Raw genomic sequence first — 57671 nt, forward strand, 5'->3', positions numbered from 1 at the left:
AATCCGATAATCAAGTGAATTATTAATAATCAATGGAGTAGCAAATTGGAAATATACACTCTTCTGATTAAAGGACTATTCGGTCACTTTAATCACAAAGTTAATTTTAAAGACGGTAATATTACAATAATCACCGCACCGAATGGCTACGGAAAGACAGTTTGCCTAAAGGTCATTGATGCAATTTTCAACAGAAAGCTTTCATTCTTGTGTGATCTACACTTCAAGTCGATTGAGATGCACACCTCTCAAGGGATTATAGTTATCGATAAAAGTGATGAAGAAAACGGCAGCAGCATCGTGCTGGGTCACAGTGAGATAAATGACCCGCATGAATATTCGAAAGACTATGAGTTTTCTAAATCCAAGAAAATATCAATTTCATCCATTGATAAGTTTATCCCATTCTTGCATCGAGTTGGACCAAGAGAGTGGGAGGATCATAGGACAGATGAAATATTTAGCATTGAAGAGGTGATAGAAAATTTCTCAGAGTATCTGCCTGAAGAGTTTACTACTAAAACGTTACCACAATGGTATCTAGATTTTAGCGATTCGTTAAATGCTCACTTCATTCAGGACCAGAGGCTTATACAAAGGAAGATTAACTCTCCTCACCATGCGAGAAGAAAAAGCTTTGTTGATACAATCGAGAAGTATGCTGATGAGCTTTCGAACTTGATCCGAGAATCAGGTTTTAGGTCTGCTCAGGTTTCCCAACAGCTTGACACAACGTTTCCTGTAAGGTTGCTACGAAAAGATAAATCTCCTCCACTTTTGAATAAAGAAGAGCTCAAATATGAGCTCCAAAAGCTTCAGGAAAAAAGGTCAGAGCTGTCTGCTTTCAATTTACTCGTATCTGAACAGCATTTGCCAGCACTTCAGGTTCTAGACGAAATTAAAGACGAAGACAAAAAGGTTCTGACGCTATACGTACAGGATACGATCGAAAAACTTTCTGCGTACGAAAAAATCTACAAAAAAATTGAGTTGTTCTCTCGTATATTAAATACTAAACGACTTTCATTTAAAAAAATTAAAGTTAACTCCGAAAGCGGGTTTTACTTCGAAACTGAAAAAGGAAAACCTTTAAAGCCAACCCAGCTATCTTCAGGTGAGCAGCACCAAGTGGTTCTTTTGTATGAGCTTATATTTAAAACCGAAAAAAATGTCTTGGTTCTAATCGATGAGCCGGAGATCTCATTGCACGTTGCATGGCAGAAAGAGTTCCTGAAAGATCTCAAGGAGATTATCGAGATCCAAAACATGCCTGTTGTGATTGCTACTCATTCGCCACAGATTATTGATGGGAATTGGGATCTTACTGTGGATTTAGAAGGGGGTGGATCAATATGAGGAGGTATGTCGATGAAAATGATAAAAAGAACGAAATAAGGATGTTGTTTAGACACCCACTATACAGAGATAAAGTAATAATCATTGTCGAGGGCGGGTCAGATGTCCGTTTGTTTCGAGGGATTTTCCACTGTGAAAGAACCCAAGTTGAACCCATCGATGGTAAAAAAGAACTGCTGTCTGCAATGAATGATTTATCTATAGAATATCCAGAGCAAGTGTTAGCAATATGCGATGCGGATCATGAAAACTTAACGGGAACTGCTAAGATGGCAGAGCAGTATTCCGTGTACATGACAGATTGTCATGATGCTGAGCTTATGATGATGCAGTCGCCGGCACTTGAGTCTTTCATCTATGAATACTCAACCTCTGAATATATTGATACTATGAAAAAGAGCCTTTTTGATATGGTACTTCAGGCAGCTTATCCAATCGGCATATTGAGATGGATTAATTATGAGAAGAAGCTTAATTTGAATTTTAAAGGGCTGAACTTTAATGAGTTTTCCAGTATAGATAATTTAGATGTTACCATCGACATGCAGTTTCTTGTAAACACCCTGCTTGAGAGGAGTAGGCTGAAACCACCTTTTGTTGACTATACTTATTTAATGTCCGAAATTGATATTTATACCCAAAGAAATGAAAACGGGATACAGGTTTGCTGTGGTCATGATGTAGCAAATTTAATAGCGATAATTTATCGGCAAAAGTCGATTTCCACTGATAGAAATACAGATGTAAAGAAGGTTGAATTAGCACTTAGGTTGTCATATCAAAAAGAGTACTTTTTTGATACCGATCTATTTGATCGGGTCTCTAGAAGACTTGGGAAATTTGGCGTTTCTATCGGAGCAAATGCTAACAAAGCAATGCACGCGACTAGCGCGTGATTGCGGCGTTATGTGGACTTCACCTTTAGGCCACGGAAGAGGTTCTAATGACTGATCATTTCGGTTCTTGTCTGTGTGGCACAGTGAGTTTTAAGGTAAAAGGTGATTTCGATAGCTTCTACCTGTGCCATTGTCTGCATTGCCAAAAAGACACAGGTTCGGCTCATGCGGCAAATCTATTCTCGCATTCCGCTAAATTGGTCTGGCAATCGGGTTCAGATGCTGTAGCTTCCTTTACGCTTCCTGGCACTCGTCATAACAAAAGCTTTTGCAAGTTGTGTGGTTCAGCATTGCCAAATACACAGGTCGCGGGTTTGCTTGTTGTTCCGGCAGGGTGTTTGGACTCTCAAATAACGATGTTGCCTACGGCGCATATCTTCTCATCCAGCAAAGCTGTTTGGGATGAGCGGTTGGAGGAGGTGTCAAAGTTTGAGGGTCTACCAACGTGAACCGCCACCACATAACTAGTGCATTAAATTCGTTCCGGCCCGATGGGCCTCCACCGGACGCCCTAGTCGGGCGCCGTTTATGCAGGCGTTGTGCTTGAAGGGCCAACACTGTAACCGAGGGGAGATCCAAAGTGCCAACAATATCGATGTTCTACGGGATTATTGTGCGAATGTACTTCGCGCCGAAGGAGCATCCGCCGCCACACTTTCATGTCTACTACGGCGAATACAAGGCGATAGTGGATATCCGTACGTGCGAGATTATCGAAGGCAATCTTCCGAAGAAACAAACGAAACTTGCCTTGGCATGGGCGGAGCTTCGCCAAGACGAGTTGATGGCCGATTGGGAGTTGGTCATGAATGGTGAGGAACCATTCAAGATTCAGCCACTTCAGTAAGGTGAACAAAATGCATCCATCAGTCACAAACGTTACTCCTTCTGACGACTATACGCTGCAAGTCGATTTTGACAATGGCGAGCGCGGGATACTAGATATGAAGCCGTATCTCGACTTCGGTGTTTTTCAGCGGCTGAAGGACCGAAATGCTTTTGAGCGTGTCCGGGTATCTTTTGATACGGTTGAGTGGGACTCTGGAATAGATCTTGATCCGGAGTTTGTTTACGACAAATGCAGGCGAAATGGGGCACAACAAGGCGCTCCAGCCGACGCATGAAGCCGCGCGGCTGAGCGCTGGCGTTAGGCCACAAGGAGAACGATATGGCAATTGAAAATGTTCGTGCAGTGTATTTTCCATACCGCATACAAAAACAAGAAGATGGTTCGTGGGTTCTCCTTAACAGAAACTACAAGCCTGTGGGTTTTAATACTGGCGAGTGGGCGGGGGTTTCTCGCGCAAAATGATGAAACATCGACTGATCCAAACCCTTTGCACGGCCGTCATCGCGGCGCTGATGCTGATCATCCCGGAGGCCAATAGCTGCACCCGGGTGGTGTACCTTGGGCCGGAGGATCGTATCGTTACCGGCCGCAGCATGGACTGGAAGCTGCCGATGCTCAGCAATCTCTGGGCATTTCCCCGCGGCATGGCGCGGGACGGTGCCGCCGGCCCGCGTTCGGTGCAATGGACGGCCACCCATGGCAGCCTGATCGTGTCAGGCTACGACATTTCCACCGCCGATGGCATCAACGAGGCGGGTTTGGTGGCCAACCTTCTGTGGGAGGTGGAGGCCACCTATCCCGAAGACGATGGGGCGACGCCGCGTATCTCGGTCTCGGTGTTCCCGCAATACCTGCTGGACCGTTATGCCTCCGTGGCAGAGGCGGTGGCCGACCTGCGCGAAAATCCCGTGCTGGTGGTGTCGGGTGAGGTGCCGGTGGGGCCGCCGGGGCGCGAGGCAACCGTCCATGTGTCGCTTTCGGACGCCGGCGGTGATAGCGCGGTCATCGAGTTCATCGCCGGCGAGATGGTTATCCACCATGACCGCGCCCATCAGGTCATGACGAATGAGCCGACCTACGAGCGGCAGCTTGCGATCCTCGAATACTGGCAGGGCGTGAACCCACGGGAGTTCATGCCCGGCACGGTACGCGCCACCGATCGTTTCGTGCGGGCGCATTTTTATGTGAACGCGGTGGTGCAAAGTGCCGACCCGCGCATTGCCGCGGCCTCGGTGTTCAGCGTGATCCGTCAGGTTTCTGTGCCCTGGGGCATCAGCATCGCCGACCAGCCCAACCTCTCGACGACTCGCTGGCGCGTGGTGGCCGACCACAAGCAGCTGCGTTATTACGTTGAATCCGTACTTTCGCCCAGCGTCTTCTGGGTGGATCTGAAGAATCTCGACCTTTCCGCGGGCGCGCCGGTGCGCAAGCTGGACTTGGGTGTGGATATGGAGCGCATCCTCTCGGGCGAGGTGTCGGATGCCTTCGTGCCGGCCATGCCTTTTACTTTCCAGCCGGTCCCTTGAGCCAAGCTCACTTTCGGCATTTCAGCGCCTTTCTTTATGAGATGCTTGTTTTTCCTTAATTTTTCCTGTTCTCTTTTTCCCGCGTCACTCCCGCGCAGGCGGGAGTCCAGGATTTTCAGTCTGTCACTGGACTCCCGCTTTCGCGGGAGTGACGGCAGAGGGGCGCGAGAGTGATGGTGGGCTCCGGAGTGACGGTGGGTGCCGGAGTGACGGCAGCGAGTGCCACCCGAGTTTTCCTAACGACATTTCCCACCGCAGCCACCGCACTTCTGGTTGCCCCTTCGCGGCCACAGGCGTCGCCATAGAAAGATGATCGCCGCCAGCACGATGCCTCCGGTCACCAGGATGTCGATCCAGGTGACGGAGGGGGCCTGAACCAGGACGTCATGGGCTTCCATCGGCACGGTCTCCCGGTGATGCGGTGGCGAGTCCGGGCTTGACCATCCGTCGGGGCCACAGACCCACCACCAGTAGAAGGATCAGTATCAGGGTCCAGAAACCGACCATCATGTGGATGGCATCCAGCGCCAGCGCCTGCCCCAGGCTGTGGATGCCGCTGGCAATCAGCAGCCCCAGTGCGGCGGGGAAGACGATGGAAAAGAGCATCCAGCCGGTGGAGTCGGTCTGCACCCTGACCATGATGGCAGTGGCCAGACAGGGGGGGTAGATGGCGAAGAACACGAGCAGAGCCAGGGCTACCAGGGCGCCGTCGGTGGTGCCCATGGCTGTGCCCATGCGCTCTTCCAGTGGTTGATTGGACCCTTCTTCCTGCTGGAACAGCACTCCCAGGGTGGCCACGGCGCTTTCACGCGCGGCGAAGGAACTGAGCAGTGCCACGTTGATCTTCCAGTCAAATCCCGCCGCCCGGGTCAGCGGCTCCAGGGCTTGCCCCGTGCGTCCCAGCAGACTGTTGTGGATGCGGGTTTCCTGTATTTCCAGGCGCAGCAGCCGGCGCTCCTGGTCCAGGGTGCGCAGGGCGCGATTGATGGCGCGGACATCCCGGTCGCCGCCGCCGGGGCGCACAAAGGAGAAATACACCGGATCGGCCTGTTCGAAGCGCCGGTCCAGTGACTGGACAGCCTCCGGCGTGCTCAGGTTCATGCGCCTGGCCCGGTAGGCATTGGACAGACTCAGGGCCTGCATCAGCTGTTCAGGCGTCTGAAACAGGTGGGCATGGGGGTTGTCACGGATCTGGTCATGGAACTGGTTCAATGCGATCTGGGCGCGCTGTTCAAAGTTCTCTTGTTCTTCCGCTGACAGCCCCGGCAGATTCAAAAGGACGAAGATCACCACCGCCACCGCCAGCACGATGGTGCCCACCTTCTTGATGTAGAGCCAGGTCCGGTCGAGGGCACGGCGCATGACACCCCCGGCGGTGGGCAGGTGGTAGCGGGGCATCTCCATCACGAAGGGTACGGTCTCCATGGGCTTGAGCAGGGTGCGGGTCAGCAGCCAGGCCACCAGCAGGGCCACCATGATGGTGATGGTGGCGATGAAGAACATGATCAGGCCCTTGTGATCGACGAAGAAGATGCCGATGAGCAGGGTGTACAGGGGGATCTTGGCCAGACAGTTCATGTAGGGCACGGTGAGGATGGTGGCCAGCCGTGCCCTGGGATCGGGGATCGCCCGGGTGGCCATCACGCCGGGGACGGCGCAGCCGCCGGCAAAGACGCCGCCCAGGATCAGGGGCAGGGTGGACTGGCCGTGAAGTCCGAATCGGTGCAGCACCCGGTCCAGGATGAAGGCGATCCGTGCCATGTAACCGGAGTCTTCCAGTATGGCGATGAGGGCGAACAGGATCAGGAAGATGGGGACATAGTTGAGCAGGGTGTTGACGCTGTCCATGAGCCATAGTCCCAGGGATCGGGACAACGGATCATGCAGAAAGCCCGCCGCTGGCAGCCAGTCCGCCGCCAGATTGCGGATCCCCGCCAGCAACGGCCAGGTGTATTGGGTCAGTTCGTAACCCTGCACGATGGCCGTGTGGTAGATCACGTAAATGGTGGCCAGCAGGAAGACCGGGGCCAGCCAGCGATTGAGCAGGAGGCGGTCCGCCCGCTCGGTCCAGCTGATCCGTTGCCCGCCGCTGTCCGTGTTCAGACACTGGGTCGTGATGTCGTGTGCGTGCCGGTCCCGCATCGTGATGACGTAGTCGGCCAGGTCCTGACCGCTACTCTGCTGGAACTGGCTGCGGCGGGTGCGCGCATCCTCCAGCAGCGTTTCCACCTCCGTCGGTGCCAGTCCATGTCGCAACAGGAGGGACTTGCCTTCCGGGTCGTTTTCCAGCAGGCGCAAGGCCATCCAGCGGTTTTTCAGGCTGCCGGGCAGGGCCGTCAGCATGGCACGGACATGGGGTTCCAGGGCACCGTAGCGGGGGAGTCTGGCGGCAATGCGGTGCTCGCCATCCAGCAGACTGATGGCCGCCCGCTTCAGTTGATCCAGGCCCTGACCGCGCCGGCCCACGGTCTCCACCACCGGTACGCCCAGCAGTTCGGCAAGCCGCCGTGGGTCGAGGGTGTGGCCCTGGCGCCGGACCACGTCACTCATGTTGAGGGCGCAGATCACCGGCAGGCCCATCTCCAGCAGTTGAAACGTCAGTGACAGACCCCGTTGCAACTGGGCGGCGTCCAGCACATGGATGCCCAGTGTCGGCGGCGAGTCCAGCAGGAAACTTCTGACCACCCGCTCCTCGGGTGAGAAGGCGGTGAGGCTGTAGGTGCCGGGCAGGTCCACCAGATTCAGGCGCCGATCCCCGAGATGCATCGGGCCCTGCTTCTTTTCCACCGTCACGCCCGGATAGTTGGCCACGTGCTGGCGCAGGCCGGTGAGGGCGTTGAACAGGGTGGATTTACCGCAATTGGGTTGCCCGATGAGGGCGATGCCGCCCCGGATGTCGCCGGGGCGGGCAGTGGTCAGCGGGATGGTGTGCATGCTTCAAGGGTTACCGTGATGTGAAAGGCTTCCTGGCGCCGGATGGCCACGAAACTGTCGCCGGCATCCAGGCGGACTTCCAGGGGATCGCCCAGGGGGGCGAGTCGCACCAGCTGAATCCGGCGACCGGGAAGCAGCCCCATGTCCAGCAGTCGCTGGCGGATCGATCCCGCGGCGGTCAGCCGGAGGATGCGGCAGGACTGGCCGGGCTGAACCTGGTCCAGGGTCTGATCCGGTTCAGCGCAGCTCATGGACCTGTACCCAGATCACGGCCTCCTGGCTCAGGGGTTCGCCCTTGTATTCGGTCACGGGACCGGAATCCGGGGCGGCAAAGCCCCATACCCCGGCCTTGGGCAGGGCGAAGTGAAAGATCCCGTTTGCATCGGTGTGGGTGACGAAGGTTTCAAACGCGGGAGAGGGGAAGTTCAGGTGTCCTTCCTTATGCAGAGTGTTCTTGTCCATGATTACGTCGTGGTTCATGAACTCCACCTCGATCTCCGCGCCCGCCACCGGTTCGCCGTCGGAGAGCAACTGGGCACTGAAGAGCATGCCGGCATAGAGGGCATAGGGTTTCACCAGCGGTACGATTTCGGTCGGCAGACCCAGGGGCTTGTCCCAGTCGGAGGGTGCGCCGCCGCGATTGACGATGGTCTTGGTGAATTGCTGAATGTAGCCGTCCCCTTCCTCCAGATAGGGTGCCGGCACCAGGGCAAAGACGTAGTCACCGTTGCGCCGGATGGGGACTTTGGCTGTGAAGGCGCGTCCCTGATTCTGGGCGCCCTGCCAGGTCATCGGCTCGAGGGTGCTCATCAGGTCCGTCTTTTGTCCCTGGTGCACCACGAAGAATTCTTCGGGCTTGCCCATGTCCATCACCGCCCCGTTGCCGGCCGGATGGGTGAAGACCAGGCGGAAGGGCAGGGTGGTGGGGCTGTCATGGATGAAGGAAGGGGTGTAGAGAAGCTGAAAGTGGGCCTGTGCCGGCGCGGCGATTCCGATCAGGGCGGCCAGACCTGCTGCAAGGAATGGGCGATGCATGTGGGGGTTCTCCTGGGTTGAAACCGGGGTCAGGGCAAGATGCGGCTGCCGGGAATCTCGATGCGGTGACCTTCACCGGCATCGAACACCGCGGTATAGGTGCCTTCGGGCTTGTCGAACTCGATTTCACTCAGGGTGTTGAGCTGGTCTTCCAGCAGCATTTCGTCATTGCCGTCCAGCACGCGGATGGTCACGCCGGCGGCGGATGAGCCGTCGGAGAAGCCGCCTTCGCAGAGGATGGTGCCGTCGCCGTTGTCGTAACAGGCGAACAGCGGAGTATGGGCCAGGACCGGCCCGCCGAGCAGACACAGTGCCAACGTGGTGGTGGGAAGGGAGACGAGCTTCATGACGCACCTCTTGCCGTCAATAGGGATGGGACGGAATTGGCTGGCTAGCCGCTGCAAGGGCATCACTGGCTGTTTTAAATATAATAATGATTCTTATAATTTATAGCATTTTTGTTTTTTTATTTAATTACTCCGTGCTCTCCTGACTTAGGTCAAGCGGCGTAACGGGTCAAAGGGACCCGCCTGCAGGGCGTCGCTAACCTGTCCAATGGGACATCAGGCGTTCAAATGGCATGTCTTGTGCTCTTTTATCCCCGATGTGTCCCGTCTCTTCCGGGCAGCGTATTCAATCCCTTGTCTTCTGAATGGGATTGGGTAAGGCATGCACCAGAATGGGGCGTCTTGAAGAGTGATTGCGCCGATATCTGCCCCCGTAAAAACCGTGAGAGCGCCATGCAAGTCAGCCAGATCGACATTCTCTGGATCACACTCTGTGCCGGCCTGGTCTTTACCATGCAGGCGGGTTTTCTTTGCCTGGAGTCAGGGCTGACCCGAAACAAGAACGCCATCAATGTGGCGCTGAAAAATGTCGCTGACTTTGCCCTGGCCGCTTTCCTGTTCTGGTTGTTCGGTTTCGCCCTCATGTTCGGCGACAGCATGGGGGGCTGGATCGGACTGGATGGATTTCTTCCGGATATGGGGCTGGGCAGCGCACCCTGGTTGGCGGCGTTCTTCCTCTTTCAGGTGATGTTCTGCGCCACTGCCGCCACCATTGTGTCCGGTGCCGTGGCGGAGCGCATGCGTTTTGCCAGCTACATGGTGGTAACTGCGCTGGTGGCAGGGTTGATCTATCCCGTCTTCGGCCACTGGGCCTGGGGTGGGGCAACGGGCAGTGGATCAGGCTGGCTGGCGGACATGGGGTTCGTGGATTTTGCCGGTTCCACGGTGGTGCACAGCCTGGGCGGCTGGGTGGCGCTGGCTGCGGTCATCGTGGTGGGTAGTCGGGCGGGGCGTTTCGTGGTGGGCGAGCGGCCCCGGGTGATTCCCGCGGGCAATCTGCCCATGGCCATGCTGGGCCTGCTGATCCTGTTCTTCGGCTGGTTCGGTTTCAATGGGGGCAGTACCCTGGCGATGGATGGCCGGGTGCCGGGCATCCTGGTCAACACCACCCTGGCCGCGGTGGGGGGCATTCTTACCGGACTCCTTATCGGCTGGCGTTTCCGGGGTTATCCGGAGGTGCTTTATGCCCTCAATGGGGCCATTGCCGGTCTGGTGGCCATTACCGCCAGCGCCCATGTCCTCTCCGCCGCCAATGCACTGATGGTGGGTGGGGTGGGGGCCATCCTCATGGTGCTTTGCCATGAACTGCTGCTGCGTCTGCGGGTGGATGATGCGGTGGGGGCGATCCCCGCCCATCTGGCAGCCGGCATCTGGGGGACTCTGGCGGTGGGGTTGTTCGGCGATCTGTCCGCCTTGAATACGGGACTGGAGCGTTATCAGCAGGTGGGGGTCCAGTTGCTGGGCATCCTGGTCTGTGGCCTTTGGTCCTTTTTCACGGCCTATCTGCTGCTGCGACTGATCGATCGTTTCATGCCGCTGCGGGTCAGTGCCCGGGATGAAAGCCTGGGTCTGAATGTCTCTGAACATGGCGCTCGTGATGAACTGGCCGAACTGATACAGACCATGGATGGACAGGCAAGCAGCGGCACACTGGACCGGCGTGCGAGGGTGGAACCCTTTACCGAAGTGGGTCAGATCGCGCTCCACTACAATCGCCTGATGGACACCCTGGCCAGGGCCATGGATCAGACCCGGGCCATCATCCGGGACATGAAGGAAGGTGTGATGACCTTCACCCGGGATGGCATGCTCACGGGGATCAACCCCGGTGCCGAACATCTTTTCGGCATCCCTTCCTCCCAAGCCGTCGGAAAACCGGTACATCTGCTGTTCGAGGGGCGTGATGCCAGGGCCGAAACCGGCGAGGGCGCCGTCTTGCCGAACCCCGGGGAGCGACAGGCCTATCGACTCAAGGGGGATGACGGGAATCGGCGTACGGTGGAGGTCTCCGTCACGGAGAGTCAGGTGGGCGACCAAATCATGTTCACGGCCCTGGTCAGGGATGTGACTGATCGGCGGCAGGTGGAAGAGCAATTACAGCGGGAGCGGGATCTGGCCAGGGTCACGCTGGCATCCATCGGCGATGGGGTGATCACCACCGATGAGTCCGGTGTGATCCAGTATATCAACCCCGTTGCCCAGCGCCTGACGGGGGTGGATCTGAACGAGGCCCGTGGCCAGAATATCGGGGCGGTCTATCGTCTCGTGGATGAGAAGACCGGCAGGATGATGGAAAATCCCGTCCGTTCGGTGCTTTCCAGGGGGCACCCCATCCGCCGTCATGAGCATGGTCTGTTGCGCCGCCGTGACGGCAGGCAAATCCCGGTTCAGGATTCCGCCGCGCCCATCCGTTCCCACGAGGGTTTCATCATGGGGGTGGTGCTGGTGATCCATGATGTCACCGTCACCCTGAACCTGTCCCGCGAACTGACCTATCAGGCCCGACATGATGTGCTGACCGGGATTCTCAACCGCCGGGCCTTTGAGCAATGTCTCCATCACCTGCTGGACAGCCCCTTCGAGCCCGGCAGTCATCATGTGCTCGGTTATCTGGACCTGGATCAGTTCAAGGTCATCAATGACACCTGTGGCCATGAAGCAGGGGACGAAGCCTTGCGTCAGATCACCGCCCTTGTCGGCCAGCATGTACGGGCCGCGGATGTGCTGGCAAGGCTGGGCGGCGACGAATTCGGTCTGCTGCTGAGGGATTGCCCGATGGACAAGGCCCGCCGGGTGGCCGAGGCCATTCGTCAGGCAATACATGATTTTCGCTTCGCCTGGCAGGACAAATCCTTCAGCCTGGGGGTCAGCATCGGTCTGGTGGGTATTGATGAGGGGCACGGGTCCATGGCGACATTGCTGTCCGCCGCGGATTCGGCCTGCTATGCGGCCAAGGAGGCCGGTAGAAGTCAGGTACATGTGTATCAGCCGGATGACCAGCATCTGCTGGAACACCATGGACAAGTGCAATGGGTTTCCCGGCTGCAGTCCGCCCTGGATGAAGACCGGTTCCGTCTCTATGTGCAGCCCGTCGTGCCCCTGATGCCGGGATGTGAAGGCTTGCCGGTACACTACGAGGTGCTGGTGCGACTGCTGGAGGGTGATCAGATCATCAGCCCAGGCAGTTTCATTCCTGCCGCGGAGCGCTATCAGATGATGCCCCGCATCGACCAGTGGGTGGTGCGCAATGTGCTGGCCTGGCTGAGTGATTCCTGTCGCAAACCAGGTGGCCTGGAAGGTACCTGGTGCATCAATCTGTCGGGTGCGTCATTGTCGGACGATCGTTTCCGGGACAGTCTCAAGAGCACGCTGGAACGGCTGGCCCTGCCGCCCGGTACCGTCTGCCTGGAGATCACGGAAAGCGCGGCCATCGGCAATCTCTCCAAGGTGATCCATTTCATCCGGGAAGTCAGACATCTGGGATGCCTGTTTGCGCTGGATGACTTCGGCAGCGGCCTGTCCTCGTTCGGCTACCTGAAAAATCTGCCGGTGGACTATCTGAAAATCGACGGTGCCTTCGTCAAGGATATCGCCCATGACCCGGTTGATCTGGCCATGGTACGGGCCATCAATACCATCGGCCATGAAATGGGCCTGAAGACCATCGCCGAGTTCGTCGAAAACGAGGAGGTACTGGCGGTCCTGGGCCGGATCGGTGTGGATTTCGTGCAGGGGTATCACATCGGCAGACCCCGGCCCCTGCATGAGATCGCACCGGTGCGGGTGATGCCTCGATGAGGGCAGGGCACAGTGTGTGGTGGCGATAAGAGCACGAAGAGGGTCACTCCCGCGAAAGCGGGAGTCCGGGTTCGACTCCTTCCCTGGATTCCCGCTTGTGCGGGAATGACGGCGGGAGGGCGCTCTGGTTGGGTAACCTCTGTGGGGGCGGGTGGGAGGGCAGGCTACGCCCCCAATTGCTGGACCGTTTTGGTCTTTTCGTCACCCTGGACGGGGTGATGGCGTCAGGTCGATAGATGCTCTGGCGATGAGACAACCCGGTTGCGGCCGGAGGCCTTGGCGCGATAGAGCGCAAGGTCCGCCGCCTTGATCAGTTCCTCGGGCGAACATGCTTCCCGCTGTCCTAGCGTCGCCACCCCGATGCTGACCGTGATCACCTGCAAGGGGGAGTTTTCGTGGGGCAGTGCCTTTTGTTCCAGCATGTCGCGGATGTCTTCCGCCAGTCCCAGGGCTTCCGCATGGTCAAGGCCGCCGCAGATGATCACAAATTCCTCGCCGCCGTAGCGGGCCGCCAGGTCGCTGGCCCGCTGGGTATGCTGCCGCAGCACGTCGGCAAGCACCTGTATGCAGTGATCCCCGGCCACGTGTCCATGATGGTCGTTGTAGGCCTTGAACCAGTCGATATCCAGCATTAACAGGCTCAATGGTTGGGCGAAACGACGGGTTCTGCCCCATTCCCTTGCCAGCACCTCATCAAAGCTGCGTCGGTTGGCCAGGCCCGTGAGCGCATCCGTTCGGGACAGCCGGGACAATTCCCGGTTGGCCTGCTCCAGCTCCGCCGTGCGCGTGGCCACCTGTTGTTCCAGGCCATGAGTCTGCTGCTCCAGGCGCCTCGCCATCTGCCCCAGTGCCAGGGACAACTGGCTGACTTCCACCACCGGGGTCCGGATGTCCAGCCGGAAGGTCCAGTCTCCCCGCCCGAGACGGATTGCCCAGCGGCTCAAGGCCACCAGGGGGCGGGTGACCCAGATGCTGATGAGGGTGATCAGCATCATTCCCAGCAACAGGATCCCGGCGGCCACCAGCAGCAGTTGCCGCAACAAATCCAGCATCGGCGCCATGAACTGGCTCTGGGGGATCGCCTGCACGATCCGTAGGGTCGGGCCGTCCTGCAGTGAGTAACTCACCCAGTCCACCAGGTAGCGTTCATCTTCGATCTGATGCAGTACCCGTCCCTGTCCGGGGTCGGCTTGTCGTTCCAGCAGTTCGCCCAGTTCCCTGAGCAGAGGAGAATCACTTTCCCATAGACTGATCCTGCGGGTTTCGTCACGGTTCAGGAAATAGACCGGGTCCGGGGTCGAGTTTGCCAGCAGTTTTCCGTCCGGTTCGGTAATGAAGGCGACGCCCCCGGAGCGTTCCATCACTTCAGTCAGCCATCGGCTGAGTTGCACAATCGAAAGATCGGCGGAAATCACCCCCACGAACTGCTCATCGGCGCCGTACAGAGGGGCCGATATACCCAGACCCATGGCGCTGTAGTCACCGGCGGGGTCATTGATGGCATAGCGATAGGCTGGATACCAGCTCATGCGGCCCATCGTCTGGGCTGTCATGAACCAGGGACGGAGTCGGGCATCGTAGTGGTCGTTGCCGGCATCGATCAGTTCCCCCGGGAGATTGCGTTTATCCACGCGGTAGAGGGACATGACACGGTGGTTGTCGATGCTGGCCTGCAATATCCGCAGGCTGCGATCCTCGCCCAGCGGGGGGCGGCTGGCGGCAAAATATTCCCCTTCGGGCGTGCCCGTGGAGAGAAAGGTGAGCACGGGTTGCTGCTCCAGTTGCAGCAGGAAGTTGCGAATCAGGGCCTCCGGGTCACGGGGATCGATCACCCCCTGACGGATCAGGGCGACATTGAGGCTCACCACCTGTCGGGGGACTTCGAAGAACTGCCGTACCTTGTCGTGGACCTGACTGCTCACTTCTTCCGCCAGGCGGGTCTGCAGGCGCAGGGACATCGCTTCCGCGGCCTGATAGGTGAGCCACCACTGGATGGCCAGCAGCAGCAACAGGCCCGAACCCAGCAGCAGGATGATGTAGCGTTTGAGAGTCATGATGCGGTGGGGGCCTGGCTTGGAGTATCCCACTCGCAAGGTTAGCACGTTCGAGACCGATTCCAGTTCATGCTCAAACGATGGATGGGGTCCTGGCGGTCTGCAGCTGGTGCCGTCGGACCCCGGCCCGGGCCAGGCGGGATTGCAGGGCGGGCAGTTGTGCTTCCAGTTCAGGCACCACGGTGGTGCGCACCTCCAGGGCCACGTTGGTGGCCAGCACCCGGTACAGGCTGTCCCAGGCGGCCTCGCCGGAACCCGGCACACCCGTGATCGCCGGATAGTCTTCGGGCAGGGCCTTGATGTCCAGGCCCACCCAATCGGTGAAGGGCAGCACCCGGGTCAGGCGCTCGGGATAGACGCCGGCGGTGTGCAACCCCACCTTGAAGCCCATTTTTCGCACCTGGACCATGGCCCGTGCCAGCCCGCCCTGCAGGGTGGGCTCACCGCCGCTGAACACCACGGCATCCAGCAGCCCGCGGCGCCGGGACAGAAATGCCGTCACCTGGTCCCAGCCCACCGGGGCATCCGTCCGTGTGGGCTGTAGCCGGGCATTGTGGCAATACCCGCAGCGCCAGGGACAGCCCTGGCAGAAGATCACGGCCGCCAGCTCACCGGGATAGTCGATGGTGGTGAGGGGAGTCATTCCCCCCACCCGCAGCGATTCGGCCGCCGTGGCCGTCACGGTACATTCAGCGGTTTGCATGGCTCGTGACGCCGGGTTCCTCGAAGTAGCGGCGCTGCGCGTGTTCCGACTGCTTGCCCTTGTTGAAGGCGGACACCGGGCGGTGATAGCCCATGACCCGGGTCCAGACCTCGCAGGGAGTGCGCTCTTCGTCGCTCAGGGTGGCCTCGGCAGGAGCGTGGTGGTTCGTTTTCATGATTTGGTGTCCTTGGGAAGGGTTGGAGAAGGCGACTGACTCAGGCCACGGCAGCGGGCTGGGCCTGCTTGCGGGCGATGATTTCCTGGTCGCAATGCGGACAGAAAGTGTGCTCACCGGCGATGTAGCCGTGCTTGGGGCAGATGGAAAAGATCGGTGTGATCGTGATGTAGGGCTGGCGGAAGTTTTCCAGGGCCCGGCGCACCAGGCGCTTGCAGGCCTCCGGGGAGGAGATCTGCTCGCCCATGTAAAGATGCAGTACGGTGCCGCCGGTGTAGCGGGTCTGCAGTGCTTCCTGGCGGGACAGGGCCTCGAAGGGATCGGCGGTGAAACCCACCGGCAGCTGGGAGCTGTTGGTGTAGTAGGGGGCATCCGGGGTGCCGGACTGGATGATGCCCGGATAGCGCTTTTGATCCTCGCGGGCAAAGCGGTAGGTGGTGCCCTCGGCCGGGGTCGCCTCCAGGTTGTACATGTTGCCGGTCTCTTCCTGGAATTCCAGCATCCGGGCGCGGACATGATCCAGCAGGCGCAGGGCCATGGCGTGACCGGAACCGGTGGTGATGTCCTCGGCATCATCGGTGAAGTTGCGGATCATCTCGTTGATGCCGTTGACGCCGATGGTGGAGAAATGATTGCGCAGTGTCCCCAAGTAGCGCCGGGTGTAGGGGAACAGCCCGTCCTCCATGTGCCGGGCGATGACCTTGCGCTTGATCTCCAGACTGTTGCGGGCCAGTTCCAGTAGCCGGTCCAGTCGGGCCAGCAGACCGGCTTCGTCGCCCCGATGGGTGAAGCCCAGGCGGGCGCAGTTGATGGTGACCACACCCAGGGAGCCGGTCTGTTCCGCCGAGCCGAACAGGCCGTTGCCCCGCTTGAGCAGTTCCCGCAGGTCCAACTGTAGCCGGCAGCACATGGAGCGCACCATGTTGGGCGACAGTTCCGAGTTGAGGAAATTCTGGAAATAGGGCAGACCGTACTTGGCGGTCATGGCGAACAGCCGTTCCGTGTTGTCGCTTTCCCAGGGGAAATCCGAGGTGATGTTGTAGGTGGGGATGGGGAAGGTGAAGATCCGCCCCCGGGCGTCCCCTTCGGTCATCACCTCGATGTAGGCCCGGTTGATCATGTCCATCTCCGCCTGCAGGTCCCCGTAGCAGAAAGGCTGTTCCCGGCCGCCGATGACGGGCACCTGTTCGCGCAGGTCTTCCGGGCAGACCCAGTCGAAGGTCAGATTGGTGAAGGGCGTCTGGCAACCCCAGCGGGACGGGACGTTGAGGTTGTAAATCAGTTCCTGCATGTACTGCTTCACCTGGGCGTAGTCGAGCCGGTCCACGCGCACAAACGGGGCCATGTAGGTGTCAAAGCTGGAAAAGGCCTGGGCGCCGGCCCATTCGTTTTGCAGGGTGCCCAGGAAATTGACGATCTGGCCCACGGCGGAGGAGAAGTGGCGGGGCGGCGCGGCCTCCACCTTGCCCGGCACGCCGTTGAAGCCTTCCACCAGCAGGGTGCGCAGGGACCAGCCGGCGCAGTAGCCGGCCAGCATGTCCAGGTCATGGATGTGGTAGTCGCCGTCCCGGTGGGCCTGGCCGATCTCCGGCGGATAGACGTGGTTGAGCCAGTAATTGGCGATCATCTTGCCGGAGGTGTTGAGGATCAGGCCGCCCAGGGAATAGCCCTGGTTGGCGTTGGCGGCCACCCGCCAGTCGGAACGGTCCAGATATTCGCTGATGGAGGCGTCCACGTCCACCAGGGTCCGGCGGTCGGCCCGCAGGGCCTTGTGCTGTTCCCGGTAGACGATGTAGGCCCGGGCGGTAAGCAGGTGGTTGGCGCTGATCAGGGTCTGCTCCACCACATCCTGGATGTTTTCGATGTCCGGGCACTGACCCTGGGCAAAGCGATGGGCCAGCACCTTCACCACCTGGGCGGTGAGCAGGTTGGCCTCATGGTCTCCGAATTCCCCGGTGGCCTGGCCGGCCCGGCGGATGGCGGACTCGATGCGGACGGCATCAAAGGGCAGACGGCGGCCGTCACGCTTGATGACCTGGGTGGGCAGGGCGGGCATTCGGGAAGGCAGGGGTTCCATGAAGACGGGATCCTTTGGGCTACTAGATATGGTGCTGCGGATTATAGCAGGCACAATATTTTGTGAAAGTCCTGGATCCAGTCCCCCGGCAAAGCCGGTCGGCGCCTCGATGGATCAGCAGATATCATGAGGTCCACGTCGGGCAGGCCCGGTGCTCAAAGTTGTTCCATCACGCAGCTGGCCAGTTCCGCCGCCAGGTTGTTGCCCCAGAAAATACCCTTCGGCGTCAGGGAATAACGACCGTCCTTGACGGGGTTCAGGAGCGCCTGATCCACCCGCTGCTCGCATCGCGCCAGCAGGTCCGCATGTGCCACTGCCGGCACCGTGTCCGGCGTCACATGGCCGAACTGGATGGCGCCGATGAATCGATATAGGGCATCATAGGGCGGACGGGTGGTCATGCCCTCGCGGTCGGTGAGCCTCTCTAAACTCTGGGCGTAAGCCTCCGGGGACAAGGGGTTCATGAGCATCATGCCGGCCAGTCGCCCGCCTGCACCGGCGCCCAGGGGCAGGGTGTCTCCACCCTGGTAGCGCAATGCCACATACCGGTAACGGTCCCTGCCGGGTCTGACCATCTTGGTCAGTTCCAGAACCTCGAATCCCTGCCGTTGACCGGCTTCCAGAATCCGTGAAAACAGTTGCCATTCCCGGGCCAGGGTCCGCGGAGTCTGGGCGGCGTGGGCCATGTGTTCATGGGCCAGCCGGCTCTTTTCCCGGATCATCAGGGAATACAGGGAAAAACCCGCCAGATCCAGCTCGGCGATGGCGGCAAGGTCGTGGGCCAGTTCCCCGTCGCTCTGCATGGGGTAGTGGTAGATCAGGTCCATGCCCAGGTTGTCCAGCCCCAGGGCGCGGAAACGTCGGATATGGGCCTTGGCCCATTCCCCGTTTTTCAACCGCCCCAGCAGTTCCCGGCCGCGATCATGGAAGGTCTGCACGCCCAGACTGAGACGGTTGACGCCTTCCGCCATGACCGCCCTCAGCTTGTCTTCATCTAGATCGGAGAGGCTGCTTTCCAGGGTGATTTCCACATCATCCGTCAGTTGAAAATGTGTCCTGAGTGCCTGCAGGATCCGCTGCAGGTCGGGCGTGGACAGGGTGCTGGGGGTTCCGCCGCCGAAATATACGGCCCCGTAACAGCCATCACGGACATAGGGGATCCTGGTGACGGCTTCCATTTCTCGGATCAGCAGATCGGCATAGCGGGACTCGGGGCTGCCCTTCATCCGGCGCATGTTGCAGAAATGACAGATCCGGCGGCAGAACGGGATGTGCAGGTAAATGGCCCTAGGGCGCGGGTCCACCGTCCGGTTCAGCAGGTGCTCACCCAGGGTCGCGGTGCCCTCGCACAGGGGCTGCAGCGGCATGATGGCGTCATGATGGCTGCGCTTGCGCCGGGGGTAGGGCAGATCCTCGCTGAAGGCAGGCATGGACAGACCGGGCATGTCGGTGGCGATGGTGGTCATGCGGCATGCTCCCGGTGAGCGGTGGCGCAACCCAGGCCGTAGCGCATGCGGACCCAGGGGCATCCCGTGAGACTGTCCTTTTCCACCAAGCATTCCACCCCCCAAGCGTGGGTGATGGTTTCGGCGCGCATGACCTGGGCCGGCGTGCCGCTGGCCACCACCTTGCCGTCCTTGAGCACGGTGATATGGTCCGCGTAGGCGGCGGCCAGATTCAGGTCGTGCAGCACCACCAGGATGGTTCGGCCCCGGGCGGCGTCCACCCGCAGCAGTTCCATGAGCCGCAGCTGATGCCTGACGTCCAGGGCCGAGGTGGGTTCATCCAGCAGCAGCAGGCCCGGCTGGTCCGGGCCGGTGTCATGGACCTGGGCCAGTACCCGGGCCATCTGCACCCGCTGGCGTTCCCCGCCGGAAAGACTGCGGTAGTCCCGGCCCGACAGGTGCCATACACCGGCCCGGTCCAGGGCCTCGCGGACGATCCTGGCGTCCCGGTCCGGCGTGCGATGGGGCAGGCGACCCATCTCCGCCACTTCCCAGGCGGTGAGCGGGAACGTGACCACGTTTTCCTGGGGCAGCACGGCCCGGCAGCGGGCCAGGGCATGGGGACACCACTGATCCAGTGCCTGTCCGCACCAGGTGACCTCGCCGCTGCTGGGCGGCATATCTCCGGCCATCACAGACAGTAGTGTGCTCTTGCCGGCGCCGTTGGGCCCGACCAGCACGTGCACGCTGCCTGGGTGGGCTTCCAGCCCGGCCTGATCCAGCAGACGCCGTCCTCCCCGCTCCACCACCAGATTGGAAATCCTTGCCAGGGCCTGTGTGTTCATCCGAGCCTCCCTTTTTGCCGCAGCAGCAGCCAGAGGAAAAATGGTCCCCCCAGCAGGGACGTGAGCAGCCCGATGGGCAGCTCCGCGGGGGCGACGATGATGCGGGCGAGGGCATCGGCCAGCAGGAGCAGCAGGGCGCCCCCCAGGGCCGAGGCCGGCAGCAGATAACGGTGGTCCGGGCCGATGGTCAGGCGCAGCAGATGGGGCACCACCAGCCCGACGAAACCGATGATGCCGGCAATGGCCACGGAGGCACCCACCGCTAGGGCGGCCATGACCACCACCAGGGTCTTGATCCGGTGCACGGGAAAGCCCAGATGGGTGGCCACGGACTCCCCCAGCATGAGGCCGTTGAGGGCACGGGCCACCAGGGGCATGCAGGCCAGGGCCAGCAGGACCAGTCCCGCGCTGACGGCCCACAGGGTCCAGCCGGCGTGAGCCAGCGAGCCCATGTTCCAGAAGGTGAGGGTACGCAGTTGCTGGTCGTCGGCCATGTACACCAGCATGCCGGTGGCGGCGCCGGCAATGGCATTGATGGCGATACCGCCCAGCAGCAGGGTGGCCACCGAGGTATGCCCGCCGTGACTGGCCAGCCGGTAGACCAGCCAGGTGGTCCCCAGACCGCCGGCAAACGCCGCCAGCGGCAGGGTGAACACGCCCAGGGCCATGACCAGGGGGGCCAGCACGGTGGTGCCCAGCACGATCACGCTGACCGCCCCCAGGGCCGCGCCGGCGGATACCCCGATCAGGCCCGGGTCGGCCAGCGGGTTCCTGAACAGGCCCTGCAGGGCCACCCCGCTCACGGCCAGGGCGGCACCCACGGTGATGGCCACCAGCACCCGGGGCAGGCGCAGGTTGAGAATGACTTCCCGCAGGAACGGGTCATCCAGGTGTCCGGTCAATACCCACAGAACTTCCGCCGGACTCACCTCCACCGCGCCGGTGGTCAGTCCCAGCAGAGCGGCGGCGAGGACCGCCGGTATCAGGGCGATCACCACCCAGCGGGCACGGGCCGAGCGGGAGCCGGGCGCCGAGAGGGTCCCGGTGGCGGGGATTTGGGAAGCCACGGTGCTCATGGGGATGGGATATCGGTGAAGCGGGCGTCCCGGCGGGTGTGTGACTCACCCGCCAGGAAACGGGTGACCGTGAGCACGGCCTCGCCCAGCCTCGGGCCGAACCCCAGCAGGAACAGGGTGTCGCCCACATATTGCGGTACCCGCCCCAGCATGCCGCCGAAGTCCGCCGCCGCCGCCCCGGTGATCACCAGGGCATCGGGGCGTTTGGCCATGACGCCTTCCCGGGACACGGGCCGATAGCCGGCAAAGTCGGTGAAAACATTGCGTCCGCCGGCCAGGCGGATCAGGGCATCCGCCTTGGTGTCCCGGCCCGCGGCCACCGCATTGCCCTGGCCGTGGGCCATCAGGGCCACCACGGCGGGCGGGCGGGGAAATCCCGCCTGCAGATCCCTGGCCCGGGCCAGGTCCTGGTCCACATCGTCGATGACCCGCCGGGCGGTTTCCGCGGCGTCCAGCCATTGTCCCAGGGTCCGTACCCTGGCCCTGAACCCTTCGAGGCTCGGTTCCCCGGGGACGGTCAGTATCCTTACGCCGGCCTCCCGGGCCCGGGTCAGCGTGCCTTCGGGTCCGGCGCTGCCGTCATGGATCAGGGCGTGGGGCCGCAGGGCCAGCAGGCTCTCGATGGTGAGGGTGTGCTGGTAGCCCACCCTGGGCAGGGCCTCGGCGGCCACCGGGTAGGTGCTGGTGCTGTCGGTACCCACGATCCGGCCGCCGGCCCCCAGGGCGAAGACGGTCTCCGTCAGTCCGCCACCGACGGTGATGAGGCGGTGCCCCTCACTCAGTCCGTCATCGGCACGGTGCTGCATGGCCCACAGGCCGGTAGGCAGACCGGCGAGGGCCATGACGCCCATCAGGCGCAGCAGTTCACGACGGTGCATGTCGACCTCGGTCGCTGCGGGTGTTCAGCGGGTTCATGGCAGGGTCTCCTTGATGTCAGAAGCGATAGCTGGCCTGGATCTTCATGTTGCGCCCCGGGTCGTTCATGGATGACAGGTGGGGGCGGTAGGTCTTGTCGGTGAGATTGTCGATGCCGAAATCCACCCGCATCCGGTCCCGGTCCGCGCCAGGTCGCAGGGTCAGAAAGACATCGGTGAGGGTGTAGCTGTCGGCGGTGTCCGCGTCGTCCGGTACCCGGTCCTGGGACCAGGCATGGGTCACGCGGCCACCCAGGGTGAGCCGACCCTGCATGACATGCACGCCCCCTTCCAGCGCCAGGTTATCGGCGGGAATGCCGGACAGGGGGCCGCCTTCGGTGCGGTTGTCTCCCCGCTGCCGGGCGGCGCTCAGGGTGATGAAGTGATCCGGATGGGTGTAATGAATCTCCAGTTCCTGCCCCCGCAGGCGGGCATCGCTGACGTTCTCGAAGTAGGTGCGGCCACCGGGGATGGGAGGACCGAAGGCCGGCATCTCCAACTCCACGATCTGGTCGATGAAGTCCTCCACGTCGTTCTGGTACACCGACAGTCTTGCCCGCAACCGGTCCTCGGGATGGAACAGGCCCCGTGCATGGTGGGTCAGGCCCAGTTCCTTGTTGCGGGCCTTTTCCGGCCGCAGGTCCGGGTTGGGCTCGAACCGGTTGTTGCCGAAGTGGATGCCGCCCACGTACAGGTTGGTGAGGGAGGGGGCGCGGAAGGCCTCGGAATAGCCGGCGAACAGTTCCCAGTCGGGGGCCAGGGTATAGGTGGCGCTGATCTGTCCGGACCATTCGGATTCGGTCAGACGGTCGTGGTCGTCGGCATCCTTCCTGAAGTGGTCGTAACGCAGGCCGGGCGCGATCTCCAGGCGATCCGTGACGAGTAGCCGATCCACCAGGAAGATTCCGGTGACTGTCTGGCGGGCATCGGGATGCATGGGACGGCTCTCGCCATCCCGCTCCCCTTTTTGGCGATCCCGATAATGTTCCAGACCCACGACCACCAGATGATCCACCGGGCCGGTCTCAAACCGCAGGGTGTTGGTCAGATCCAACCCCAGGGTATTGAGTTGGGTGACATCGTTGCGGTTGGTGTCGGTGCGGGTTTCGTCCAGTTCCACCTGATTGCCGTAGAGGGTGGCATCCAGGTCCAGCCAGTGGCTGTCATCGGGATGCAGTTGGTAGCGCAGGGTCTGGGTTCGATTGTCCGTGCGCCGGTCGACGATGATGGCGGTGCTGCCGGTGCCGGTACTGTTGGCATTGGAGGGGATTTCGTGATCATCCCGAAAGGCCTGCAGACTGAGGGTCAGACGGTGCCCGGGTGCCGGGGTCAGGGTGCCCTTGAGCAGGCCGGAGGTGATCTCATCTCCGGTGTAATAGATGGATTTGCCATCGCCGTCTTTTTGGTCGGATTGCTCCCGCTTGAGCACGTTGGCCAGCAGTGACAGGCGTTCTCCTCGTCCTGCGGCGGTGGCCGAGAACAGGGATTGATCCCCCTGGCTTTGGTAGCCGGCGCTCACCCGGCCGCCGGCATCGGCGTCCGGATCCAGGAAATCATCGGCATCCTGGGTGCGGAAATTCACCACCCCGCCCAGGGCGCCCGAACCATACAGGGTGGAGGCCGGTCCCCTGAGCACTTCCACCTGTTCCAGCAGCAGGGGGTCCAGAAAGATTCTGCCCTTGTGGCCGGCGCCGAAATTCTGGCGCGCATTGTCCACCCGGATCACTACCCGTTCTCCACTCAGACCGCGGATCACCGGTTCCATGGCGATGGACCGGGCGCCGCCGCCGATGCCGACGCCGGGCAGCATGCGCATGATGTCCGCCAGGTCGGCGGCCTGGTCCCGGTCCATGGACTCACGGTCACGCACGGCCACGGGAGCATTGACCTGCTCCACCGGTGCCGGCATGCGGGTGGATTCGATCACCAGGGAGGGGAGGGGCACTGCCGCATGAAGAGGATCCCCGGCCGGATCCCCCCCGTGGGCCGTACCGGAAAGGGCGGCGGCGATGGCCGCGGTGAGCATGCACAGGCGCTGACGCGTCATGAAACCTCCAGGACCCGACGAAGTGGGCGCACTCCGTCCCAAGCTTGAAAAGGCGGCCTGGCTGGCTTGCCGACAGGGTCGGTGGCGGGCTGAGCTGCAAGTGGACTCAGGTGTTTCCGCGATGGGAAACGGGAACAATCAAATGATATTGATTATTATTTGCAAGTCAAGGGTGTCATCCCGTTCCGGTTGCCGGGATCGGATCGATCCGGGCGCGATCCCTGTCCACGGCCGCATAAGCCCTGCCGAGGGCGCCGGGATCGGACATCACCTGTCGGATCAGCAGCGCCACGTCTGCTCGCTGAATGAAGCCGTGAATGGCGGGGTTTTCCGACAGCATGCCCCGACCCGTGGCCGGTTCATTGCCCAGACCGCCGGGACGAATGAGGGTAAAGGGCACGCCTGAAGCCTTGAGATGGGTTTCCGCCCGGGTCTTGGCATCCACCACGTCCCCGAAGGCGGCGATGGCCCGTGCCGAGCGGAACGGCATCATCTCGCCGCAGCCGATGGCGGTCACCAGAATGCAGTGCCGAACCCCTCGGGCAGCGGCGGCATCGACAATGATCCGGTTGCCGTCGTCGTCCACGAAACGGCCGTCTTCGGTTCGGCCCGATACCGTGGAAACCACGATGCCCTGATCATCCAGCGCATCGAAGGCCCGTTTCACATCACCGGGTTCGAGGACGTCACCGGGCATGATGTCGGCACCTATCTCCAGCAGGGGCAGGGCGTCCGTGCGCGGGCGAACCATGGCTAGTACCGGGATGTCATCCCGCCGGAGCAGCCGGGCCAGCGCCAGACCGACCCCGCGGCCGGCACCGAAGATGAGGACGGGGGTCATGCGCAGGCCTCCTGGTCGGCCTGATCCAGATTCAGCAGGGCCTTTTGCAGGCGCTCGAACAGATCCAACTGGTCCCGGCGCAACTGCCGCTGTTCATCACGTCCGAGGAAGACCTTGAACATGCACTCGCCCGTCTCGTTGAAAAACTGGATCGAGGCGGTCTCCATGCCCATGAAGGGACGCCTGACGAGGACGATATGGGCGCAACGCTCCGGGCGCAGATGACCGGACAGGCCGGTGCCGCCGTGCAGGTTGAAAAAACCATGGCCGGTCTTGCCGCGGGGGATCGGACCCTTGAATTCCAGGATCACGTCCTGGTTATGGATCACAGTGACCAGATCGCCCCAGTCGGAGAGGGCATGCATGACGTTGATGAAGTGTCTGCCGCGTACCTCGGTCCACAGGGATCGGGGCAGGCAGTGGATGATGTCCCGCATGGAACAGCGGGCCTGCCGGGCCATGTCTTCAAGAATCCCGTCCGCCGATTGGGCCAGCTGTGTGCGTATCTGCTCCAGGTCGGTGACGGTCTCGTGGATGGCTGATGCCATGGGAGTGGTCCTCCAGTGTCGGGATGAAAGGTCTCAAGTGCCGACATGAAAACACAAACGATAATTATTCGCAATAATGGAGCGGGTTCGACAAAAAGCCCCGGACGAGGCCGGGGCTTTTTGCATCATCGGGGAGCCGGTCCAGCCGCCGGGAGATCAGGCACTGTCCGCGGGAATCCTGACCCAGCCTTCCATCAGTACCCGGGCGCTACGACTCATGATGGCCTTGGTCACCGTCCATTCGCCGTTCTCGCAACGGGCTTGTGCACCCACCCGCAGGGTGCCGGAGGGATGGCCGAAACGCACCGCGGTGCGCTCGGCACCGCCGGCCGCCAGGTTCACCAGGGTGCCGGGAATGGCCGCGGCGGTACCGATGGCCACGGCGGCCGTGCCCATCATGGCATGATGCAGTTTGCCCATGGACAGGGCTCGCACCAGCAGGTCCACATCTTCGGCCTGGACGGGCTTGCCGCTGGAGGACAGATAATCCTTCGGCCCGGCCACGAAGGCCACCTTCGGGGTGTGCTGGCGCTTGGCGGCTTCTTTCAGGTCACTGATCAGGCCCATGCGCAGGGCGCCGTGGGCACGCAGGGTCTCGAACATCTCAAGGGCCTTGGGGTCTCCGTTGATGGCCTCCTGCAGTTCGGTGCCGGTGTAGCCGATGTCTGCGGCGTTGACGAAGATGGTGGGGATGCCGGCATTGATCATGGTGGCCTTAAGGGTGCCCAGGCCCGGGACTTCCAGGTCGTCCACCAGATTGCCGGTGGGGAACATGGAGCCGCCAGTATCATCGGCCGGGTCCAGGAACTCGATCTGCACCTCGGCGGCGGGGAAGGTGACCCCATCCAGCTCGAAGTCGCCGGTTTCCTGCACTGCGCCGTCGGTGATGGGCACATGGGCGATGATGGTCTTGCCGATGTTGACCTGCCAGATGCGCACAGTGGCGATGCCGTTGTCGGGGATGCGGTCGGGGTCCACCAGGCCGGTGCTGATGCCGAAGGCCCCGACGGCGGCGGTGAGGTTGCCGCAGTTGCCGCTCCAGTCCACGAAGGCCCTGTCGATGGAGACCTGACCGAACAGGTAGTCTACGTCGTGATCCGGGCGGGTGCTTCTGGACAGGATCACGGTCTTGCTGGTGCTGGAGGTGGCGCCGCCCATGCCGTCGATCTGTTTGCCGTAGGGATCGGGGCTGCCGATCACCCGCAGCAGCAGGGCGTCCCGGGCCGGCCCGGGGACCTGGGCGGCTTCGGGCAGGTCCGTCAGGTTGAAGAACACGCCCTTGCTGGTGCCGCCGCGCATGTAGGTGGCGGGGATCCTGATCTGGGGTTTGTGGCTCACGAAGATGTCTCCTGGAAATCCTGGCAACAACATCAGGGCTTTGGATGGGTGAGCACCCTTCTCCCCTTGGGGGAGAAGGGCTTATTATGGTCCTACAACCGCCGGAAAGCGGGGCCTGCAGCGGCTCAGGCGGCGTTTTCCGCTTCCAGGAAGTCCTGGGCAAAGCGCTGCAGGACACCGCCAGCCTCGTAGATGGAGACCTCTTCCGCCGTATCCAGCCGACAGGTCACCGGCACTTCCACCCGCTCGCCGTTGCGGCGATGGATCACCAGGGTGAGGGTGTTGCGTGGCTTGCGCTCACCGATCACGTCATAGGTCTCGGTGCCGTCGATCCCCAGGCTCTTGCGGTGGGTGCCCGACTGGAACTCCAGGGGCAGCACCCCCATGCCGATCAGGTTGGTGCGATGGATGCGCTCAAAGCCCTCGGCGACGATGGCCTCGACCCCCGCCAGTCGCACGCCCTTGGCCGCCCAGTCACGGGAAGACCCCTGACCGTAGTCGGCACCGGCAATGATGATCAGGGGCTGCTTGCGGGCCATGTAGGTCTCAATGGCCTCCCACATGCGGGCGACCTGGCCTTCCGGCTCGATGCGGGCCAGGGAGCCCTGCTTCACCTTGCCGTCCTCATCCCGCACCATTTCATTGAGCAGCTTGGGATTGGCAAAGGTGGCCCGCTGGGCGGTCAGGTGATCCCCGCGATGGGTGGCGTAGGAATTGAAATCTTCCTCCGGTAGGCCCATCTTGGCCAGGTATTCGCCGGCGGCACTGCGGGCCATGATGGCGTTGGACGGCGACAGGTGGTCGGTGGTGATGTTGTCACCCAGCACCGCCAGCGGGCGCATGCCCTTGAGGGCACGTTCACCGGCCAGGGCACCTTCCCAGTACGGGGGGCGGCGGATGTAGGTGCTCATGGGGCGCCAGTCGTAGAGGGGACTGACGCGCTCGGTGCCCTGGTCCCGGGCCTCGAACATGGGGATGTAGACTTTCCGGAACTGCTCGGGCTTGACGCTGGCACGCACGATGGCATCGATCTCCTCGTCGCTGGGCCAGATGTCCTTGAGGGTGACGGGGTTGCCGTCGGCATCGTGACCCAGCACATCCTTCTCGATGTCGAAGCGGATGGTGCCGGCGATGGCATAGGCCACCACCAGGGGCGGCGAGGCCAGGAAGGCCTGTTTGGCATAAGGATGGATGCGGCCGTCGAAGTTGCGGTTGCCGGAGAGTACGGCGGTGGCGTAGAGGTCGCGGTCGATGATCTCCTGCTGGATCTTCGGGTCCAGTGCGCCGGACATGCCGTTGCAGGTGGTGCAGGCGAACGCCACCACGCCAAAGCCCAACTGCTCCAGTTCCGGCAGCAGGCCGGCTTCACTCAGATACATCTTCACCGTCTTGGAGCCGGGGGCCAGGGAAGACTTGACCCAGGGCTTGCGGGTCAGGCCCAGGCGATTGGCATTACGGGCGATCAGGCCCGCCGCCACCATGTTGCGGGGGTTGGAGGTGTTGGTGCAGCTGGTGATGGCGGCGATGATCACCGCCCCGTCAGGCATCTTGCCCGGCTCCTCTGTCCAGGCCCCGGCAATGCCTCGCTCGGCCAGCTCCCGAGTGGGTAGCTGGGCATGGGGGTTGGAGGGACCGGCCAAGGTCCGTTCCACGGCGGACAGGTCGAAACGCAGCACCCGCTCATACTCGGCGCCCTTGAGACTGTCGCCCCACAGGCCAGCCGCCTTAGCGTAGGTCTCCACCAGGGCCACCTGGGCATCGTCACGGCCGGTGAGCTTGAGGTAATCAATGGTCTGGCCATCGATATAGAACATGGCCGCGGTGGCGCCGTATTCCGGTGTCATGTTGGCGATGGTGGCCCGGTCACCCACGGTGAGGGCATCGGCGCCCTCGCCGAAGAATTCCAGATAGGCACCCACCACCCGCTCCCGCCGCAGGAAGGCGGTCAGGGCCAGCACCATGTCGGTGCCGGTGATGCCCGGCTTCAGTCTGCCGGTGAGCTCGACGCCGATGATGTCGGGTAGGCGCATCATGGAGGCCCGACCCAGCATCACGCTTTCGGCCTCCAGGCCGCCCACGCCCACGGAGATCACGCCCAGGGCGTCCACCATGGGGGTGTGGCTGTCGGTGCCCACGCAGGTATCCGGGAAGGCCACGCCGTCGCGAACCTGAATCACCGGTGACATCTTCTCCAGGTTGATCTGGTGCATGATGCCGTTCCCGGGCGGGATCACGTCCACATTGCGAAAGGCTTGTCTGGTCCAGTCGATGAAGTGGAAGCGGTCTTCGTTGCGGCGGTCTTCGATGGCGCGGTTCTTCTCGAAGGCATCGGCCTCGAAGCCGCCGTGTTCCACCGCCAGGGAGTGGTCCACGATCAGCTGGGTGGGCACCACCGGGTTAACCTTGGCCGGATCGCCGCCCTTGTCTGCGATGGCGTCCCGCAGGCCGGCCAGATCCACCAGGGCGGTCTGGCCCAGGATGTCGTGGCAGACCACGCGGGCGGGGAACCAGGGGAAGTCCAGTTCGCGCTTGCCCTCAATGATCTGCTTGAGGGCGTCGGTCAGCCGTTCGGGCTCGCAGCGGCGCACCAGGTTCTCCGCCAGGATGCGGGCGGTGTAGGAGAGCTTGTCGTAGGCGCCGGGCTGGATGGCCTCGACGGCGGCGCGGGTGTCGAAATAATCCAGCGCTGTTCCCGGCAGGTTTTTGCGGTATTCAGTGTTCATCATTGGCAACTCGCTTGAAATCCTTGAGGCTGAATCGGAGAAGACAAGGCCCTCAACCGTGAGAAGGGTGATTATACAGCGATCGCGCAAGGCCTGACGGTAGCGTTTGGCTGATGCTGGTTGACGGTTGGCCGGCCGTGGTGGGGTATGATAACCGGATGGAAATCCACGCATGGAAGTCCGCGTGCAGTTCGATCCGGAGTGCCGAATGGCCCTGACCCTGTCCGACCAGATACTCAAGACCGCTGTCGAGCAGTCATTCAACGCCGTGGTCATCACCACCGCCCAGATGGAAATGCCTGGACCGCAGATCCTCTACGTAAACCGGGCCTTTTGTGACATGACGGGTTACACGGCGCAGGAACTTATCGGCAAGACACCGCGCATCCTGCAGGGGCCGCGCACCGATGCCGACACCATCGAACGGTTGCGCCGGTGCGTGAAGGCCGGGGAGTTCTTCATCGGCAACACGGTCAATTACCGCAAGGACGGCAGCTGCTATTACGTGGAGTGGAATATCTCGCCCATCCGGGACGGCAAGGGGCTGATCACCCATTTCGTTTCCGTGCAGCGAGACCTGTCGGAAAAGGTTCGCGCCGAATACGAGCGCAACCTGATGGCTAACGCCCTGGAAGCCAATTCGGACCAGGTGGTGATGACGGACCGGGCAGGTCATATCGTGTACGTGAATCGCGCCTTCGAGAAGCAGACCGGCTATCGCCGCCAGGACGTGCTTGGCAAGAACCCCAGGATCCTGAAATCCGGTCACCACGACGGTACGTTCTACAAGGAACTCTGGGACACCCTCCAATCCGGTCAGCCCTTTCGCGCCACCTTCGTCAACAAGGCCAGGGACGGTAGCCTGTTCCATCTGGAGCAGACGATCACCCCGGTACGGGACGAGCTTGGTGAAATCACCCACTACATGAGCACGGGTAAGGACATCAGCGAACGGGTGCGCATGGAGCAGGTCTTGCGCCGGATGGCCACCATCGATCTGCTCACCGGCCTGCCCAACCGCAGTTTCGGCGAGCAGCTGCTGGAGCGGGAGTGGCACCGGGCCGGGCGTTACGCCGAGGGATTCAGTCTCATCATGGCCGATATCGACCACTTCAAGGCCATCAACGACCAGCATGGGCATGAGGTAGGGGATCAGGTGCTGTCGTGGATGGGGCAGTTGCTGCAAGATCTGGTCAGACGCTCGGATACGGCCATTCGCTGGGGCGGCGAGGAATTCCTGATCCTGATACCCAAGACAGATCTGCGGGATGCGGTGGAGCTGGCTGAGCGGGTCAGGGCAGGCATTGGCCGCCATGCTCACCCGGTTGTGGGGCATGTCACCCTGAGTCTCGGTGTGTCCTCTCGCAGAGAGGACGATACCCGCAAGACCCTGCTCAGAAGGGCGGATGATGCCCTGTATGGCGCCAAGGAGGCGGGGCGTGACTGCGTCGGGGCTGCCCCCGACGATTGAGGTTGTGTCACTTCGCCAACGGAGAGGCCCACCCGGAAACGGGTGGGCTGTCAGGGACTGCCCGAAGGCGGGATCAGAAGTTCAGGAACCGGGTGCCCTTGATCATGAACTCACCCATCTGCGGGGGGGTGGCCACTTCGACGCCGTCAATGAGATCATCCCGAGTGAAGTCGCTGTTGGGCAGGAACAGGGCGCAGACGCTGACCTTGGCGCCGGCCTGCATCACGCCGCGCATGATCTGCTGCGCGGTGGCATCGGGGCCTTTCATCACCGGGCCGTCATAGGCCTTGGTCCCCATCACGCCGCCCTGGTCGCACAGCAGAACCTGTACCGTGGCGCCCCGTTCCACCAGCTGGCGGGTCAGGATCATGGCCATGGCCTGGGTCTGGGGTTCACCACTGTTGACGGTCACCAGGACGCGGTTGTCTTCGGTGGCAGCCACCTGGGCCAGGGGCGCCAGGGCCAGCAGCATCACCAGGGCGATCAATCCAGTCTTCAGGTGCTTCATGGTAAGCGGTACTCCTTGTTGGAAATGGCTCCTAAAGTATATCACTCATTGCTAATATTGCGAGGGCCAAAAGAGGCATGCTCAAATTTCTGACCCTGCTGATCCTGATCCTGTTTGCCTGGTGGCGCCTGAAACGCTGGTTGCAGCATCGACGGCTACAGGCCCGGGGGCTGCCGGTGCCGGAGCAGAAGGGGGTGCGTCCCATCACCATCCTGAGTCTGGTGTTGCTGGGGGTGTATGGGGGATTCCTGTTATGGCATCTCTTTGGACAGGTTTGAAAAAACCCGAATTTCCGGGGTGGTGTCGTGCGTCCCGATTGGGTAAAGTTACCGCCCGGGCCGGGGCGGTTGTCCCTTCCAACCTAATACATTCTCAGGCAATCCAGCGCCGGAACACTGTGGTGTTCGTGGCTGTGGCTTGCCGTGCACGTCCCTCGATCGGGTGACCCAATGAACCTTGCGTTGATCGTCATATTGCCTTTCCTCGGCGCGCTGCTGCCTGCGCTGATGATCCGCGCCGGACGCAATGCCTGCGCCATTGCCACCGGCTCGGTCACCCTGCTGGCCTTCGGCCTGCTCATGTCCCATGCCCCGGCGGTGTTTCGCGGCGAGATCGTGCAGGTGGGCTGGCAGTGGCTCCCCCAACTGGGACTGAACGTCAATTTCTTCCTCGATGGCCTGGGCTTCCTGTTTGCGAGCCTGATCCTGGGCATCGGTCTGTTGATCATCATCTATGCTCGGTTCTACCTGTCCGAAAAGGACCCCATGGGCAACTTCTATACCTACCTGCTGCTGTTCCAGGGCGCCATGGTGGGTATCGTGCTGTCGGACAACATCCTGCTGCTGCTGATCTTCTGGGAGCTGACCAGCCTGTCGTCCTTCCTGCTCATCGGCTACTGGAAGCATTTGCCGGAAGGGCGCCAGGGCGCCCGCATGGCCCTGGCGGTGACCGGGGGCGGTGGCCTGGCCATGATCGCCGGCATGCTGATCCTGGGCAACATCGTCGGTTCCTATGACCTGACGGTGATTCTGCAGCATGCTGAACTGATCCAGGCATCGCCCCTGTATCTGCCGGCCCTGATCCTGATCCTGATCGGCTGCTTCACCAAGAGCGCCCAGTTTCCGTTCCATTTCTGGCTGCCCCATGCCATGGCTGCGCCCACGCCGGTGTCCGCTTACCTGCACTCGGCCACCATGGTCAAGGCGGGGATCTTCCTGCTGGCCCGCCTGTGGCCGGTGCTGGCGGGCACCGATGCCTGGTTCTATCTGGTGACCACCACCGGACTCTTCACCATGGTGCTGGCCGCGGGCATCGCCCTGTTCAAGGATGACCTCAAGGGCCTGCTGGCCTATTCCACCGTGAGCCACCTGGGTCTGGTGACGATGCTCTTCGGCCTGGCCACGCCCATGGCGGCTGTGGCCGGAGTGTTCCATATCCTCAATCACGCCACTTTCAAGGCAGCCCTGTTCATGAACGCCGGCATCGTCGATCACGAGACCGGTACCCGTGACATCAAACGCCTGGGCGGGTTGATGACCCTGATGCCCATCACCGCCACCCTGGCCATGGTGGCCGCCGCCTCCATGGCCGGGGTGCCGCTGCTCAACGGCTTCCTGTCCAAGGAAATGATGCTGGAAGAGGCGGTGCATGCCACCTGGGCCGGGCAGGGCTGGGTCATCCCCCTGGCCGCCACCCTGGGCGCCCTGTTCTCAGTGGCCTATTCCTTCCGCTATATCGCCCATGTCTTCCTGGGGCCGAAGCGGGACGACTATCCTCATACCCCTCACGATCCGCCGGCAGGGTTCTGGCTGCCGCCGGCCTTCCTGGTGACCCTGGTGATCCTCATCGGTCTGTTTCCCGAGACCCTGGTCGGTCCCTTGGTGCGCGTCACGGCGACGGCGGTCACCGGTGCGCCCCTGCCGGACTTTTACCTGTCCATCTGGCATGGCCTGACCCCGGCTTTGTTCATGTCCATGGCGGCGCTGGCGGGCGGCCTGTTCCTGATCTGGCGCTATACCCTGGTGCGTGCCCGCTGGCAGGCCGGACCTCACCCCGATGCCAAAGGTATGTTCGATGCCGGTATTGCCGTCCTCGTGCGCGCCGCCCAGTGGTGCACCCTGAGCCTCCATAACGGCTCCCTGCAGCGCTATCTGGCCTTCATGGTCGGCGGCTTCGTGGTGCTGGGCTTTGCCGCCTTCATGAACGCCTCCCACGGCGCCGGCAGCCGCGAACTGCTGCCGGCCACGCCGGTGGCGGTGGTCGCTTGGTTGCTGTTGCTGGGGGTCTGCGCCGTGGCCCTGCTGCTGCACCGCCAGCGTCTGCTGGCCCTGGTGGCGGTGAGCGTGGCGGGACTGATCGTCTCGGTGGGTTTTTTGTACTTCTCCGCGCCGGACCTGGCCCTGACCCAGATCTCGGTGGAAGTGGTGACCACCATCCTGATCCTGCTGGCCCTGTACTTCCTGCCCAAAGAGACGCCCGCCGAGAGCGATGGTGCCCGCAAGGTGCGCGACGGTGTGATCGCCACCCTGGCCGGTCTGGGGGTGGGTGCCCTGTGCTGGGCGGTGATCACCCGCGATTTCTCCAGCATTTCCACCTTCTTCCTGGATGAGTCCGTGCCCGGTGGCGGCGGTACCAACGTGGTGAACGTGATCCTGGTGGACTTCCGCGGTTTTGACACCTTCGGCGAGATCATCGTGCTGGGCATCGCGGCCCTGGCCATCTACGCCCTGCTGGAAGGGGCGCTCCATGGCCGCGCCGGTGCCAGGTTGGCGGCCTGGGTGCCGGATCAACCCCAGTCGGCCGATCGCCATCCCATGATGATGGTGGTGGCCACCCGGGTCATGCTGCCGCTGGCCCTGATGGTGGGCCTGTACATCATGCTGCGGGGTCACAATATGCCGGGCGGCGGTTTCATCGGCGGCTTGGTGGTCTCCATCGCCCTGATCATGCAGTACATGGCCAGTGGCTTTCAGTGGACCGCCCGACAGGTGCGGGTGGACTACGACGCCATGATCGGCGCCGGGGTGCTCCTGGCCGGGGCCACCGGCATCGTCGCCATGCTGTGGGATTACCCCTTCCTCACCTCGGCCCATACCTATGTCCACCTGCCCCTGATCGGGGAAGTGGAAGTGGCCAGTGCGCTGCCCTTTGATATCGGTGTCTTCCTCACCGTGGTCGGGGGTGTGATGCTGGCGTTGGCGAACCTGTCCCGCCTGGGCAGTCTGTCCAGCCACCGGCCCGATAATGAAGGCCCCATGGACGTCGACCCCTCCGCCCAGGTGTCCTCGGTGCGGTCCCGCTGATCAAGAGAGAACGAGCGTATGGAATTTATCGTTGCCAGTTCGGTGGGCGTGCTGACCGCCGCCGGGGTCTACCTGCTACTGCGGGCCCGGACTTACCCGGTGATTCTGGGCCTGACCCTGCTCACCTATGCCGTGAACTTCTTCCTCTTTGCCATGGGTCGGTTGTCCGTCAACCTGCCCCCGGTGATCAGTGACGAGGCCCTGGGCTATGCGGACCCCTTGCCCCAGGCCTTGGTGCTGACCGCCATCGTCATCTCCTTCGGCATGACGGCGGTGGTGGTGGCCATGGCCTTGCGGGCCTATCTGGAGAGCGACAGCGATCACGTGGACCTGAGCCGGTCCGAGGGTAGCGAGAAGGCGGATCATTCATGAATCACTGGATCATTCTTCCCATCCTGGTGCCGGCGGTGGTGGCACCCATGATCGTGCTGGCGGTGCGTCACGACATCGTCCTCGCCCGTATCTTCTCGGTGGCCTCGGCGGTGATCATGCTGCTGCTGGGCGGCATCCTCATGGGCATGGCCGCCGACGGACAGACCCAGATGTACGCCCTGGGCAACTGGCCCATGCCCTTCGGCATCGTCCTGGTGTTGGACCAGTTGTCGGCGCTGATGCTGGTACTCACGGCGGTACTGGGACTGGTGGTGTTGCTCTATGCCATCGACGGCTGGGATCGGCACGGGCGGCATTTTCATGCCTTGTTCCAGCTTCAGCTCATGGGCATCAACGGCGCCTTCCTCACCGGCGACCTGTTCAACCTGTTCGTGTTTTTCGAGATCCTGCTGATTGCCTCCTACGGCCTGATGGTCCATGGCGGCGGTCCGGCCCGGATGCGGGCCGGGGTGCAGTACGTGATCGTCAACCTGGTGGGCTCGTCGGTCTTCCTGGTGGCCATTGGTCTGATCTACGGCGTCACCGGCACCTTGAACATGGCGGATCTGGCGGTACGGGTGCCGGAAGTAGGGGCCTCCGAGCAGGCCCTGCTGCAGACCGGCGCACTGCTGCTGCTGCTGGTGTTCGGCGTCAAGGCCGCCCTGGTGCCGGTCCACTTCTGGTTGCCGGGCACCTACGCCCTGGCGCCGGCGCCGGTGGCGGCCCTGTTCGCCATCATGACCAAGGTGGGGGCTTATTCCATCATCCGCATGTACACCCTGGTCTTTGGTGACGGGGCAGGGGAGATGGCGGGTATTGCCGCCGACTGGCTGTTGCCGGCGGCCCTGGTCACCCTGGTGGTGGGCATGGTGGGCGTACTGGCCTCCCGCAGCCTGGGGCAGATGGTGAGCTTCGGTGTGATCGGTTCCATGGGTACCCTGCTCGCGGCGGTGGCCCTGTTCACCCCCGCGGCCCTGTCGGCGGGTCTTTACTACCTGCTGCATTCCACCCTGGCGGCGGCGGCCCTATTCCTCATCGTGGGGTTGGTGGTGGACCGGCGCCCCGGTCTGGGGGACGATCTGGTGGTGGCGCCCACCTTCGCCCAGGCGGGATTGATCGCGGGCGGGTTCTTCCTCGCGGCCATCGCCATGGTGGGCATGCCGCCCCTGGCAGGCTTTCTGGGCAAGCTGCTGATCCTGGACGCGGCCCGTGATACCGATGCCGTGGTCTGGATCTGGTCCCTGATCCTGGCGACCTCCCTGCTGGCCATCATCGGTTTCGGCCGAGGCGGGAGCACCCTGTTCTGGAAGAGTTCCGCAGTGGCAGGACGCCTGGAGACCGACGGGGTCCCGGAATCGGGCGCGCTATCCTTCGTGGCCGTGGGTCTGCTGCTGGCGGCGCTGGTGTTCCTGACGGTCTTTGCCGGACCGGTGACGGGCTATCTGGACGCGACGGCGGCGCAGTTGTTCGAGACGCGGTCCTATATCGGCGCCGTACTGGACTAGTGCCGCCGGCCCCATCACATCCTTACCGTATCCTCTAGACAGGTATCCGTCCCATGGCAGACAAACGGCACAAACGGACATTCTGGGAGCGGTGGTTGCCCCACCCCCTGATGACCCTGACCCTGGTGCTCCTGTGGATGTTGCTGCTCAACAGCTTCACCCTGGGTGGTCTGGTCGTGGGTCTCATCCTGGGCGTGGTCATCCCCATCATCACCAGCAGCTTCTGGCCGGAACGCCCCCCCATCCGGGCCTACGGCAAGGCCCTGTCCTTCATGCTCCTGGTGGCCTGGGATGTGGTCGTGGCCAACGCCATCGTGGCCCGCCTGATCCTGTTCCGCCCCCCGGAAAGCCTCAAGACCCGCTGGGTGACCGTGCCCCTGGACCTGAAGTCCCCGGAGGCCATCACGGTCCTGGCCGGCACCATCTCCATGACCCCGGGCACCGTCAGCAGCGACCTGTCGGCCGACGGCCGCAGCCTGCTGGTGCATTGCCTGGATGCTCCGGATGCAGAAGAGGCCGTGATGCAGATGAAGACCCGCTACGAAGCCCGGCTCAAGGAGATCTTCCCATGATCGGTTATGCACTGACCTTCGGCTTCTTTGCCGTCTGCCTGGCCCTGATGCTCAATCTCTGGCGCCTGGTAAAGGGACCGAGCCTGATGGACCGGGTGCTGGCGGTGGACACCATGATGATCAACGCCATCGCCCTGATCATCCTCCACGGCATCCAGCAGCAGACCACCCTCTATTTCGAGGCCGCCCTGCTGCTGGCCATGTTCGGTTTCATTTCCACCGTCGCCTACTGCCGCTTCATCCTGCGCGGCGACGTGATCGAGTGATCGGGAGGACATGACGATGGAATTCCTGCTTGAACTGGTGATCTCCCTGCTGATCGTGATCGGGGGCTGTTTCGTGATCGTGGGGTCTGTGGGGTTGGTGAAGTTGCCGGATCTGATGAGCCGTCTGCACGCCCCCACCAAGGCCACCACCCTGGGAGTGGGCGGGGCGCTGGTGGCCTCCATGCTGTATTTCTGGGGGATCGAGGGCAAGGTGTCCATCCATGAGGTGCTGATCACGGGTTTTCTGTTCCTCACCGCCCCGGTGACGGCCCACTTCGTGGCCAAGGCCTACCTGCACCGCCACCCGGAAAAGAAAACGGAACTGCCGCCTACAGGCCGTCCCTACGGCTGGAGCACCTACGACGCGCCACCGGATTCGACAGCTGGGCAGGCCGGGGATGTGGAGGCCGAAAAGAAGGATTGAGTCGACACCATTCATGCCGTCGACCTCATGAAGTCCCCATGCCGTCACTCCCGCGAAGGCGGGAGTCCAGGACTTTCAGACGTTGACTGGATTCCCGCCTTCGCGGGAACGACTGATGCCTGATTCTCGGGAATGACTTGTTCAGCACAGCCTTATCGACGTGCCGGCCTGGGCTGTGGCCACAGGAATAGTGCGATGAAACCCTATCCTACAGCCCTCGGGGCGGCAGGGGCGGATACGCGGTCTGCAGGCTCGCGGGCAGGCGCGATTCCCCCATCAGCCACAGATCGATTTGACGGGCTACATCGCGTCCTTCGCCGATCGCCCAGACCACCAGGGACTGGCCCCGCCCGGCGTCGCCGGCCACAAAGACACCGGGCACCGGGGTCATCTTGCGCGCGTCGGCCTCCAGGGTGTGGCGCGGAGTCAGAGTCAGGCGCGCATCGTTGAGGCATGAGGCTTCCGGGCCCTCGAAGCCGATGGCGATCAGGACCCGCTCGGTCGGCATGACAATGCCGGCCTCAAGCACAAGTTTTTCCGTGCGCCGACCCTGATCATCGCGCCCCCAGTCCACCCGCTCCAACTCCAGGGCGTCGACCTTGCCGTCCTGATCCTGATCGAGAAAGGCCACCACATTAAGGCTGAAGGCCTCTTCGCCGCCTTCCTGCAAGGCGTAGTTCTGTCGATGGATCTGCGGTGACCCGGGCCAGGGGTTGTCGGGCTGCCGCACGTCGGGAAGACGCGCATTGATGCTGATCTGCACCACCGACTGCGCCCCCTGACGGTGGGCGGTGGCCACGCAATCGGCACCGGTGTCCCCACCTCCCAGGACGATCACCCGCTGCCCCTGGGCGTTCATGCGGGCATGCAGGGGTTCACCGGCCTGGTGGCGGTTTTCGGCGCACAGGTATTCCATCCCGAACAAGACGCCGGCCAGATCACGACCCGGTACCGGCACATCGCGGGGGCGTCGAGCCCCGATGGCCAGGCAGACGGCATCGAACTGCCCCTTGAGTTCATCGATGGAGAGATCCTCGCCCACGGTCACGCCCGAGCGAAACTTGATACCTTCGTCATGGAGTTGCTGCACCCGGCGCGCCACCTGTTCTTTAGGGAACTTGAAGTCGGGGATGCCATAGCGCATCAGGCCGCCGATAGCGTCATCCCGTTCGAACACCGTGACCCGATGTCCGGCGCGATTGAGTTGCTGGGCCGCCGCCAGGCCGGCCGGACCGCTGCCCACCACCGCCACCTGCTTGCCGGTACGCTGTGACGGCGGTTGGGGACGTATCCAGCCCGCCTCCCAGCCCCGGTCGACGATGGCCCGTTCGATATCCTTGATGGTTACGGCGTCATCGTTGATGGCCAGGGTGCAGGCTGTCTCGCAGGGCGCCGGACAGGTGTAACCAGTGAACTCGGGGAAATTATTGGTGGCATGCAGTCGTGCCAGTGCCTCCCGCCAGGCGCCCCGGGACACCAGATCGTTCCAGTCCGGAATGATATTGCCGATAGGGCAACCCGCCATGCAGGTAGGGATGCCGCAGTCCATGCATCGCTCTCCCTGGGTACGCAATTGCCCCGGGTCCCACTGAAAACGAGAGATCTGGCGAAAATCCGCCACCCGCAAGGCAGGTTCGCGATAGCCGATGGGTCGCCGGAGATGACGCAGGAATCCATCTGGATGGTTCTCGAACATGGCGTGATACCTCAGGCAATGGGCGCCGGTGTCTGCGTCCGGATGTCCTGTCCTTGAGACAGATGGTCCGCCACCACATCGGCATAGGCCTCGGGCACTACCTTGACGAACATGCCCAAGATCTTTGGCCACTGAGCAAGGACCTGCGCGGCCTTCTCGCTACCGGTGCAGGCCACATGATTCTCCAGCAGGCGCTGCAGCAGCGCCTGATCCCGTAGGTCGGTCACGGGGTCCACGCGAAGCCCTTCGGCATGGATGAGATCCTTCACGTGTCCCTCCTCATCCAGAAGATAGGCCTCCCCGCCGCTCATGCCGGCGGCAAAGTTGCGGCCGATGGGGCCGAGGATGACCGCCACACCTCCGGTCATGTATTCGCAACCATGGTCACCCACCCCCTCGACCACGCTCAGCACCCCGGAGTTGCGCACGCAGAAGCGCTCCGCGCCGCGGCCGTTGAAATAGGCCTCCCCGGCCGTGGCCCCGAACAGAGCCACATTGCCGATGAGGGTGTTATCGGCGGCCACGTAGGGGGCATCCCTGGGTGTCCTGACGCTGATGATGCCGCCGGACAGCCCCTTGCCCACGTAGTCGTTGGCATCTCCCTCCAGGTGCAGTGCGATCCCCCGGCACACAAAGGCGCCAAAGCTTTGCCCCGCCGTGCCCGTGCAGTGCACCTGAATCGTTCCCGGCGGTAGCCCATCGCGCCCATAGCGGCGAGTGACCTCGTAGCTGAGCAGTGTGCCGAAGGTGCGGTCACGGTTGCGCAGATGGATGGATACGCTCACGGGCTCCCCCGAGGTGAGCGCGGCATCGGCCTGGGCAATGACCTGATGATCGATCTTGCGGTCCAGGCCATGATCCTGCTCCCGGACCTTGCGGGGGCTGCCCTGGGAGCACACCCGTCGCAGCAAGACCGAGACATCGGGCTTGATCTGCCTGGGGTGGTCCACATGGCGCGCCTGCAGGCAATCCACCCGGCCGATCAGGGCATCCAGGGTCCGAAAGCCCAGGGCTGCCATGATGTCCCGCATCTCTTCGGCCACGAATCGCAGATAATTGACGATATGCTCCGGGCGTCCCTGGAATCGTGCGCGCAGTTGGGGGTCCTGGGTGGCCACCCCCACCGAGCAGGTATTGCAGTGGCATTTGCGCAGCATGACGCAGCCAAGGGTGACCAATGGCGCGGTGCCAAAACCATATTCCTCCGCCCCCAGCAGGGCGGCGATCATCACGTCGCGTCCGGTCAGGAACCCGCCATCGGCCCGCACGGTGATCCGCGAGCGCAGCCCGTTGGCCATCAGCACCCGTTGGGTGTCCGCCAGCCCCAGTTCCCAAGGTGTGCCGGCGTGCTTGATGGAGGTCTTCAGCGCGGCGCCGGTACCGCCGGAATCCCCGCTGATCAGCACCGCATCGGCCCGAGCCTTGGCCACCCCGGCGGCAATGGTACCCACATTGGCCTTGGCCACCAGCTTGACATGGATCTGGGCCGCCGGATTGGCACATTTGAGATCATGGATCAGCTGCTGGAGATCTTCGATGGAATAGATGTCATGGTGCGGCGGCGGTGAGATCAGGCCCACCCCCGGGACCGTGAGCCGCACCCGGGCAATGGCCTCGTCCACCTTGCCGCCCGGTAGTTCGCCTCCCTCACCGGGCTTTGCCCCTTGTGCCATCTTGATCTCGATCTGCCGGGCCTGGGCCAGATAGTGGGCGCTCACGCCGAAACGGCCACTGGCCACCTGCTTCATGGAACACTCGCGTTCGGTGTTGAAGCGCTCGGGCTGTTCACCCCCTTCGCCTGTGCCCGATTTCCCGCCGATCCGGTTCATGGCAATGGCCAGTGCCTCATGGGCCTCCTGGCTCAGTGCCCCGAATGACATGGAACCGGTGGAAAAACGTCGCATGATGGATTCGGCCGGTTCCACCGTCTCCAGGGGGATCGCATCGGCCTCATCCCGGCAGAATTCCAGCAGGCCGCGCAGGTTCATGAGTCCCCCGGGCTGCTCATTGGCCTGGCGGGCGAAATCCCGGTACGCCGCTACATCGTTGTTGCGCGCGGCCTGCTGCAGTTTGCCGATGCTGTAGGGGTTCCAGTGATGCCGTTCGCCGTCCCGACGCCAGTAGAGATGCCCGCCAGGCTCCAGTGCCGGCTCTCCGGCGATGGGCGGGCCGAACGCGCGCCCATGGGCCGACAGGACGTCCTGCTCGATGTCTGCCAGGCCCACACCGGGCAGATGGGCCGTGGTGCCGGTGAAGCAGGTATCAATCAATTCATGATCCAGACCCAGGGACTCAAAGATCTGTGCCCCCTTGTAAGCCTGCAGGGTCGAGATGCCCATTTTCGACATCACCTTGAGCAGTCCCCCCTCCAGGGCCTGGCGGTATCGCGCCAGTGCGGCGTCAGCCTCAGCCTCGATCATGCCCTCGGCAATCAGGGCGCGAATGCTCTGATAGGCGAGCCAGGGGTGGATGGCATCGGCGCCGTAGCCGATCAGGACACACACGTCATGTACCGCGCAAGGCTGGCCTGCCTCCAGCACGATGGCCGTCTGCATGCGCAGGCCGGTCCGGATCAGGTGATGATGCAAAGATGACACGGCCAACAGGGCCGGGATCGCCACGCGCTCCGGCCCGAGGTCGGTATCGCTCAGCAGCAGGATCCCGGCGCCTTTCTTGATGGTCTGTTCCGCCGTCTGGTGCAGGCGCCGGATGGCGGTCCGCAGGGGCAGGCCCCGGGGGTAGGTGATGTCGATGGATCTCGGACGCAGATCCTCACGCAGGATCTGCCGCATGGCGTGGGCCTGGGCACTGTTCAGGATCGGGGACGACAGGTAGAGCTGACGGCAATGATCCGGTCCTTCCTCAAGCAGGTTGGCCCGCGGGCCGATATAGGCGCCCAGCGAGGTCACCAAGGCCTCGCGGATATAATCCAGCGGCGGATTGGAGACCTGGGCGAACTGCTGCAGAAAGTAATGGCTGAGGGGACGGGCGCTTGACGACAACATCGCCGGGGGCGTGTCGTTGCCCATGGCCCCGATGGGGTCCCGCCCCGATTCCGCCATGGGCTTGAGGAACACTCTCAGGCCTTCCAGGGTGTAGCCGAAGGCCCGCTGATACCGGCTCAAGGGGTGGGGCGGCGGTGCCCCGGGTGTGGAAGCCGGCGCGGGGGGCAGGTCCGCGGTCAGGGTCAGACAATGCTCTTGCAACCATTGTCCGTAGGGGCGCCCGGCCAGTTCCGAGAAGATCTGCGTTTCGGGAACGATGCCCCCGCGTTCCGGATCCACCACGAACAGCGCCCCGGGATTGAGCCGCCCCTTGCTCAGGATCCGGCTTGGCGGGATATCCAGCACCCCGGTTTCGCTGGCCATGATCAGGCGTCCGTCCCGGGTGAGGCTGTAACGGCAGGGCCGCAGGCCGTTGCGGTCCAGGACCGCTGCGATGCATTGGCCGTCGGTGGCCACCACCAGGGCCGGGCCGTCCCAGGGCTCCATCAGGGCGCTGTGGTATTCATAAAAGGCCCGGCGCTCTGCCGGCATTGCGGGATTCTTTTCCCAGGCCTCGGGAATCAGCATGCGTAGGGCATGGGGCAGGCTGCGTCCGGTCAGTGCCAGCAATTCCACCACATTGTCCAGTTGAGCGCTGTCGCTGAGGCCTTCTCCGGTCAGGGGTTTGACCTTGTCCATGTCCTTGCCCAGGTGAGGCGACGCCAACGTCGCTTCCCGGGCCTGCAACCAGTTCTGGTTGCCGCGCAGGGTATTGATCTCACCGTTATGGACCAGATAGCGATAGGGATGGGCCAAGTCCCAGGCCCCCAGTGTATTGGTGGAAAAGCGTGCATGCACCAACACCAGTGAAGACGTGACCCGAGGATCCGAAAGATCCGGGAAGTAGCTTCGGAACTGTCCGCAGGTGAGCAGGCCCTTGTAAACCACGGTGGTTCGCGACAGGGAGCAGATGTAAAAGGTCTCGTGCCCCGCGCCCACCAGATTTCGATGAAGCACTTCGTTTTCGATGGTGCGGCGCAGGACATACAGACGCACATCGAGGACTTTCGGCCCCACCGGCTGACTCGACCGGATGAAGAACTGCCAGGTGAGCGGTTCACTGTCCAGCGCGGTCCGGCCCAGCCCCTGGTTGTGGGTGGGCACCTGCCGCCAGCCGATCAGATCGAATCCCTCGGCCTGGCAGCGCCGGGCGATCAGTGCCCGGATGGCCGTCCGGCGATCCTCATCCCGGGGCATGAAGGCCTGTGCCACCCCATAGTCATCGTATCCACCCAGTTCCGGCACCAGGGCCGACAAAAAGGCATGGGGTTTCTGCAGCAGCATGCCGGCCCCGTCGCCGGTATTTTCCTCCGCGCCACGGGCCCCCCGGTGATCCAGGTTTTCCAGGCATTCGAAGCCATCTTCGATGAGCCCGTGGCTCCGGTGCCCATCCAGATGGGCCAACACACCCACCCCACAGGCTGAATGCTGGTGAGCCCGCAGCCAGTGGGGGCTATCGGGTGGGTGGGTTACTGCGTCGTCAGGCGGATTCGGGAAGGTAGTCATGGGAATGCTCCTGCCTGAGTATAGTGGAGCCCACTTTGACAAGGCGGAGAGGTCCCTTTCAATAGGAGGGTGATTTACATCCGGTACTTGATGGCACCGAATCAGCCCATTCCGTTATAGGTTTCGTGCCCGGGTGTCCGGGCAAAGGCCACCATGCGATCCCCAACGATATCGTAGCTCTTGTCCCGGGTTCCCAGGTTGAACATTACACTTCTTTGAGAGAGGGCTCACGAGCGCCGACTATCGGTTGCCTCTGTGGTTGGAGCACCTGCGACGGGGTGCTGATCACTTTGAGCAATTCTCCGTAGCCGATGCGCTCCTGTTCCAGCCGGATGCACTCTCCCAGCCGGTTCTCCCGCAGATCTTCGAACAGGGATTGCTCCGGTGGTGTCAGTCGGGTGAGGGTGCCGGTGAAACGTTGCTGCGGATGCTCTTGCCCCCACAGGTCGCGGTGGGCCGCAAGGGTCGCCCGATCCATGAGCAGGGAACGGGTCTGGGGCAGGCGGGCGCGAAGCCGGTCCAGGATGGCAAAACCATGGGTGTCGATGTCGCCCCAGTAGTGGATCTCCACCTGTCGCAGCCAGGGGATGTCCGCCAGTCTTTCCAGACCATAACCCAGGCCGAAGATCACCAGGCTACCGGGGGTGTCGGGAAAGGCCAGGCCGTTGATCTCGTTCTCGGTGATGAATACCCGCGCCACGGCGGGTGCCAGGGTTGCAAACTGCGTCGGCGGAACCGACAGGTCCGACAGCCCGTGCAGCGACAGGGCCGGGTCCAGCATCCGGAAACGGATCAGGGGCGGCTTGGGCGTCAACCCGTAACGCAGCTCGAAGCCCCGTCCGCCGCTGTGCCGCGCGTCCACTGCATCGGGAGGCAGCACGGCATCCAGCAGTTCCGACAGCAGCTTGCGGCGACTTTCCACAAACTTGGTATCCACCCCCGGCAGATCCATCTGCCGTAGATAGATACCAGGCCTGGGGTGCGCCTGGAACCAGGCCAGCACCGCCAGGATCCGGGGCCAGTCACCGGCCTGTTCCAGTGGTGTGAGGGGGTGTCGGATCAGCCAGTCCCGCAGTGCCGGGAAGCGCACCAGGGTTTCCTCGGCCAGCGCATGGAAGTTTTGTGCCTCCCGGGTCTTTCCCAGCCACTGCAGGGCGTCGGCCTCGCTGGGCACCGCCACCCCGGCGGGCAGGTCATTGGCGCCGTGGACACGGTGATTCACCCGCTCCCAGCGGATCTCGTATCCGTGCCCCCGCTGCTCCCGGCTACTGGCGCGAAGGGTTCGCGCCCAGTGCCCCACCGCGGCAAAGTCTTCCGCCAGCTCCCGGGACCCGGGACGGCGCAGGCGCAAGGGGAGGGGGAAAAGGGCCTCTCCCGTCAGGGTGGCGGCCAGTATCTGACCGCTGTCCCAGCGTTTTTGTAGCTGGGCACGCAGTTCGGCGGGGGTGGTCCAGCTCATGCCTGCCGGGCCGCCTTCTCGGCCTGGTACTGCTCAATGGTGAGATTTCGCACCATGGATTCCCGGCCCTCCACGCTATGGACAAAGCCCACGCTGGCCACGAAGGGTTCGATGATGTGGATCTTCTGCAACGGTGTGACGATCAGCAGTTGCAGGTGCAGGCGCCGGAACAGGTCCAGGCCGTAGCGGGCCGAGTCGTCGGAGCCCCGACCGAAGGCCTCGTCGATGACCACGAAGCGGAACGAGCGGGAGCGGGTTTCGCCCCATTCCAGACCGAACTGGTAGGCCAGGCTGGCGGCCAGCACCGTGTAGGCCAGTTTTTCCTTCTGGCCGCCGGACTTGCCGCCGGAGTCGGTGTAATGCTCGTGTTCCCGGTCGTCTTCCCGCCAGCGCTCCGAGGCGGAAAACACAAACCAGTTGCGCACGTCAGTGACCTTGCGGGTCCAGCGCCGGTCCAGGTCGGTGGTGCCTTCCCGGCCACGGAAACGCTCGATGATGGCCTTGACCTGCAGGAACTTGGCCTCGGAATACTGTTCATCCTGGGAACCGGTCACCGCCCCTTCGGTGCAGGCCCGCAGGTTTTGCTGGAATTCCCGGATTTCCGGGTCCGCGGCGGTCTCCGCCAACAGGGTGATGTAACGGTTGGGGTTGTAGTCGATCTCCCGCAGGGAGCGGTTGATGCTTTCGATGCGCTCGGTGATGGTCTGCCGCTGCCCGTGCAGTCGGCTCTGGAACGCCGCCACCTCGTTGATGGCATTTTCCTGCAGCAATTGCCGGAAACGGGCCTCGAAACGGGGCAGGTCATCGGACTTGAGGGCTTCGAGCATGGCCCGGTATTCCCCCATCGCCTCGATGCTCACGTCCACCTCCCGACTGTCCAGGGGCCAGGCGTTCTGATAGCCGCGCATGGCGTCGATGATGCGGTCCCTCAGACCGGCGGCACTCCTGTCGGCGTTGTCGATGTGCCGGGTCAGCCATTCCCGCATCTCCCGCTCCCGGTTGTCGCAGGATTCCACGCTCAGGGTATGCTCGCCCAGGGCCTCGTCCCTCATCGTCTCCAGACGGGGGAAGTAGGCGTCCCGGGCCTCCCGGGGGGTGGCATCGAGCAGGGTGGCACACTCGTCCCGCTGAGCCTGGGCCTGCTCCTGCCTGAGTTGTGCCTGGCTGCACTCCCGCTGGGCCTCACCCAGGGCCTTGTCGGTGTCCTCCATGACCTGTTCCAGTTCACGCAACTGGGTCTCCAGGGCGCGCAGCATGTCCGACTCCCGGGCGAGCTGTGCATACTCCGCCTCCAGGGCCGCCATCTCCGTGGACAGGGGGCGCCAGTCGATGTCGTGGAAGTTCCGGTAATGGGACAGTGCGACGATCAGGTCCCGCCGGGCCTCTGAGGCCTTGCGTGCCTGTTCCCAGCCGCCGATCCGGTCACCCAGTGCCTGCATCTGCCGGGCCAGGGTCTGGGCCTGTGCCTCCAGGGCGGCGATCTTGGCCTCGTTGCTCCAGCCCAGGATGAAGCGGGTGCGGTCATCCAGACGGTGACGATCATCCTTTTCATGACGCTCGCCCCCGGCCTTGATCTGCCCGGCCCGGGTGATGGCCCTTTGCTCGCGGCGAAACTGATCCATGCCGACGCAGCAGGCATAGTCGAAGCGCCGGGCCAGTTCCTGTTCCAGCCAGCCGTAGAAGACCGAGTCGGGGCGGATGGAGAGCTTGCGCACCAGGGAATCCGGATGCAGATCCTGGGGCTGGCTCCGGCGCGTCTCCCGTACCCGGAAGTACACCAGGCGCCCCCGCAGATGGGTGCGATCCACCCACTCGGCCACCCGGGCATAGTGGGCGTCGGGCACCAGCAGGGAGAGGCCGAAGTTGTGCAGGACCCGTTCGATGGCCCCTTCCCAGTCGGTTTCCTGTTCATGCACCTGCAACAGCTCGCCCACGAAGGGCAGGTCGTCCACCGGCAGATCCAGGGACTGACAGAGGGCGTCGCGGATGCCCAGCATGGCGGCGGGGATGTTGGAGCGACGTTGGCGCAGGGACGTCAGCTCGCTTTCCAGTTCCTGGTGGTGTGTCCGCTGCTGGTGCAACGCCACTCCCGCCTCGGTGATCCGGTTCTGCAGGTCATCCCGCTCTCGCTGAGCGTCTTCCTGGGCCTGGGTCAGGGTCTGGAAATTGTCCTGAAAGACCGCCAGGTCGGCGGCATCGGGCAGTGCCAGTTGCTGGGCCAGATCCCGGTACCGCTCCGCCCGGTGCCGCCGCTGGTCGCGGATCTCGCGCTTTTGTTCCAGCTCGACCTTGATGCGCTCCAGCCGATCGCCCCCATTCTCGGCAATGGCCTGCTTGAGTTCATCGCGCCGGGCCCGCTGTTCCCGCTGCTGGCGATGGAGCTGCTCGATGCGATGCTCCAGACGGGCCAGATCCTTGTGCAGATGGTCCAGTCTCCGGTCCAGCAGCCCGGCCTTGAGCGAGGCAAACCAGGGCCTGAGTGCCTCCCGGCAGGCGCGCAGGGCTTCGGCCTCCCGGCAGCGTTCGGCATAGGTGTCGGCGCGGGCCACCAGCGGTTCCAGATGGGCGACCTGGGCCTTGGCCTTGAGTACCGCTTCATGGGCCCGGTTGAGGTCGTCGAAATGGGTGATCAGGGCCTGAATGCGATCCTCCACCGGGAAGGCTTCGAGCATGTGACTGCGCACGAATTCGGTGAGGTTGCCCACGGATTTCATGGATACGGTCTGGTTGAACAGTTCCAGGGCCTGGTCGTTCTCGATGCCGAAGCGTCGCCGGAAGGCACCGCTGTAGGGCGGGAAGCTGTCGAACAGTTCCACCCCGGGGGTATCCCTCAGGCGCTTGCGCAGCCGGGTAAGGTCGCTGCCGAAGTCGGCAAAGTGGTCCGTAATGCGCAGGGCGCCGTCGGCCACCACGAAGAACCGGGCCGGTTGCCCCTGTTGATCCTTGATCCAGAACACCTGGGCCAGGGTGACATGCTGATCGAAACCTTCATTGTAAAAATGCCCCAGGATCACGGAATAACTGTTGTGATCCCGCAGGCCCACGGCACGGCTGATCAGACCCGTGTCGCTGCGCTCTGACTTGTAATACCCCAGTACATAGGAACGCAGGCTGCGTTCCTTGGCCTCGGCGCCGGCCGCCTTGTTGTAGGTGATGCGCTGGGCCGGTACCAGCAGGGTGGTGATGGCGTCCACCAGGGTGGACTTGCCCGAGCCGATATCCCCGGTGAGCAGGGCATTGTCACCCTCCGGGCGCAGGGACCAGACCCGGTTGTGGAAGGTGCCCCAGTTGTAGACTTCAAGATGCTGAAGGCGAAAACCAGTGTGTTCGTCGGATGCGGCAAACTCCAGTTCAAGTGCCATCGTCGGCCTCCCCGGCATGGTTGCGGTACTCGGTCAGGCGCTGATCGAACTCCGCCAGCCACTGGGCGTCGATGAAGGTTTTGATGATGCGGCGCACCTCGTATTGGTCCTCCTGGCCACGCAATCGGCGCAGGAACCCCAGTTCCACCACCTTGTTGATGTCGGTCTGGATGCGGTCCACCAGCCGGGCCTCGTTGGCCGTGGGGGGCAGGAAGACCCGTAGCATCTCCACCATCTGTTCCCGGGACAGGATCAGGCGCGGGTCACCACCGCCGGCATCGTGTTCCACCAGTTTCTTGCGCAGCAGGGCCAGCAGCAGACTCACCGGATAACTGAGCTGGCGGCGCTGCACCAGCCTGGGTAGTTCCGTTTCGTCGTCCTGGGTCGGGCGCTGCCGGAGACAGGCATGGCCTTCGGCGTCGTCCAGCATCAGTTCCAGGCCCAGCACGGCCACATGGTCGCGCACCCGGGCCTGGTGGTCCTGCAGTGCCTGCCAGTGGCGCGGCTGCTGATCTTTGTAGAGTACGCCCCTGAAGAGCGTGATGAGCATGGCGGAAAAGGTCGAGTCGGTTTCGATATCGGTCATCAGTGTGCGCGGGTGAAGATGATCTGCGGCAGGGTGGCGCGACGCAGGATACCCCGGGCATCCTGCCAGTGCACGGTCTGGGGATGGGCTTCATCGATCACGCTGCGGTGATCCTCGGCGGCCAGGCTCAGGTAGGTCACCAGTTCCGCCAGGCCGTGTTCCAGGGGATGTTCGTCCAGCAGGGTCGCCAGGGTGATCTGGTCCCGTGTCTGCAGGGCCTGGCGGATACGACCCCGCAGCAGGGTCCGGTCCACCCAGGTCTGATCGAACAGGGCATCGGGGGTGGCATGGCTCTCTCCGGCTTCCAGCTGCTGCTGGCGGATATGGGGCCGGATCGGCGGACTGAACAGGGGGCGCTCCATGGGCAGTTCGATGCAGGGAGAGGGTTCGTCCAGGGACAGCGTCAGCTCGGGCGGGTGCTCCCGCAGGGCCAGTGCGTGTTGTTCCAGTTCCCGGATCAGGGTCATGATGCGACGGTTTTCCAGCCAGGCCTGATCATCCAGATAACGGCGCAGCTGCTCCGACAGACGGGCCACCATGCGCTGGGTATATTCACCAGCGGCGAGCCAGTCGTAGTGGATGCGCCGCAGCCTGGGGTCCGGCTCCAGTTCGGCCACCTCCACCAGCGCCAGTACCCGCTCCAGTTGCTCCGACAGTGCCTCCTGGCGTGCCGGTGACATGAGCAGATCCCAGAAGGCACGAAAGCTACGCCCCTGGTCTGAATCGGTGATGCGGTCCTGTTCGCTGAACACTTCGTCCAGCACTTCTCCCTTGCCGCCTTCCCAGGTGGCCACCTTTTCCCGCACCTGTCGATCCAGGGCACGGAAGTTCTCCTCCACCTGACGAAAGTCCGCCAGCAGGCCCCGGGCCGTGCCCGCCATCTGCAGGAATCGCTCCCGCAACTGGGTCGGGTCCATCAGATTGATGTGACCGGCACGGATCTGCTTGATCTCCCGGTCGATGACATCCCTGCGCGCCTCCAGATCCCGGATACGGGCCTCGGGGTCGCTCTCCGCGCCCTGGAGGATCTGTTGCAGCAGGTCGAAAACCAGGGTCAGACGGGATTCCGCCCCGATGAAGTGAGGCTGCTCCAGACTTTTCAGCCATTGGATGGCCTGTTCCGTGGCCGGCGTCAGGTCGTAATGGGGCTCGTCGCCGTGTTCCGGGTAATAGCGCCGCAGCCAGCCCCGTTCATCGGCGGACCAGTCGGACAGGTAGGCGCGGGCGGCCCGGGGATAGGCATCCTCGCCCAGTTGACCGCGCAGGTGAAACAGGAAATCTTCCAACCGGTTTTCCAGGTCGGTGGCCGCCAGCACCCGGACATTGGGGGCGACGAAGCTGCCGTGGAGGAAGCTGATGATCATGGGGGCGTTGTCCGCCACCAGCAGCCGCCATGCCGGATGCATCCGACGCAGGTTTTGCAGGTCGTCGTGGTTCATTCTGTTCGTATCCTGTTCCGGGGTGCCCAGTCCTTTTCTGGCGGATTTCACTCCTTCCTGATCAACTGCCGCGTCACCTCAATCCCGGCCCGGCGGGCCTGTCGCCACACCCGTTTCCAGTCACCGCCCAGGGCGGCGCGGGCGATGCGCAGGGCCCTGGCCCGGTGGGAACGATCCAGTTGGCCGAGCAGCACGGCCCAGATGCGGTCCACCTGCCAGGCGGTCTCCAGGCTGTCCAGCCGTGCCGGCACGATCAGCGCCGGAGGGATGTCCAGATCCCGGGCCACGGCTTCCATCGCCCCCCGCATGGCCGCGGCCTTGGGCCGGTCCGGGTGTTCCAGATCATAGGGCGGTGCCCATTCCCGTGCCGGCGAGAGCCGGTCCACATGGCTCAGGACCACCACCACCGGGGGCAGGATGCGGCCCGGCATCCGCTCCAGGGTCCGACGCAGGGTGGTCAGCGCCTCCAGATCCAGGGCACGATCCGCCCGGTGTGCCGGCACCACCCAGAGAATACAGTCGCTCTCCGCCAGGGTGTCAACCAGGGCAACGAGTTGCGTCCGGTTTTCTAGTCCGGGGGTGTCGATGAGCACCAGTTCTTCCGCCCCGTCCCGTTGCAGCACGAAGCTGCCCGGCGTCCGGGTCAGGGGCAGGGCGTCCACGCCGGAAGCCCGGGTGCCCAGCAGGGCATTGACCAGGCTGGATTTGCCGGCATTGGTCTGCCCGGCCACGGTCACCCGCACCGGCCCCGGTGGCGGGGCCGGCGGCACGCCCGGCCCCCGGGCCTGGGCCGCGGCTTTGGCGTCCTCGGTCCGGTCATCCACCCGCAGGCGCCCCGAGTACAACTCGATGGCGGCCCGCCCCACTTCCTCCACCCAGATCCGCGCCCCGCGCCGACGCAGATACTCACCGGCCTCCCCCAGCATGGCCGAGATCATCTTTTCCCGGGCCGCAGCCAGGACCGCAGTGGCCGGGTTGATCCAGCGCACGGTGCGGTAGACCTGTGTCAGATGACCCAGCCAGCGGGCGCCGGTGAGGGCGGCGGGTTGCAGTTCCCACAGGCGCATCACCTGGTTGGCCCGGATCATGTGCGCACCCGGCACATGGTCCAGCATCACCCGCCGCAGTCGGGCGCTGACCCGCTCCGTCAGCAGCAGGGCCTCGGGCACCGTGAAGCCCCAGATCGCATGTCTCTCTTCGGGGTGATAGTGACGGGCCACCTGTTCGATGGTCTGCCGGGCCGTGGCCAGCATCAAATGCTGATCGGACAGGATGCGGGGTTCCACCTCACCGGCCAGGCGCTGGACCGTCTCCCAGGCCGCCAGATCCCGCCCGGACCAGTCGTCATCCGGCGCCGAGACCGGGGTTTCGTCATCGGTGGTGGTGTCCCGGCCCTGCAGGGCACGGCGCTGCAGCCACCAGCCGGTGCCGTAGACCAGCCCGCCCAGGACGGCGGCGATCCCCAGCCAGTGCAGCAGCCAGCCCTGCTGCCAGAGCCACAGGGCACCGAAGGGGATCAGGACGAGCAAGGGCGCCACCGCCAGTCCCAGGGCGGACACCAGGGCGCCCCAGCGTTCCCAGGGACCTTCGTTCCGCTTCATCGCCCGGACTCCGCCGGGGTGATCGTCTTTCCTTCACGGGGCTGTCTGAACATCACATAGGCCTCCTTGAGGGCGCCGCGAAAGGTCTCGGCCACCCCCTGCGGGGTGTCGATCCCCTGTCGTCGCTGTTCCAGGTAATGGCAGGCGGCCCGGCCCAGGGCATAGGTGATCGCCCCGCTGGCCACACCGGCCGCCGCCGCCCCGGCCACCTGTCCATAGACCGGGATCAGCTTGCCCAGCTGGCGGGCGGCAAAACCGGCCCCGATGCCCAGGGCCGTGCCCGTACCCAGGGACGCCAGAAAGGCCTTGAGGGTCCGACGGTCCCAGGGCAGGGCATAGACGCGGGCGATGCTGTGCAGCATCTTGCCTTGCAGGGTGGGGACCGTCACCACCCCCATCACGGGCACCAGATCGCAGACCCCGGCGGCGGTGGCATAGCCCAGGATATGGGGGTGGATACGAGCCTGCCGGGCATCCCGGCCATGCTGGGCCAGATCCATCAGCAGCCCGGCGCGGCCCTGGATACAGGCCTCGTCCAGGGCCTCGAGCAGTTCCGGCAGCCCGTAGTCGGTGTCCGAAAATCCCTCTGCCGGCAGGGTCAGATCCACCGGAACCGCCTGGAACGTACCGTCACCGGGCAGTCGGGCAAAGGTGTCGGCCTGGGCCTTTAGGACCCGATCCAGATCCACCAGTGCCGGTTCGTGGCGCCAGGCGCCCCTGGGAGGGTGATCCCGGCCGTCCGGATAGGCGTCATGGAGCCGGGTCTGGACCAGGATCACGGCCCAGTCCGGGTGTCTGCGCCGGATCTGTCCGAGGGCGGCCAGCAGGGCGTCCTGCTGTGGGTCCATGGCGCGGACCACGGCAATGACCCCATGGGCATGGCCTTCCACCACCGCCAGATCCGCCGCCGGATCATAATTCGCTTCCTCCAGGCCGCGAGTGTCCAGAAAGCGCACCACCGGTACATCGGGGGGAAACTCGTAGATCCGGGCGCTGGGGGTGCAGGGCTGAAAGGCATTACCGATTTCCGCCGCCGGATCGCCGGTGATGGCCCGCACAATGGAGGTCTTGCCCGACTGCACCTTGCCCAGCAGCCACAGCACCGGGGCCTGTTCACGGGCACCGGCGGCAATCTCCTCTTCCAGATCCGGTGCCGGATCGGGCCTGAGTACTGCATCCATCAACCGGCGCCAAGGCATCATGGGCCTTCTCCTTTATCGTTGTCTGCGTGTCGGTCCAGGAAACCCTGCAGGATCCGGCCAAAGGGTTCGGGGGCCTGGACATGCAGCCAGTGGCCCGTGCCCTTCAGGGTCATCAGCCGGGCGCGGGGAAAGCGGGCCTCGATCAGGGGACGGTACTCATCCTTGACGTAGTCGGAGCGTTCACCGCGAATGAACAGGGTAGGGCCTTCGTAGCGGGCGTCGATACCCGGATACCCCACCAGGGTGGGCAGGGCCTGCTGCAGGATGTCCAGGGGGATCCGCCAGCGAAACCCTTCCGGCCCTCGTTCCAGGTTCATGAGCAGGAACCGGCGCACCGCGGTTTCGGGAATGGCCCGGGCCAGGGCGATATCGGCATCTTCCCGGCGGGATAGGTCAGCCAGGGGCAGGTGTTGCAGGCTGTCTAGGATGTGGGTGTGTTCGCGGTCATCCAGGGCGTAGTCGACCGGGGCGATGTCCGCCACCACCAGGGCCCGGACCCGCTCGGGATGGTGCTGGGCCAGGGTCATGGCCACCTTGCCGCCCATGCTGTGCCCCACCACCAGGGCCTGTTCCAGGTCTTCCCGGTTCAGCAATGCCAGCAGATCGGTTGCCATGGCCGGGTAGTCCATCTGTAGGGTATGGGGAGACTGTCCATGATTGCGCAGGTCCGGCAGCAGTACCCGGTAACGCGCCGCCAGGGTTCGCGCGTGCCCCTGCCAGTTGACGCCGGACCCGTAGAGGCCGTGCAGCAGCAGCAGGGGCGGGCCGCTGCCCATGATCTTGTGATGGAGTCGCAGTGACATATCTTGATCGGCCTTGTCTGATACCCGATAGGTGAAGAAAGCTTGAAGCCATCCCGAAAGCGGTTAGACTGAAATCCGTCCGCTCTCCCGGAACGAAGGAGCCATCCATCATGGACCACAATCCCGGTCACCGTATTTTCCGGCGCCGCATGACCCGTCGTGATTTTCTCTGGCTGATGTCCGCCGGTTCCGCGGGGGTCGTGGTGCTGCCGGCACTCAAGGGCTGCGCCGTCGATCCGGTCACCGGTCAGCAGCGGCTCATGCTCATGTCCGAGCAGGAGGAGATCGCTGTGGACCGGCAGCATTCCCCCCACCAGTTCTCCAATGACTATGGTCTCTTGCGCGACAATCGTGTCAACAACTACGTGTCACAGGTCGGGAATTCCGTTGCCGAGGTCTCCCACCGGCCCCACATGCCGTATTCCTTCAATGTGGTCAATGCCAACTATATCAATGCCTACACCTTTCCGGGCGGCACCATGGCCTGCACCCGGGGCATCATGGTGGAGATGGAAGACGAGGCCGCCCTGGCGGCCCTGCTGGGGCACGAGACCGGTCACGTCAATGCCCGTCATACCGCCCGCCGCCAGACCACGGGCATCATTGCCGCCGTGGTCCTGGGGGGCGTGGGGATTGCGGCGGCCCAGTCCGAGCGCCTGTCCGGCTACAGCAACCTGATTTACGCGGTCAGCGCCGTGGGCGCCACCGCCCTGCTGGCCCATTACAGCCGCGAGAACGAACGGGAAGCCGATGCCCTGGGGCTGGAATACATGTCCAAGGCAGGCCAGAACCCTCAGGGCATGGTAGACCTGATGGACATGCTGCAGGGTATGTCGGATCGTCAGCCCAATGCCCTGGAGACCATGTTCTCCACCCATCCCATGAGCCAGGAACGGTTCGACACCGCCCAGCGGGAGGCCCGTTCACGCTATTCCTCGGATCTCAACCGCAACGTGGGGCGGGAGCGTTACATGGACAACACCGCCTCGTTGCGGCGCATCAAGCCGGCCATCAAGGAGCAGCAGGCCGGGGAGGCCCGCATGGCCCGGGAGCAGTACGCCCAGGCGGAACAGCATTTTGCCACCTCCCTGCGCCAGGCACCTAACGACTATCCGGGATTACTGCTCATGTCCAAAGCCAAAACCGCCCGGGGACAGCACCGGGAGGCGGAGCGTTATCTGCAGCAGGCCCGCAGTGCCTATCCGGACGAAGGGCAGGCCATTCATCTGAGCGGTATCAACCAGTTGGCACAAAATCGACCGGATGCGGCCTTGAGCCATTTCCAGCGTTATGAGCGGGTGCTGCCGGGCAATCCCAATACGGTGTTCCTGCAGGGCGTGGCTCACGAGAACATGCAGAACCGCCAGGCGGCGGCGCAGCAGTATCAGCGCTATGTGCAGATGGCGGGGACGCAGACCGAGCAGGGCCGCTACGCCGCCCAGCGTCTGCAGAGCTGGCGCTGAATAGGAAATCCCGCCTCTGGCTGGCCCTGATCCCGGTGATCATCGGGCTGCTGTTGGCCTTCTGGCAGCCCATCTCTCTGGATGCCCTGCTGGATTTCGGCCACCAGGCCGGCGCCCATCCCCTGGTGGCCGTGGGGCTGGTGCTGGTGCAGGCCTTGCTGCTCGCCCTGGCCTTGCCCGGCACCCTCATGCTCTGGGTGGTGGCCCCCATCTACTCCCCACTGATGGCTGCAGGACTGCTCACGGCCGGCAGCGTCCTGGGTGCCTTCGGCGCTTATGAGATATCCCGGCACTTGCGCGGCCGGCGGCCACCGGATGTGGATGTCGGGCGCGTGGTCAACCTGCTCAAGGAGCGGGGGGATTTCCTCACCCAACTGGTGTTGCGGGTACTGCCGGGGTTTCCCCATTCGGTGATCAACTACGGCGCTGGAATGCTGGGACTGCCCCTGCTGCCGTTCCTGGCGGCCGCCGCCCTGGGGCTGGCGGTGAAGTGGGTGGTCTACGCCGCGGCGGTGCATACCCTGGTGGAAGTGGGGACCGGGGCGGAGGCGTTCGGCCTGGATTCGGTGGCGCCGTTGCTCATCCTGACCCTGTTTCTGGGCGTGGGCGCCCTGGTGCGGCACGCCCTCCAGACCCGCCGCGCCCGGCTTGACGAGACCCCGCGGCAGGATGGTTCGTGAAGGTTGTCTATTGACCGGGATGTTCACCAATCGTCATTCCCTCGCAGGTGGGAATTCAGAATTCCCGGTCCGCACATGGATCCCCGCCTACGCGGGGATGACATGGGTGGGGATGACATGGGTGGGGATGACGTGGGTCCAGACCCGCCGCGACCGGATTGGGCAGCAGGCCAGGAGTCTGGCGGGCTACATGCCTTTTTGCCGCCCCGGCTTGCTACACTACGCCCCCTCAAAAAACATCCGTCAGGCCAGAGAGGATCACCGGTGCCAAGCTATCTTGATGAATTTCACACCGTCGACAACGGTCTGGTGCGCGTCACGCCCGAACAGGCCAGCCGCTTTGCCAAGGAAGTGGCCGGGGATTTCAACCCGATTCATGACCCCGATGCCAAGCGCTTCTGCGTCCCCGGCGATCTGCTGTTCTGCCTGGTCCTGGCACGCTACGGGGTGAGCGCCCGCATGGCCTTCAGCTTCACCAGCATGGTGGGCGCCGGTGTCGGCCTGCATTTCCCCGACACCGATGATGCCAACCTGGATATCACCGACGGCGGTGAGCGGGTCTATCTCAAGGTGGAACGGGCCGGCGAGGTCTCTCGGGACGCTGCCCTGTTGGAAGGCCTGACGAAACAGTACGCCGCCTTCTCCGGGCAGAACTTCCCCCATGTGATGGTGCCCCTGATGAAGGCACACGGCGTCATGGTCAATCCCCAGCGCCCGCTGGTGTTCTACGAAAGCATGGCCCTGGAGTTCACCCGCCTGCCCACGGAGGCACCGGCGCTGAGTTTCACCAACGCCACCATGACGGTCAACGGCAAGCGCGGCGACGTGGTTCTGGAATTTGCTCTCACCGCCTCCGGCGAACAGGTGGGCACCGGCCGCAAG

At 63.1% G+C, this 57671-nt stretch carries 47 protein-coding genes (1 of these 47 running past the window's edge); 19 read left to right on the top strand and 28 right to left on the bottom strand.

The features are described from left to right. Window positions 1-45: 45 nt before the first annotated feature. The 7 genes from LQ956_RS13835 to LQ956_RS13865 all read left to right on the top strand — a co-directional run bounded on the left by LQ956_RS13835 (window position 46) and on the right by LQ956_RS13865 (window position 4628). Window positions 46-1356, top strand: coding sequence for an AAA family ATPase (locus LQ956_RS13835; RefSeq protein WP_238630223.1), 1311 nt, complete (start codon window positions 46-48; stop codon window positions 1354-1356). A 41-nt stretch (window positions 1357-1397) separates the two neighbouring features. Beyond that, window positions 1398-2252, top strand: coding sequence for a DUF4435 domain-containing protein (locus LQ956_RS13840; protein WP_238630224.1), 855 nt, complete (start codon window positions 1398-1400; stop codon window positions 2250-2252). A 47-nt stretch (window positions 2253-2299) separates the two neighbouring features. Next, window positions 2300-2701: a GFA family protein gene (locus LQ956_RS13845; RefSeq protein WP_238630225.1), complete on the top strand. Its 402-nt coding sequence runs from the start codon at window positions 2300-2302 to the stop codon at window positions 2699-2701. Window positions 2702-2847: 146 nt separating this feature from the next. After that, window positions 2848-3099, top strand: coding sequence for a DUF4160 domain-containing protein (locus LQ956_RS13850; protein ID WP_255722555.1), 252 nt, complete (start codon window positions 2848-2850; stop codon window positions 3097-3099). 10 nt (window positions 3100-3109) lie between these two features. Further along, window positions 3110-3376, top strand: coding sequence for a DUF2442 domain-containing protein (locus tag LQ956_RS13855; RefSeq protein WP_238630227.1), 267 nt, complete (start codon window positions 3110-3112; stop codon window positions 3374-3376). A gap of 44 nt (window positions 3377-3420) precedes the next feature. Next, window positions 3421-3564, top strand: coding sequence for a hypothetical protein (locus LQ956_RS13860; RefSeq protein WP_238622919.1), 144 nt, complete (start codon window positions 3421-3423; stop codon window positions 3562-3564). Beyond that, window positions 3561-4628 carry a linear amide C-N hydrolase gene (locus LQ956_RS13865; protein ID WP_238630228.1) on the top strand — a complete coding sequence of 356 codons (1068 nt, stop codon included), beginning with the start codon at window positions 3561-3563 and terminating at the stop codon, window positions 4626-4628. Before LQ956_RS13860 ends, LQ956_RS13865 begins: the two co-directional genes overlap by 4 nt. A 236-nt stretch (window positions 4629-4864) precedes the next feature. Here the strand turns inward: LQ956_RS13865 and LQ956_RS13870 are convergent, their stop codons facing one another. From LQ956_RS13870 to LQ956_RS13890, 5 genes are read right to left on the bottom strand one after another with little or no spacing between them, the layout of a single operon-like run. Beyond that, window positions 4865-5026, bottom strand: coding sequence for a FeoB-associated Cys-rich membrane protein (locus tag LQ956_RS13870; protein ID WP_238630229.1), 162 nt, complete (start codon window positions 5024-5026; stop codon window positions 4865-4867). Then, entirely contained in the window at window positions 5013-7562 is a 2550-nt protein-coding gene (gene feoB / locus LQ956_RS13875; RefSeq protein WP_238630230.1) for a ferrous iron transport protein B, read from the bottom strand. The genes LQ956_RS13870 and feoB overlap by 14 nt, the downstream gene beginning before the upstream one ends. Beyond that, on the bottom strand, window positions 7544-7813 hold the full coding sequence (locus LQ956_RS13880) for a FeoA family protein (protein ID WP_238630231.1): 270 nt from the start codon (window positions 7811-7813) through the stop codon (window positions 7544-7546). The genes feoB and LQ956_RS13880 overlap by 19 nt, the downstream gene beginning before the upstream one ends. Continuing rightward, the gene (locus tag LQ956_RS13885) at window positions 7800-8597 is read right to left on the bottom strand and encodes a DUF4198 domain-containing protein (RefSeq protein ID WP_238630232.1); all 798 of its coding nucleotides are present in this window, start codon (window positions 8595-8597) and stop codon (window positions 7800-7802) included. The genes LQ956_RS13880 and LQ956_RS13885 overlap by 14 nt, the downstream gene beginning before the upstream one ends. Window positions 8598-8626: 29 nt before the next feature. Then, window positions 8627-8944: a hypothetical protein gene (locus LQ956_RS13890; RefSeq protein WP_238622913.1), complete on the bottom strand. Its 318-nt coding sequence runs from the start codon at window positions 8942-8944 to the stop codon at window positions 8627-8629. A 393-nt stretch (window positions 8945-9337) separates the two neighbouring features. Here LQ956_RS13890 and amt point away from each other — a divergent pair, with 393 nt between their 5' ends. Further along, complete coding sequence (amt, locus tag LQ956_RS13895) at window positions 9338-12742, top strand: ammonium transporter (protein ID WP_238630233.1); 3405 nt, start codon at window positions 9338-9340, stop codon at window positions 12740-12742. 224 nt (window positions 12743-12966) lie between these two features. Here the strand turns inward: amt and LQ956_RS13900 are convergent, their stop codons facing one another. From LQ956_RS13900 to acnD, 13 genes are all read right to left on the bottom strand, one after another. Beyond that, window positions 12967-14796 (bottom strand): sensor domain-containing diguanylate cyclase, encoded by a 1830-nt coding sequence (locus LQ956_RS13900; protein WP_238630234.1) that lies wholly within the window; start codon window positions 14794-14796, stop codon window positions 12967-12969. A 73-nt stretch (window positions 14797-14869) separates the two neighbouring features. Then, the gene (locus LQ956_RS13905; RefSeq protein ID WP_238622575.1) at window positions 14870-15499 is read right to left on the bottom strand and encodes an anaerobic ribonucleoside-triphosphate reductase activating protein; all 630 of its coding nucleotides are present in this window, start codon (window positions 15497-15499) and stop codon (window positions 14870-14872) included. Next, window positions 15486-15674: an anaerobic ribonucleoside-triphosphate reductase gene (nrdD, locus tag LQ956_RS14985; RefSeq protein WP_255722547.1), complete on the bottom strand. Its 189-nt coding sequence runs from the start codon at window positions 15672-15674 to the stop codon at window positions 15486-15488. Before nrdD ends, LQ956_RS13905 begins: the two co-directional genes overlap by 14 nt. A 40-nt stretch (window positions 15675-15714) precedes the next feature. Next, on the bottom strand, window positions 15715-17751 hold the full coding sequence (locus LQ956_RS13910) for a ribonucleoside triphosphate reductase (protein WP_255722548.1): 2037 nt from the start codon (window positions 17749-17751) through the stop codon (window positions 15715-15717). Window positions 17752-17906: 155 nt separating this feature from the next. Further along, window positions 17907-19217: a coproporphyrinogen-III oxidase family protein gene (locus LQ956_RS13915; protein ID WP_238630235.1), complete on the bottom strand. Its 1311-nt coding sequence runs from the start codon at window positions 19215-19217 to the stop codon at window positions 17907-17909. Next, window positions 19214-20041 carry a heme ABC transporter ATP-binding protein gene (locus LQ956_RS13920; protein ID WP_238630236.1) on the bottom strand — a complete coding sequence of 276 codons (828 nt, stop codon included), beginning with the start codon at window positions 20039-20041 and terminating at the stop codon, window positions 19214-19216. The genes LQ956_RS13915 and LQ956_RS13920 overlap by 4 nt, the downstream gene beginning before the upstream one ends. Continuing rightward, entirely contained in the window at window positions 20038-21117 is a 1080-nt protein-coding gene (locus LQ956_RS13925; RefSeq protein ID WP_008932146.1) for a FecCD family ABC transporter permease, read from the bottom strand. Before LQ956_RS13925 ends, LQ956_RS13920 begins: the two co-directional genes overlap by 4 nt. Further along, window positions 21114-21995 (bottom strand): heme/hemin ABC transporter substrate-binding protein, encoded by an 882-nt coding sequence (locus LQ956_RS13930; RefSeq protein ID WP_238630238.1) that lies wholly within the window; start codon window positions 21993-21995, stop codon window positions 21114-21116. The genes LQ956_RS13925 and LQ956_RS13930 overlap by 4 nt, the downstream gene beginning before the upstream one ends. A gap of 55 nt (window positions 21996-22050) precedes the next feature. After that, window positions 22051-24078, bottom strand: coding sequence for a TonB-dependent hemoglobin/transferrin/lactoferrin family receptor (locus LQ956_RS13935; protein ID WP_238630239.1), 2028 nt, complete (start codon window positions 24076-24078; stop codon window positions 22051-22053). Window positions 24079-24253: 175 nt separating this feature from the next. After that, complete coding sequence (locus LQ956_RS13940; protein WP_238630240.1) at window positions 24254-24919, bottom strand: NAD(P)H-binding protein; 666 nt, start codon at window positions 24917-24919, stop codon at window positions 24254-24256. After that, a complete protein-coding gene (hutX, locus tag LQ956_RS13945; RefSeq protein ID WP_238630241.1) occupies window positions 24916-25467 on the bottom strand; it encodes a heme utilization cystosolic carrier protein HutX in 552 nt (183 codons plus the stop codon). Before hutX ends, LQ956_RS13940 begins: the two co-directional genes overlap by 4 nt. 156 nt (window positions 25468-25623) lie before the next feature. Further along, window positions 25624-26805 (bottom strand): 2-methylaconitate cis-trans isomerase PrpF, encoded by a 1182-nt coding sequence (prpF, locus tag LQ956_RS13950; RefSeq protein ID WP_238630242.1) that lies wholly within the window; start codon window positions 26803-26805, stop codon window positions 25624-25626. Window positions 26806-26930: 125 nt separating this feature from the next. Continuing rightward, the gene (acnD, locus tag LQ956_RS13955) at window positions 26931-29528 is read right to left on the bottom strand and encodes a Fe/S-dependent 2-methylisocitrate dehydratase AcnD (RefSeq protein WP_238630258.1); all 2598 of its coding nucleotides are present in this window, start codon (window positions 29526-29528) and stop codon (window positions 26931-26933) included. A 172-nt stretch (window positions 29529-29700) separates the two neighbouring features. Here acnD and LQ956_RS13960 point away from each other — a divergent pair, with 172 nt between their 5' ends. Continuing rightward, on the top strand, window positions 29701-30999 hold the full coding sequence (locus LQ956_RS13960) for a sensor domain-containing diguanylate cyclase (protein WP_238622567.1): 1299 nt from the start codon (window positions 29701-29703) through the stop codon (window positions 30997-30999). Window positions 31000-31072: 73 nt separating this feature from the next. On the opposite strand, the gene LQ956_RS13965 is transcribed toward LQ956_RS13960, so the two are convergent. After that, window positions 31073-31507, bottom strand: coding sequence for a DsrE family protein (locus tag LQ956_RS13965; RefSeq protein ID WP_238630243.1), 435 nt, complete (start codon window positions 31505-31507; stop codon window positions 31073-31075). A 77-nt stretch (window positions 31508-31584) separates the two neighbouring features. Here LQ956_RS13965 and LQ956_RS13970 point away from each other — a divergent pair, with 77 nt between their 5' ends. From LQ956_RS13970 to LQ956_RS14000, 7 genes are all read left to right on the top strand, one after another. After that, window positions 31585-31785 (top strand): hypothetical protein, encoded by a 201-nt coding sequence (locus LQ956_RS13970; RefSeq protein WP_238630244.1) that lies wholly within the window; start codon window positions 31585-31587, stop codon window positions 31783-31785. A 171-nt stretch (window positions 31786-31956) separates the two neighbouring features. Continuing rightward, the gene (locus LQ956_RS13975; protein ID WP_238630245.1) at window positions 31957-34809 is read left to right on the top strand and encodes a monovalent cation/H+ antiporter subunit A; all 2853 of its coding nucleotides are present in this window, start codon (window positions 31957-31959) and stop codon (window positions 34807-34809) included. 18 nt (window positions 34810-34827) lie between these two features. Next, window positions 34828-35181, top strand: coding sequence for a Na+/H+ antiporter subunit C (locus LQ956_RS13980; protein WP_008932159.1), 354 nt, complete (start codon window positions 34828-34830; stop codon window positions 35179-35181). Beyond that, window positions 35178-36686, top strand: coding sequence for a monovalent cation/H+ antiporter subunit D (locus LQ956_RS13985; protein ID WP_238622563.1), 1509 nt, complete (start codon window positions 35178-35180; stop codon window positions 36684-36686). The genes LQ956_RS13980 and LQ956_RS13985 overlap by 4 nt, the downstream gene beginning before the upstream one ends. A 53-nt stretch (window positions 36687-36739) precedes the next feature. Continuing rightward, a complete protein-coding gene (locus LQ956_RS13990; RefSeq protein WP_238630246.1) occupies window positions 36740-37258 on the top strand; it encodes a Na+/H+ antiporter subunit E in 519 nt (172 codons plus the stop codon). Continuing rightward, window positions 37255-37524 (top strand): K+/H+ antiporter subunit F, encoded by a 270-nt coding sequence (locus LQ956_RS13995; protein ID WP_238622561.1) that lies wholly within the window; start codon window positions 37255-37257, stop codon window positions 37522-37524. The genes LQ956_RS13990 and LQ956_RS13995 overlap by 4 nt, the downstream gene beginning before the upstream one ends. A gap of 16 nt (window positions 37525-37540) precedes the next feature. Then, window positions 37541-37948, top strand: coding sequence for a Na+/H+ antiporter subunit G (locus LQ956_RS14000; RefSeq protein WP_238630247.1), 408 nt, complete (start codon window positions 37541-37543; stop codon window positions 37946-37948). Window positions 37949-38156: 208 nt separating this feature from the next. Here the strand turns inward: LQ956_RS14000 and LQ956_RS14005 are convergent, their stop codons facing one another. From LQ956_RS14005 to LQ956_RS14045, 9 genes are all read right to left on the bottom strand, one after another. After that, complete coding sequence (locus tag LQ956_RS14005; RefSeq protein ID WP_238630248.1) at window positions 38157-39644, bottom strand: glutamate synthase subunit beta; 1488 nt, start codon at window positions 39642-39644, stop codon at window positions 38157-38159. Between the two features lie 11 nt (window positions 39645-39655). Beyond that, complete coding sequence (gltB, locus tag LQ956_RS14010) at window positions 39656-44194, bottom strand: glutamate synthase large subunit (RefSeq protein WP_238630249.1); 4539 nt, start codon at window positions 44192-44194, stop codon at window positions 39656-39658. A gap of 205 nt (window positions 44195-44399) precedes the next feature. Further along, the gene (locus LQ956_RS14015; protein ID WP_238630250.1) at window positions 44400-45653 is read right to left on the bottom strand and encodes a DUF3322 domain-containing protein; all 1254 of its coding nucleotides are present in this window, start codon (window positions 45651-45653) and stop codon (window positions 44400-44402) included. Beyond that, window positions 45650-49015 (bottom strand): ATP-binding protein, encoded by a 3366-nt coding sequence (locus tag LQ956_RS14020; protein WP_238630251.1) that lies wholly within the window; start codon window positions 49013-49015, stop codon window positions 45650-45652. Before LQ956_RS14020 ends, LQ956_RS14015 begins: the two co-directional genes overlap by 4 nt. Then, window positions 49005-49601: a DUF4194 domain-containing protein gene (locus LQ956_RS14025; RefSeq protein WP_238630252.1), complete on the bottom strand. Its 597-nt coding sequence runs from the start codon at window positions 49599-49601 to the stop codon at window positions 49005-49007. The genes LQ956_RS14020 and LQ956_RS14025 overlap by 11 nt, the downstream gene beginning before the upstream one ends. Then, window positions 49601-51040: a DUF3375 domain-containing protein gene (locus tag LQ956_RS14030; protein WP_238623105.1), complete on the bottom strand. Its 1440-nt coding sequence runs from the start codon at window positions 51038-51040 to the stop codon at window positions 49601-49603. The genes LQ956_RS14025 and LQ956_RS14030 overlap by 1 nt, the downstream gene beginning before the upstream one ends. Before the next feature lie 47 nt (window positions 51041-51087). Beyond that, window positions 51088-52641 (bottom strand): GTPase family protein, encoded by a 1554-nt coding sequence (locus LQ956_RS14035; protein WP_238630253.1) that lies wholly within the window; start codon window positions 52639-52641, stop codon window positions 51088-51090. Further along, complete coding sequence (locus LQ956_RS14040) at window positions 52638-53843, bottom strand: YcjF family protein (protein WP_238630254.1); 1206 nt, start codon at window positions 53841-53843, stop codon at window positions 52638-52640. Before LQ956_RS14040 ends, LQ956_RS14035 begins: the two co-directional genes overlap by 4 nt. Beyond that, a complete protein-coding gene (locus LQ956_RS14045) occupies window positions 53840-54646 on the bottom strand; it encodes an alpha/beta fold hydrolase (RefSeq protein ID WP_238623332.1) in 807 nt (268 codons plus the stop codon). Before LQ956_RS14045 ends, LQ956_RS14040 begins: the two co-directional genes overlap by 4 nt. Before the next feature lie 110 nt (window positions 54647-54756). Here LQ956_RS14045 and LQ956_RS14050 point away from each other — a divergent pair, with 110 nt between their 5' ends. The 3 genes from LQ956_RS14050 to LQ956_RS14060 form a co-directional block, all read left to right on the top strand. Next, window positions 54757-56109 carry a M48 family metalloprotease gene (locus LQ956_RS14050; protein ID WP_238623331.1) on the top strand — a complete coding sequence of 451 codons (1353 nt, stop codon included), beginning with the start codon at window positions 54757-54759 and terminating at the stop codon, window positions 56107-56109. Window positions 56110-56144: 35 nt separating this feature from the next. Next, the gene (locus tag LQ956_RS14055) at window positions 56145-56789 is read left to right on the top strand and encodes a VTT domain-containing protein (RefSeq protein ID WP_238623330.1); all 645 of its coding nucleotides are present in this window, start codon (window positions 56145-56147) and stop codon (window positions 56787-56789) included. A gap of 264 nt (window positions 56790-57053) precedes the next feature. Then, window positions 57054-57671, top strand: the 5' portion of a protein-coding gene (locus tag LQ956_RS14060) for a DUF3581 domain-containing protein (RefSeq protein WP_238630255.1). 102 nt of this gene lie beyond the right edge of the window; 618 of the gene's 720 nt are visible here — the first part of the coding sequence; its start codon is at window positions 57054-57056; its stop codon lies off the right edge, out of view.

The organism is Ectothiorhodospira lacustris, assembly GCF_022227845.1.
Classification (GTDB): Bacteria; Pseudomonadota; Gammaproteobacteria; order Ectothiorhodospirales; family Ectothiorhodospiraceae; genus Ectothiorhodospira; species Ectothiorhodospira lacustris.

Coding starts and splice junctions, on each gene's coding strand:
- hutX (WP_238630241.1), bottom strand. CDS start 25,467: ATGGCATCAGCCATCCACGAGACCGTCACCGACCTGGAGCAGATACGC.
- LQ956_RS13870 (WP_238630229.1), bottom strand. CDS start 5,026: ATGGAAGCCCATGACGTCCTGGTTCAGGCCCCCTCCGTCACCTGGATC.
- LQ956_RS13935 (WP_238630239.1), bottom strand. CDS start 24,078: ATGACGCGTCAGCGCCTGTGCATGCTCACCGCGGCCATCGCCGCCGCC.
- LQ956_RS13910 (WP_255722548.1), bottom strand. CDS start 17,751: ATGGAACCCCTGCCTTCCCGAATGCCCGCCCTGCCCACCCAGGTCATC.
- LQ956_RS13995 (WP_238622561.1), top strand. CDS start 37,255: ATGATCGGTTATGCACTGACCTTCGGCTTCTTTGCCGTCTGCCTGGCC.
- LQ956_RS13915 (WP_238630235.1), bottom strand. CDS start 19,217: ATGACCACCATCGCCACCGACATGCCCGGTCTGTCCATGCCTGCCTTC.
- gltB (WP_238630249.1), bottom strand. CDS start 44,194: ATGACTACCTTCCCGAATCCGCCTGACGACGCAGTAACCCACCCACCC.
- LQ956_RS13845 (WP_238630225.1), top strand. CDS start 2,300: ATGACTGATCATTTCGGTTCTTGTCTGTGTGGCACAGTGAGTTTTAAG.
- LQ956_RS14045 (WP_238623332.1), bottom strand. CDS start 54,646: ATGTCACTGCGACTCCATCACAAGATCATGGGCAGCGGCCCGCCCCTG.
- LQ956_RS14030 (WP_238623105.1), bottom strand. CDS start 51,040: ATGAACCACGACGACCTGCAAAACCTGCGTCGGATGCATCCGGCATGG.
- LQ956_RS13855 (WP_238630227.1), top strand. CDS start 3,110: ATGCATCCATCAGTCACAAACGTTACTCCTTCTGACGACTATACGCTG.
- acnD (WP_238630258.1), bottom strand. CDS start 29,528: ATGAACACTGAATACCGCAAAAACCTGCCGGGAACAGCGCTGGATTAT.
- LQ956_RS14040 (WP_238630254.1), bottom strand. CDS start 53,843: ATGATGCCTTGGCGCCGGTTGATGGATGCAGTACTCAGGCCCGATCCG.
- LQ956_RS14020 (WP_238630251.1), bottom strand. CDS start 49,015: ATGGCACTTGAACTGGAGTTTGCCGCATCCGACGAACACACTGGTTTT.
- LQ956_RS13920 (WP_238630236.1), bottom strand. CDS start 20,041: ATGAACACACAGGCCCTGGCAAGGATTTCCAATCTGGTGGTGGAGCGG.
- LQ956_RS14035 (WP_238630253.1), bottom strand. CDS start 52,641: ATGAAGCGGAACGAAGGTCCCTGGGAACGCTGGGGCGCCCTGGTGTCC.
- LQ956_RS13860 (WP_238622919.1), top strand. CDS start 3,421: ATGGCAATTGAAAATGTTCGTGCAGTGTATTTTCCATACCGCATACAA.
- feoB (WP_238630230.1), bottom strand. CDS start 7,562: ATGCACACCATCCCGCTGACCACTGCCCGCCCCGGCGACATCCGGGGC.
- LQ956_RS14015 (WP_238630250.1), bottom strand. CDS start 45,653: ATGAGCTGGACCACCCCCGCCGAACTGCGTGCCCAGCTACAAAAACGC.
- LQ956_RS13985 (WP_238622563.1), top strand. CDS start 35,178: ATGAATCACTGGATCATTCTTCCCATCCTGGTGCCGGCGGTGGTGGCA.
- LQ956_RS13960 (WP_238622567.1), top strand. CDS start 29,701: ATGGAAGTCCGCGTGCAGTTCGATCCGGAGTGCCGAATGGCCCTGACC.
- LQ956_RS14000 (WP_238630247.1), top strand. CDS start 37,541: ATGGAATTCCTGCTTGAACTGGTGATCTCCCTGCTGATCGTGATCGGG.
- amt (WP_238630233.1), top strand. CDS start 9,338: ATGCAAGTCAGCCAGATCGACATTCTCTGGATCACACTCTGTGCCGGC.
- LQ956_RS13865 (WP_238630228.1), top strand. CDS start 3,561: ATGATGAAACATCGACTGATCCAAACCCTTTGCACGGCCGTCATCGCG.
- LQ956_RS13885 (WP_238630232.1), bottom strand. CDS start 8,597: ATGCATCGCCCATTCCTTGCAGCAGGTCTGGCCGCCCTGATCGGAATC.
- LQ956_RS14025 (WP_238630252.1), bottom strand. CDS start 49,601: ATGACCGATATCGAAACCGACTCGACCTTTTCCGCCATGCTCATCACG.
- LQ956_RS13890 (WP_238622913.1), bottom strand. CDS start 8,944: ATGAAGCTCGTCTCCCTTCCCACCACCACGTTGGCACTGTGTCTGCTC.
- LQ956_RS13930 (WP_238630238.1), bottom strand. CDS start 21,995: ATGCACCGTCGTGAACTGCTGCGCCTGATGGGCGTCATGGCCCTCGCC.
- LQ956_RS13940 (WP_238630240.1), bottom strand. CDS start 24,919: ATGACCCCCGTCCTCATCTTCGGTGCCGGCCGCGGGGTCGGTCTGGCG.
- LQ956_RS14050 (WP_238623331.1), top strand. CDS start 54,757: ATGGACCACAATCCCGGTCACCGTATTTTCCGGCGCCGCATGACCCGT.
- nrdD (WP_255722547.1), bottom strand. CDS start 15,674: ATGAAAACGAACCACCACGCTCCTGCCGAGGCCACCCTGAGCGACGAA.
- LQ956_RS14005 (WP_238630248.1), bottom strand. CDS start 39,644: ATGTTCGAGAACCATCCAGATGGATTCCTGCGTCATCTCCGGCGACCC.
- LQ956_RS13905 (WP_238622575.1), bottom strand. CDS start 15,499: ATGCAAACCGCTGAATGTACCGTGACGGCCACGGCGGCCGAATCGCTG.
- LQ956_RS13840 (WP_238630224.1), top strand. CDS start 1,398: ATGTTGTTTAGACACCCACTATACAGAGATAAAGTAATAATCATTGTC.
- LQ956_RS13970 (WP_238630244.1), top strand. CDS start 31,585: ATGCTCAAATTTCTGACCCTGCTGATCCTGATCCTGTTTGCCTGGTGG.
- LQ956_RS13880 (WP_238630231.1), bottom strand. CDS start 7,813: ATGAGCTGCGCTGAACCGGATCAGACCCTGGACCAGGTTCAGCCCGGC.
- LQ956_RS13900 (WP_238630234.1), bottom strand. CDS start 14,796: ATGACTCTCAAACGCTACATCATCCTGCTGCTGGGTTCGGGCCTGTTG.
- LQ956_RS13850 (WP_255722555.1), top strand. CDS start 2,848: ATGTTCTACGGGATTATTGTGCGAATGTACTTCGCGCCGAAGGAGCAT.
- LQ956_RS13925 (WP_008932146.1), bottom strand. CDS start 21,117: ATGAGCACCGTGGCTTCCCAAATCCCCGCCACCGGGACCCTCTCGGCG.
- LQ956_RS13990 (WP_238630246.1), top strand. CDS start 36,740: ATGGCAGACAAACGGCACAAACGGACATTCTGGGAGCGGTGGTTGCCC.
- LQ956_RS13965 (WP_238630243.1), bottom strand. CDS start 31,507: ATGAAGCACCTGAAGACTGGATTGATCGCCCTGGTGATGCTGCTGGCC.
- LQ956_RS13975 (WP_238630245.1), top strand. CDS start 31,957: ATGAACCTTGCGTTGATCGTCATATTGCCTTTCCTCGGCGCGCTGCTG.
- LQ956_RS13980 (WP_008932159.1), top strand. CDS start 34,828: ATGGAATTTATCGTTGCCAGTTCGGTGGGCGTGCTGACCGCCGCCGGG.